At 37.4% G+C, this 57,671-nt stretch carries 52 protein-coding genes (2 of these 52 running past the window's edge); 29 read left to right on the forward strand and 23 right to left on the reverse strand.

Translation table 11 applies throughout. The features are described from left to right. A protein-coding gene (gene egtB / locus H3Z82_RS01035) for an ergothioneine biosynthesis protein EgtB (RefSeq protein ID WP_182202020.1) crosses the window boundary here: on the reverse strand, nucleotides 1-938 show its 5' portion. 211 nt of this gene lie to the left of the window's left edge; 938 of the gene's 1,149 nt are visible here — the first part of the coding sequence; it begins with the start codon at nucleotides 936-938; its stop codon lies off the left edge, out of view. A gap of 184 nt (nucleotides 939-1,122) precedes the next feature. Here egtB and H3Z82_RS01040 point away from each other — a divergent pair, with 184 nt between their 5' ends. The 3 genes from H3Z82_RS01040 (at nucleotide 1,123) to H3Z82_RS01050 (ending at nucleotide 6,429) form a co-directional block, all read left to right on the forward strand. After that, nucleotides 1,123-2,760: an ABC-F family ATP-binding cassette domain-containing protein gene (locus tag H3Z82_RS01040; protein WP_182202021.1), complete on the forward strand. Its 1,638-nt coding sequence runs from the start codon at nucleotides 1,123-1,125 to the stop codon at nucleotides 2,758-2,760. 130 nt (nucleotides 2,761-2,890) lie between these two features. After that, the gene (locus tag H3Z82_RS01045; RefSeq protein ID WP_182202022.1) at nucleotides 2,891-3,628 is read left to right on the forward strand and encodes a phosphatase PAP2 family protein; all 738 of its coding nucleotides are present in this window, start codon (nucleotides 2,891-2,893) and stop codon (nucleotides 3,626-3,628) included. 218 nt (nucleotides 3,629-3,846) lie between these two features. Then, nucleotides 3,847-6,429: a T9SS type B sorting domain-containing protein gene (locus H3Z82_RS01050; protein ID WP_182202023.1), complete on the forward strand. Its 2,583-nt coding sequence runs from the start codon at nucleotides 3,847-3,849 to the stop codon at nucleotides 6,427-6,429. Between the two features lie 107 nt (nucleotides 6,430-6,536). Here H3Z82_RS01050 and H3Z82_RS01055 read toward each other — a convergent pair whose 3' ends face one another. Then, nucleotides 6,537-7,220, reverse strand: a complete 684-nt coding sequence (locus H3Z82_RS01055) for an SIR2 family NAD-dependent protein deacylase (RefSeq protein ID WP_182202024.1) — start codon at nucleotides 7,218-7,220, stop codon at nucleotides 6,537-6,539. A gap of 173 nt (nucleotides 7,221-7,393) precedes the next feature. On the opposite strand from H3Z82_RS01055, the gene H3Z82_RS01060 reads away from it, so the two are divergent. Next, complete coding sequence (locus H3Z82_RS01060; protein ID WP_182202025.1) at nucleotides 7,394-8,059, forward strand: TrmH family RNA methyltransferase; 666 nt, start codon at nucleotides 7,394-7,396, stop codon at nucleotides 8,057-8,059. Here the strand turns inward: H3Z82_RS01060 and H3Z82_RS01065 are convergent. Together H3Z82_RS01065 and H3Z82_RS01070 are read right to left on the reverse strand one after the other, a co-directional pair. Beyond that, complete coding sequence (locus H3Z82_RS01065) at nucleotides 8,052-8,828, reverse strand: carboxypeptidase-like regulatory domain-containing protein (RefSeq protein WP_182202026.1); 777 nt, start codon at nucleotides 8,826-8,828, stop codon at nucleotides 8,052-8,054. The genes H3Z82_RS01060 and H3Z82_RS01065 overlap by 8 nt on opposite strands. A gap of 291 nt (nucleotides 8,829-9,119) precedes the next feature. Beyond that, nucleotides 9,120-10,322: an aminotransferase class I/II-fold pyridoxal phosphate-dependent enzyme gene (locus H3Z82_RS01070; RefSeq protein ID WP_182202027.1), complete on the reverse strand. Its 1,203-nt coding sequence runs from the start codon at nucleotides 10,320-10,322 to the stop codon at nucleotides 9,120-9,122. A 167-nt stretch (nucleotides 10,323-10,489) separates the two neighbouring features. Between H3Z82_RS01070 and H3Z82_RS01075 the strand changes: the two genes are divergently transcribed. From H3Z82_RS01075 to lpdA, 3 genes are all read left to right on the forward strand, one after another. Beyond that, nucleotides 10,490-10,948 (forward strand): Lrp/AsnC family transcriptional regulator, encoded by a 459-nt coding sequence (locus H3Z82_RS01075; RefSeq protein WP_182202028.1) that lies wholly within the window; start codon nucleotides 10,490-10,492, stop codon nucleotides 10,946-10,948. A gap of 5 nt (nucleotides 10,949-10,953) precedes the next feature. Continuing rightward, nucleotides 10,954-11,580 (forward strand): CPBP family intramembrane glutamic endopeptidase, encoded by a 627-nt coding sequence (locus H3Z82_RS01080; protein ID WP_182202029.1) that lies wholly within the window; start codon nucleotides 10,954-10,956, stop codon nucleotides 11,578-11,580. 118 nt (nucleotides 11,581-11,698) lie between these two features. Next, nucleotides 11,699-13,099 (forward strand): dihydrolipoyl dehydrogenase, encoded by a 1,401-nt coding sequence (gene lpdA, locus H3Z82_RS01085; protein WP_182202030.1) that lies wholly within the window; start codon nucleotides 11,699-11,701, stop codon nucleotides 13,097-13,099. A 162-nt stretch (nucleotides 13,100-13,261) separates the two neighbouring features. Here lpdA and H3Z82_RS01090 read toward each other — a convergent pair whose 3' ends face one another. From H3Z82_RS01090 to H3Z82_RS01110, 5 genes are all read right to left on the reverse strand, one after another. Further along, nucleotides 13,262-13,852 carry a hypothetical protein gene (locus H3Z82_RS01090; RefSeq protein WP_182202031.1) on the reverse strand — a complete coding sequence of 197 codons (591 nt, stop codon included), beginning with the start codon at nucleotides 13,850-13,852 and terminating at the stop codon, nucleotides 13,262-13,264. A gap of 218 nt (nucleotides 13,853-14,070) precedes the next feature. Further along, the gene (locus H3Z82_RS01095; RefSeq protein WP_182202032.1) at nucleotides 14,071-15,639 is read right to left on the reverse strand and encodes a M28 family metallopeptidase; all 1,569 of its coding nucleotides are present in this window, start codon (nucleotides 15,637-15,639) and stop codon (nucleotides 14,071-14,073) included. Between the two features lie 119 nt (nucleotides 15,640-15,758). Further along, nucleotides 15,759-16,799, reverse strand: coding sequence for a M28 family metallopeptidase (locus H3Z82_RS01100; protein WP_182202033.1), 1,041 nt, complete (start codon nucleotides 16,797-16,799; stop codon nucleotides 15,759-15,761). Nucleotides 16,800-16,901: 102 nt separating this feature from the next. After that, nucleotides 16,902-17,306 (reverse strand): FUSC family protein, encoded by a 405-nt coding sequence (locus H3Z82_RS01105; protein ID WP_182202034.1) that lies wholly within the window; start codon nucleotides 17,304-17,306, stop codon nucleotides 16,902-16,904. Nucleotides 17,307-17,309: 3 nt separating this feature from the next. Then, a complete protein-coding gene (locus H3Z82_RS01110) occupies nucleotides 17,310-18,092 on the reverse strand; it encodes a DUF3108 domain-containing protein (protein ID WP_182202035.1) in 783 nt (260 codons plus the stop codon). Nucleotides 18,093-18,313: 221 nt separating this feature from the next. On the opposite strand from H3Z82_RS01110, the gene H3Z82_RS01115 reads away from it, so the two are divergent. Both H3Z82_RS01115 and H3Z82_RS01120 read left to right on the forward strand, forming a co-directional pair. Continuing rightward, nucleotides 18,314-18,499 carry a CsbD family protein gene (locus H3Z82_RS01115; protein ID WP_182202036.1) on the forward strand — a complete coding sequence of 62 codons (186 nt, stop codon included), beginning with the start codon at nucleotides 18,314-18,316 and terminating at the stop codon, nucleotides 18,497-18,499. A gap of 270 nt (nucleotides 18,500-18,769) precedes the next feature. Beyond that, the gene (locus H3Z82_RS01120) at nucleotides 18,770-19,225 is read left to right on the forward strand and encodes a pyridoxamine 5'-phosphate oxidase family protein (protein ID WP_182202037.1); all 456 of its coding nucleotides are present in this window, start codon (nucleotides 18,770-18,772) and stop codon (nucleotides 19,223-19,225) included. Between the two features lie 209 nt (nucleotides 19,226-19,434). On the opposite strand, the gene H3Z82_RS01125 is transcribed toward H3Z82_RS01120, so the two are convergent. Continuing rightward, nucleotides 19,435-21,024: an FMN-binding glutamate synthase family protein gene (locus H3Z82_RS01125; RefSeq protein ID WP_182202038.1), complete on the reverse strand. Its 1,590-nt coding sequence runs from the start codon at nucleotides 21,022-21,024 to the stop codon at nucleotides 19,435-19,437. A 627-nt stretch (nucleotides 21,025-21,651) separates the two neighbouring features. Here H3Z82_RS01125 and H3Z82_RS01130 point away from each other — a divergent pair. The 20 genes from H3Z82_RS01130 to H3Z82_RS01225 all read left to right on the forward strand — a co-directional run bounded on the left by H3Z82_RS01130 (nucleotide 21,652) and on the right by H3Z82_RS01225 (nucleotide 43,084). Then, nucleotides 21,652-22,815: an MFS transporter gene (locus H3Z82_RS01130; protein ID WP_182202039.1), complete on the forward strand. Its 1,164-nt coding sequence runs from the start codon at nucleotides 21,652-21,654 to the stop codon at nucleotides 22,813-22,815. A 6-nt stretch (nucleotides 22,816-22,821) separates the two neighbouring features. Further along, on the forward strand, nucleotides 22,822-23,361 hold the full coding sequence (locus H3Z82_RS01135) for a DsrE family protein (protein WP_182202040.1): 540 nt from the start codon (nucleotides 22,822-22,824) through the stop codon (nucleotides 23,359-23,361). A gap of 103 nt (nucleotides 23,362-23,464) precedes the next feature. After that, a complete protein-coding gene (locus H3Z82_RS01140) occupies nucleotides 23,465-23,953 on the forward strand; it encodes a GbsR/MarR family transcriptional regulator (protein WP_182202041.1) in 489 nt (162 codons plus the stop codon). A 315-nt stretch (nucleotides 23,954-24,268) separates the two neighbouring features. Next, on the forward strand, nucleotides 24,269-25,120 hold the full coding sequence (locus tag H3Z82_RS01145) for an META domain-containing protein (RefSeq protein ID WP_182202042.1): 852 nt from the start codon (nucleotides 24,269-24,271) through the stop codon (nucleotides 25,118-25,120). A 128-nt stretch (nucleotides 25,121-25,248) separates the two neighbouring features. Next, on the forward strand, nucleotides 25,249-26,322 hold the full coding sequence (locus tag H3Z82_RS01150; protein WP_235982214.1) for an AOC03_06830 family ribosome hibernation factor: 1,074 nt from the start codon (nucleotides 25,249-25,251) through the stop codon (nucleotides 26,320-26,322). A gap of 305 nt (nucleotides 26,323-26,627) precedes the next feature. Next, nucleotides 26,628-27,440 (forward strand): SDR family oxidoreductase, encoded by an 813-nt coding sequence (locus H3Z82_RS01155; RefSeq protein WP_182202043.1) that lies wholly within the window; start codon nucleotides 26,628-26,630, stop codon nucleotides 27,438-27,440. Between the two features lie 27 nt (nucleotides 27,441-27,467). Further along, complete coding sequence (locus tag H3Z82_RS01160; RefSeq protein ID WP_182202044.1) at nucleotides 27,468-27,989, forward strand: DUF488 domain-containing protein; 522 nt, start codon at nucleotides 27,468-27,470, stop codon at nucleotides 27,987-27,989. Between the two features lie 23 nt (nucleotides 27,990-28,012). Further along, entirely contained in the window at nucleotides 28,013-29,035 is a 1,023-nt protein-coding gene (locus tag H3Z82_RS01165; RefSeq protein ID WP_182202045.1) for an NAD-dependent epimerase/dehydratase family protein, read from the forward strand. Continuing rightward, on the forward strand, nucleotides 29,032-29,448 hold the full coding sequence (locus H3Z82_RS01170) for a DUF2141 domain-containing protein (RefSeq protein WP_182202046.1): 417 nt from the start codon (nucleotides 29,032-29,034) through the stop codon (nucleotides 29,446-29,448). Before H3Z82_RS01165 ends, H3Z82_RS01170 begins: the two co-directional genes overlap by 4 nt. A 123-nt stretch (nucleotides 29,449-29,571) precedes the next feature. Continuing rightward, nucleotides 29,572-30,210, forward strand: coding sequence for an HdeD family acid-resistance protein (locus H3Z82_RS01175; protein WP_182202047.1), 639 nt, complete (start codon nucleotides 29,572-29,574; stop codon nucleotides 30,208-30,210). A gap of 110 nt (nucleotides 30,211-30,320) precedes the next feature. Further along, entirely contained in the window at nucleotides 30,321-30,782 is a 462-nt protein-coding gene (locus H3Z82_RS01180; protein WP_182202048.1) for a GNAT family N-acetyltransferase, read from the forward strand. Nucleotides 30,783-30,794: 12 nt separating this feature from the next. After that, nucleotides 30,795-32,522: an amidohydrolase gene (locus H3Z82_RS01185; RefSeq protein WP_182202049.1), complete on the forward strand. Its 1,728-nt coding sequence runs from the start codon at nucleotides 30,795-30,797 to the stop codon at nucleotides 32,520-32,522. Nucleotides 32,523-32,700: 178 nt separating this feature from the next. Next, nucleotides 32,701-33,474, forward strand: a complete 774-nt coding sequence (locus H3Z82_RS01190; RefSeq protein WP_182202050.1) for a glucose 1-dehydrogenase — start codon at nucleotides 32,701-32,703, stop codon at nucleotides 33,472-33,474. A 222-nt stretch (nucleotides 33,475-33,696) separates the two neighbouring features. Beyond that, nucleotides 33,697-34,599: a DMT family transporter gene (locus tag H3Z82_RS01195; protein ID WP_182202051.1), complete on the forward strand. Its 903-nt coding sequence runs from the start codon at nucleotides 33,697-33,699 to the stop codon at nucleotides 34,597-34,599. A gap of 452 nt (nucleotides 34,600-35,051) precedes the next feature. Then, nucleotides 35,052-36,461, forward strand: a complete 1,410-nt coding sequence (locus H3Z82_RS01200) for an NAD(P)-binding domain-containing protein (RefSeq protein WP_182202052.1) — start codon at nucleotides 35,052-35,054, stop codon at nucleotides 36,459-36,461. Nucleotides 36,462-36,611: 150 nt separating this feature from the next. Continuing rightward, on the forward strand, nucleotides 36,612-38,063 hold the full coding sequence (gene cls / locus H3Z82_RS01205; RefSeq protein ID WP_182202053.1) for a cardiolipin synthase: 1,452 nt from the start codon (nucleotides 36,612-36,614) through the stop codon (nucleotides 38,061-38,063). Nucleotides 38,064-38,272: 209 nt separating this feature from the next. Further along, nucleotides 38,273-39,019 (forward strand): SDR family NAD(P)-dependent oxidoreductase, encoded by a 747-nt coding sequence (locus H3Z82_RS01210; protein ID WP_182202054.1) that lies wholly within the window; start codon nucleotides 38,273-38,275, stop codon nucleotides 39,017-39,019. A 68-nt stretch (nucleotides 39,020-39,087) separates the two neighbouring features. Then, on the forward strand, nucleotides 39,088-40,380 hold the full coding sequence (locus H3Z82_RS01215) for an NAD(P)/FAD-dependent oxidoreductase (RefSeq protein ID WP_182202055.1): 1,293 nt from the start codon (nucleotides 39,088-39,090) through the stop codon (nucleotides 40,378-40,380). Nucleotides 40,381-40,512: 132 nt separating this feature from the next. Continuing rightward, nucleotides 40,513-41,823: a Na+/H+ antiporter NhaA gene (nhaA, locus tag H3Z82_RS01220; protein ID WP_182202056.1), complete on the forward strand. Its 1,311-nt coding sequence runs from the start codon at nucleotides 40,513-40,515 to the stop codon at nucleotides 41,821-41,823. 145 nt (nucleotides 41,824-41,968) lie between these two features. Beyond that, on the forward strand, nucleotides 41,969-43,084 hold the full coding sequence (locus tag H3Z82_RS01225) for a mechanosensitive ion channel family protein (RefSeq protein WP_182202057.1): 1,116 nt from the start codon (nucleotides 41,969-41,971) through the stop codon (nucleotides 43,082-43,084). A gap of 14 nt (nucleotides 43,085-43,098) precedes the next feature. On the opposite strand, the gene H3Z82_RS01230 is transcribed toward H3Z82_RS01225, so the two are convergent. The 13 genes from H3Z82_RS01230 to H3Z82_RS01290 all read right to left on the reverse strand — a co-directional run. Beyond that, on the reverse strand, nucleotides 43,099-43,473 hold the full coding sequence (locus H3Z82_RS01230) for a rhodanese-like domain-containing protein (protein WP_182202058.1): 375 nt from the start codon (nucleotides 43,471-43,473) through the stop codon (nucleotides 43,099-43,101). Nucleotides 43,474-43,876: 403 nt separating this feature from the next. After that, nucleotides 43,877-44,101, reverse strand: a complete 225-nt coding sequence (locus tag H3Z82_RS01235; protein ID WP_182202059.1) for a YgaP family membrane protein — start codon at nucleotides 44,099-44,101, stop codon at nucleotides 43,877-43,879. A 19-nt stretch (nucleotides 44,102-44,120) separates the two neighbouring features. Then, entirely contained in the window at nucleotides 44,121-44,426 is a 306-nt protein-coding gene (locus H3Z82_RS01240; protein ID WP_182202060.1) for a hypothetical protein, read from the reverse strand. Between the two features lie 66 nt (nucleotides 44,427-44,492). Further along, nucleotides 44,493-47,684 (reverse strand): efflux RND transporter permease subunit, encoded by a 3,192-nt coding sequence (locus H3Z82_RS01245; protein WP_182202061.1) that lies wholly within the window; start codon nucleotides 47,682-47,684, stop codon nucleotides 44,493-44,495. 75 nt (nucleotides 47,685-47,759) lie between these two features. Next, nucleotides 47,760-48,839: an efflux RND transporter periplasmic adaptor subunit gene (locus H3Z82_RS01250; RefSeq protein WP_182202062.1), complete on the reverse strand. Its 1,080-nt coding sequence runs from the start codon at nucleotides 48,837-48,839 to the stop codon at nucleotides 47,760-47,762. Between the two features lie 100 nt (nucleotides 48,840-48,939). Then, the gene (locus tag H3Z82_RS01255) at nucleotides 48,940-50,250 is read right to left on the reverse strand and encodes a TolC family protein (protein ID WP_182202063.1); all 1,311 of its coding nucleotides are present in this window, start codon (nucleotides 50,248-50,250) and stop codon (nucleotides 48,940-48,942) included. A gap of 317 nt (nucleotides 50,251-50,567) precedes the next feature. Continuing rightward, complete coding sequence (locus H3Z82_RS01260) at nucleotides 50,568-51,689, reverse strand: ABC transporter permease (protein WP_182202064.1); 1,122 nt, start codon at nucleotides 51,687-51,689, stop codon at nucleotides 50,568-50,570. Between the two features lie 191 nt (nucleotides 51,690-51,880). After that, nucleotides 51,881-52,987 carry an ABC transporter permease gene (locus tag H3Z82_RS01265; RefSeq protein WP_182202065.1) on the reverse strand — a complete coding sequence of 369 codons (1,107 nt, stop codon included), beginning with the start codon at nucleotides 52,985-52,987 and terminating at the stop codon, nucleotides 51,881-51,883. Between the two features lie 158 nt (nucleotides 52,988-53,145). Next, nucleotides 53,146-53,874 (reverse strand): ABC transporter ATP-binding protein, encoded by a 729-nt coding sequence (locus tag H3Z82_RS01270; protein WP_182202261.1) that lies wholly within the window; start codon nucleotides 53,872-53,874, stop codon nucleotides 53,146-53,148. Nucleotides 53,875-53,967: 93 nt separating this feature from the next. Beyond that, nucleotides 53,968-54,870: an ABC transporter ATP-binding protein gene (locus H3Z82_RS01275; protein ID WP_182202066.1), complete on the reverse strand. Its 903-nt coding sequence runs from the start codon at nucleotides 54,868-54,870 to the stop codon at nucleotides 53,968-53,970. Next, nucleotides 54,871-55,365: a hypothetical protein gene (locus H3Z82_RS01280; RefSeq protein ID WP_182202067.1), complete on the reverse strand. Its 495-nt coding sequence runs from the start codon at nucleotides 55,363-55,365 to the stop codon at nucleotides 54,871-54,873. A 53-nt stretch (nucleotides 55,366-55,418) separates the two neighbouring features. Further along, a complete protein-coding gene (locus H3Z82_RS01285; RefSeq protein ID WP_182202068.1) occupies nucleotides 55,419-56,336 on the reverse strand; it encodes an HlyD family secretion protein in 918 nt (305 codons plus the stop codon). A 117-nt stretch (nucleotides 56,337-56,453) separates the two neighbouring features. Next, nucleotides 56,454-57,671, reverse strand: the 3' portion of a protein-coding gene (locus H3Z82_RS01290) for a TolC family protein (protein ID WP_182202069.1). 33 nt of this gene lie beyond the right edge of the window; the window shows 1,218 of its 1,251 coding nt (coding positions 34-1,251); its start codon lies beyond the right edge, outside the window; its stop codon occupies nucleotides 56,454-56,456.

The raw sequence follows: 57,671 nt of genomic DNA on the forward strand, positions 1-57,671 counted from the left end.
CAATGCGTTCCCCACTGAAATTGTTTAGAAGCAACTTCCCATTCAAATTCCGTGGGTAATCGACAACCTTTCCATTGGGCAAATGCTGACGCTTCATAAAATGAAATATGGGTCAAGATAGCATTATCGTCTATGGCCTTTAAGCCAGATAAAGTGTAGTGGTGCCATTGGTCATTGATATTTTTCCAATATAATGGATGCTCAATTTTATTATCACTAATCCAAAACCAGCCTTCATCTAACCAATATTCGGGTTTTTTATACCCGTCATCCTTAATAAACGCCATAAAATCAGCATAGGTTACAAGTCCATTTGAAATTTCAAACGGTTCCAAGAACACCCGATGCACCCCCAGTTCATTATCAAAACAGAAGTCGTTGCTATCATGGCCAATAGTGTAAATGCCTTCATCAATTTTTAGCCAATCATCTGATTTATTATAATTCGTAACATAATTCGATTCGTAAAGTTTAGGATATAGGGGATTGAAAGATAGTGTGTATTTTATGTCTGAAACCAACAATTCCTGATGTTGTTGTTCATGATTGATCCCTAAAATGGTCAGGGATATAATGTCTTTGTCAGTTGTTGACTCTAACAATTCAATCATCGCTTTATCTACATAGGCTCTAAACTCATATACGGTTTCAATTTTGGGCCGTGTCAATAATCCTCTATTGTTTCTTTCAATGCGTTCACCAATACTGTTGTAGTAACTATTGAATAAAAATCCAAAATCTTCGTTGAAAACCTTATAGTCAGCGACATGGTTTTTCAAAATCATTTCCTCAAAAAACCAAGATACATGAGCAATATGCCATTTTGGGGGGCTCGTAAAAACAGCAGATTGAGGTGTGTAATCTTCTACTTGCAAATGTTTGCAGAGCAACTCTGTACGTTGGCGGGTTTCAATATATTTTTTAGTGAGTGTATTCATAGCGTTTATAAAGATACTAAGGATTTTATGGATTTGAAATGAAAATCTGAAATGGGAACGCTTTTCTTTCAATTGAGTTACATTTAATAATGGTTCTAAAACCTGAATACCTTGCAACTTTTTGATTTTTCAACCCCAGCAGTTATCAAAATAAATTATAGTTTTGCACCTTAAAATTAAACCTATGATTTCAGTCGATAATTTAGCAGTGGAGTTTGGCGGAACTACCTTGTTTAGTGAGGTGTCTTTCACCATCAATGAAAATGACAAAATTGCCCTAATGGGCAAAAACGGGGCAGGAAAATCTACAATGATGAAAATTATTGCTGGTGAACAAAGGCCGTCAAAAGGCCATGTGCGTTTTCCAAAAGATGCTATTATTGCATATTTGCCCCAGCATTTACTGACTGAAGATGCCTGCACAGTTTTTGACGAGGCTTCTAAAGCTTTTTCACACATTTTTGAAATGCGCGATGAAATGGAACAATTAAATAAAGCTTTAGAAACCAGAACGGATTATGATTCTGATGATTATATGAAAATCATCCAGAAAGTATCTGATTTAGGTGAAAAATATTACGCACTGGAGGACGTCAATTATGATGCTGAAGTTGAAAAAGCGTTAATCGGATTAGGTTTTAAGCGTGCTGATTTCACCAGAATGACCAGTGAGTTTAGTGGTGGTTTCCGGATGCGGATCGAATTGGCAAAAATTTTACTGCAAAAGCCTGACTTGATTCTGTTGGACGAGCCCACCAACCATATTGATATCGAGTCCGTGATCTGGCTTGAGGATTTTTTGATCAACAAGGCCAATGCTGTGATGGTTATCTCTCATGATAAGGCCTTTATTGACAATATCACCAACAGAACAATTGAAGTCACCATGGGACGGATATATGATTATAAAGCCAATTATTCACATTACTTACAATTGCGAGAAGATAGACGTGCCCATCAAATTAAAGCGTATCAGGAACAACAACGCTTTATTGCTGATAATATGGCGTTTATTGAGCGATTTAAAGGGACGTATTCTAAAACCAATCAGGTAAATTCCAGAGAACGAATGTTGGAGAAATTGGAAATTATTGAAGTAGATGATATAGACACTTCCGCTTTGAAATTGAGATTTCCACCAGCCCAACGCTCAGGAGATTATCCTGTTACGGTTAAGGATTTATTAAAGTCTTATGGCGATCATGTTGTGTTTGAAAACGCCAATATGTCAATCTCAAGAGGGGAGAAGGTCTCGTTTGTAGGTCGAAATGGTGAAGGAAAGTCCACTATGATCAAAGCCATTATGGGTGAAATTGAGGTAGAAGGAACGTGCCATTTGGGCCACAACGTGAAGGTTGGATATTTTGCTCAAAATCAAGCTTCACTATTGGATGAAGGCCTGACCATCTTCCAAACGGTTGACGAAGTTGCCGAAGGTGATGTGAGAACACAAATCAAGAATATTCTCGGTCGATTTATGTTTAAAGGTGATGATATTGATAAAAAAGTAAGTGTACTTTCAGGTGGAGAAAAAACGCGATTGGCTATGGTGAAATTACTGTTGGAACCTGTTAACTTATTAATATTGGATGAGCCTACAAATCACCTGGATTTAAAATCAAAAGATGTTTTAAAGGAGGCTTTATTGGCATTTGACGGCACCTTGATTTTAGTTTCCCACGACCGCGATTTCCTACAAGGGTTATCGCAAAAAGTTTTCGAATTTAAAAACCAAAGAGTCATTGAGCATTTTGAGACTATTGATGATTTCTTAGTGAGAAATAGAATTGAAAATTTAAAGGAAATTGACTTGCAGAAATAATATTTTCTGTGATACCGTTCGATAAATTTGCCATTGCGCACCGTTATTTGCGATTTTTTAATTAGTTTTTGCGCAATAATCACAAGATGATAACCATCTTTATAGAATATTATCATTAACAGCTTGTAATATGAGAAAAATCGTTGGACTCTTAATTAGTAAATTAAGAACTTTTTTAAGAGACAAATTTGATCAATATGATGTGACGCTACCTTATATTATCACGGTTGTTATTGCACTTGTTCTTGTTGTTGGAGGAATCAATTTGTTTGTCGAACTTACCGAAACTTTAAAATCGGATGTGTTGGCAGACTATGATCATCGAATCACCGAATATGTGATTTCTCACCGCAACCCATCACTGACCAAATATTTTATTTTTGTGACCCATGTCGGGGATATTTACGGGTATGCCATCGTGTTGGGAGCTATTGCGTTACTGTCAATATTTGTTTATAAGCGCTGGAAATATGCGGTACAAATAGTTCTGGTCTTAGCTTTATCGGCAATCTCCAATTTAATATTAAAACGGTTCATTGATCGGGCAAGACCAGGTATTGAACATATGGTATCGGTAGAGACACTGAGCTATCCTAGCGGGCATGCTATGAGTGCGATGGCGTTTTATGGGTTTTTGATGTATCTGTTTTACAGATTCAATATCAATGTTTTTCTCAAAATTATCATTATTTTACTTTTAGGTTTTCTGATATTGAGTATTGGCATCAGCCGTATTTATCTTGGAGTCCACTTTCCTTCGGATATTGCAGGTGGCTATATTGCAGGTTTTATATGGGTTATTTTCTGTATTCTTATTTTTGATCTTATTGAAGTCTTTAGAAGAGACCCTCAAACCGCATCTGTATGATGCCTTGGTTCAATTTTTGGTCTAAATCTGTAGTGAAACCCTCGGTGTCAAATAATTATAGATGGCTCACATAATGTAAAGCAGTACCGGCTTATTATGCTTAATGAGAGATGAAATGCGGGGTAGGATTTGGTACTTGAATTCTTCCAAAACAATGTAGCTTGGATTCTATCTTAATTACTATTTTTATACCCCTAAGAATTAAATGAGGTTTCAAATTGTTTAAAAAGCACCTGTTTTTCTGTTATATGTTGTTGTCTTTATGTCTTCAAAAAGGCTGGTCTCAAACAGGACCGCCTATCATTGATGCTGTTGGCGACCAGTATTACTGTCCATTGACTCAAATTCCGGTCGCTACCGAATTTAAAATTACTGATCCTCATAATTCTGGTATTTCCGAATTATTCATCCAAATATCAACCGGTTATGCCATCAATGAGGACCGCTTGTTTTTGATTGGCTCAAATCCTAAAATAGTTTCATCCTGGAACACTACTGAAGGTAAGTTAACGCTTTCGGGAGTTGGCAATGCCTCAATACCTTACCCTGATTTAATAGCTGCTGTGTTGGATGTAAGATTTGAAAGTTCCTCAGCTTCAATATCCGGCGACCGACACTTTTCGTTTACAATTGGAAATGCAAACTACCTGCCATCAACGGGGCATTATTATGAGTATATTCCCGCAGTAGGCATCACTTGGAAAGAAGCAGTTATTGCGGCGTCTAATCGGACTTATTACGGTCTGCAAGGGTATTTGGCCACCATTGGTTCTCCCGAAGAAGCACAGCTCACGGGTGAACAAGCTTCAGGTGCAGGATGGATTGGAGGCACCGATGAGGAGGAAGAAGGAATTTGGAAATGGGCAACCGGACCGGAAGCGGGGGAAGTTTTTTGGAATGGAGGTCCTAATGGTTCATCACCACCTGGTCAATATGCCAATTGGAATACGGGGGAGCCAAATAATTTGAGCGGAGAAGACTATGCCCATATCACGGCTCCTACGGTGGGTGTTCGAGGCTCTTGGAACGATTTAAGCAACACGGGTAGCAGTAGTGGCGATTTTCAGCCCAAAGGGTATATTGTAGAATATGGTGGAATGCCTGATGATCCTGAGATTGATATTTCAGGTAGTACAAAAATTATGATTAACACCATACTCCAAGATATTAATCTACCATCGGTAATTCCTGTTTATATGGCATGTGATTCTGACGCCGATGGTGATGCTGCCAATGGCTTTACTACGTTTGACCTCATTTCTTATATGCCCGACTTGCTCAATGGGAGTCCAGTGGCAGATTTCTATTTCAACTTTTACACAGAGGCTAATTACACAAATCTTATTGATAAACCCTCCGAGTTCAAAAATACCGTTAGAGATAGTCAACCAATCTATGTTCGTATTTTCAATGATCAACACGGCACCTGCTCTATGGATACTTCGTTTGTGATAAGGGTTGGCGAATTACCTGTGGTTCCCATAAGCATTACGTATCTCAATTGTGATGGAGACGGGGTTACTGACGGATTTACAGACTTTAATTTAAGTGAAATTGATGAACTTTTAAATCCAAATAATGAGTCGCTAACCATTAGTTACCACTTAACTGAAGAAAATGCTAATGACAATTCATCAACTTTAAACCCGTTGCCGTTTAACAATGCGACGGCTTCCACTATTTATGCGCGTATTGAAAATCCTGAAGGATGCTATTCTGTATCAACTATTGATCTGAAAGTGTCCACAACGTCTTTTCCCACCAATTTTCTACAGGAAATGGAAGCTTGTGATGATTATGGATTGAATGATGGTTATTATACCTTTAATTTGAGAGCCAATGATGTACAGATTTTAGCACAATTTCCATCAGGTCAAAATTTAAGCGTCCATTATTACGAGAGCTTTACGGATGCGCAATTGAATCAAAATGAAATTCAAAATACTTCAGATTATACTAACAGGAACGCGTTTTCTCAGACCATATACGTCAGGGTTCAAAGCGCAGACAATGGTAATTGTTTTGGAGTGGGTCCATATTTGCAATTAACAGTAAATCCGTTACCGGAATTTGACATATTTCAATCGGAGGGCTTGTGCTTAGAAGGCGATCCGGTTGTTTTGGTCGTTGCAAACCCTACGGGAAACTATAGCTACGTTTGGACGGACGAAACAGACAATATCATCAGTACAGCGCCAACGGCCACCGTTGCAACTGCAGGAACCTATGCAGTTGTGGCAAAATCAATCCATACATGCGAATCAAACCCCGTGATAATGAGTGTTGAGGTTTCAGAAATGGCAAATTTAACGGCTCAAAACATTGCGATTGCTGATTTGTCAAATGCCAATACCATCACTATTGATACCAGCAATTTGGGTGTTGGCGATTATGAGTTTTCGTTAGGTAGTAGTTATGGCCCGTATCAAGATTCACCAGTTTTTACAAACGTTTCCGCTGGGGCTTATCCACTTTATGTAAACGACAAAAATGGCTGTGGCATTGCCGAAATAGAGGTGTTCGTGATGGGGTTTCCTAAATACTTTACACCAAACAATGATGGCTATAACGATTGGTGGAATATTGAGGGCTTTGTAAACCAATTTACAGAACAATCCTATATTGAAATATACGATCGCTACGGCCTGTTGCTCTCACGAATCCAACCCAATGAATTAGGTTGGGCCGGCACCTATAATGGTCAACTATTGCCAACAACTGATTATTGGTTTGTGGCCCATTTAATAGATGAACTTGGCAAAGTACGGACGTTTAAAGGGCATTTCAGCTTGATTAGGTAGCATCACATTTTCAAATCACATGCCCAGCTTTTAATTTGTAGAACAATTTTAGTAAAACTGGATTAATTTTTAATGGCATGGGTTTGATAAAACGTATTATTTTGCTACTAATTCTTATTCCTTAGCAATTCAATAACTTCTTTAACACCTTTTGTGGCCGTTTCAGCGATTACTGTTAAATTCCCGCGACTTTCCATGGCAGGTTTCGGATCAACAAAATAGATAGGTGTCCCTTCCGGTACATAATGCATTAAGCTCGCTGCGGGATACACTTGCATTGACGTACCAATAATGATTAATATATCTGCAGTAGCACAAGTTTCCATGGCGATATCCATATTGGGAACCATTTCTCCAAACCATACAATATGGGGTCTTAATTGATGACCATCTGGACAGGTGTCTCCTAAATTAATATCACCTTCATGCTCAAAATAACTAAGCTCATCCTTAATGTTTCTTGCCTTCAGTAGTTCGCCATGAAGATGGATCACTTTGGAACTCCCGGCGCGTTCATGTAAATCGTCCACATTCTGCGTGATAATAGACACGTTATAATTTTTTTCGAGCGCTGCCAAGTCAAAATGCGCGGCATTAGGCTTTACGGTCAGCAATTGTCTTCTTCTCTGATTATAGAAATCAAGTACCAACTCAGGATTGGCTTTAAACCCTTCTGGTGTGGCAACCTGCATCACATCATGGCCTTCCCACAGTCCGTCAGCATCTCTAAAAGTTTTAATTCCGCTTTCGGCACTCATTCCTGCACCACTAAGTACTACAATATGTTTCATTTTTTTATTCTTTAAGTATCAAATTTCAGATTTAACTTCAATATACAATCTATAAAATAACCCGTAATCGGCATTTAAAATATCACTAATTGAATATTCTATAAAAATACTGACTCCAAACGTATGGGCGTGTTATCTTTGTTTTCGTATTTTGCCTAATATAACCTATTTATATGATTGATCTTCAACTTTTAGAATATTTAGAATCGCAGCTCACCCCGCATCGAAAAGCACGGTTTGAAGAAGTTCTTGCAAATCGGACCAAACATTTTACAGTAGCAACCGAAGATGTATATCAATTGCACAATACGAGTGCTGTGATTAGAAGTTGTGATGTCTTCGGGATTCAGGAGGTGCATATTGTAGAAGAGCGAAACACTAAGCGCATTGATCGTGAAATTGCCATGGGCTCTCAAAAATGGGTGGATCTTAAAAGATACCATTCGGTTGGCGATTGTATCGAGAGTTTAAAAGAAAACGGCTATCAGATTGTTGCCACCACACCACATGAAAATGATCAGCTGCTTGCAGATTTCGACATCCATAAAAAGTCCTGTTTCTTTTTTGGACGAGAAACAGAAGGTTTATCCCAAGAGGTTTTAGAAGCAGCAGATTGTTTTTTAAAAATACCCATGGTCGGTTTTACTGAGAGCTTGAATATTTCTGTTTCGGCTGCCATTATTTTGCAGGAGGTCACCAATAAATTGCGGCATTCTGAGGTAGAATGGCAATTATCTGAACAAGAACAAATGGAGAAGCGAATGGACTGGGTTTCAAAAACCTTGAAAAGCTATGATGGGATTGTTGCAAGATATCATCAAGAAAAAAAGGCTACTTAGAGCGGCGTTGGCTTCTGCTCAGAATCTTATATTCTTCATAGCATTCATTAATAGCATCGAGAATTTGAAGGTCATTTGCCGTTTGGATAAACTCTCTCGAGTAGTTACATTGACTAACGATTTCATCCAAATCTATCCGATCTACTTCCAATAAAACCATAAGCATTTCACGATCAAAGCGTGACGCCAGCAGATTCCTGATTTCATCGTCTTTTTTCATCTGCTTCAGCTTTTGTAACTCTCTCGGCTTCTTTCCAAACATGTTGTATAAAAAGTCGGCAGGATTAAATATCGCACCCAAAACCTTATTCACAGCACCGGTGTTACTTCCAGCTTCATATCCTGTTGTAGATAAACCAGAAATGCTGTATCTGTAATTGGTTTTAACGGGAACTTGCTTAATATCAATCTCCAAGTAACCTGTTAGGCGCAGCTGATTCACCACAACCTCCTCTAACGCTAGCGCAAGCTCTGTCATTTCAATTCTGGTTTCACCAAATTTTAACCAATCGTTTGTCACTCTTACTTTAATCGATTTATAACCTAAAAAAGAGAAGTGCAAGGTGTCATTGGCAACTGCCTTTATTTCAAATTCACCTTTATTATTGGTCGTGGTGCCAACAACTTGATTTAAATTGACAATATTTACACTCTCCAAGACATCATTGGTGCTAGTGCTGTAAACTACACCCTTAACAGCAGTTGGTTCCTGAGCCACGATCAGTGTCGAAATAAAGAAAAAAACAGTAAGTATTAGTAGGTGCCTCATTGGTATATTTATGCGATAAAAATAAGAAACAAAACTTACAAACATGTTGAAACCTTAGAAAATTGATATAATATTAACTTTCAAAGGCCACATGGGGCGTCAGGAGCATTATTTGACGGAAACAAGAACTGAAGCCGCAGAATAGAGGAAATCATACGTTTTAGGAAGAACGTACATGGGTTGATTTATTAAGCCACATCAAAACTTGCAAAAACAAAAAACGAAGTGAGAACTTTAAAATTTCACTTCGTTGTATTTGTCATTGGTATTAAATCTCAAAATTGTAACGTCTTATTTCAAAATCTTCAACTCTTTCATGCATGATTTCATCACAGAATAGGTCCTTTCAATATCCGCATCCAATCCAATAGAAAAACGAATCAATCCATCGCTAAGCCCCATTTCCTTTTGTTCGTTTAAAGGAATTTCCGAGGATGTTGAGCTTCCGGGCGCAGAAAATAAGGTCTTATAAAATCCGAGACTTACTGCAAGGTAACCGAGATTTCGCTTTTGCATCAATTCCATGAGGGCATTGGCTTTTTCTAAAGAACCTACGTCAAGGGTCAACATTCCTCCAAATCCGTATTTTTTATTCATCATCGTGGTGAACACCTCGTGGGATGGATGTGATGTCAAGCCAGGATAAACCGTTTTTAAACCATCGTTTTCGAAGTTTTCAGCCAAATACATTGCATTCAGACTGTGTTGTTGCATTCGGATATGTAGGGTTCGTAAATTTTTCAAAATGGATGCCGCCCTTAAACTGTCCATTGTGGCTCCCAATAACATGCAGGCGCCATCATTTACGTTTCGTAAATCGTCTATAAATTCTTGACTCCCGCATATAACTCCTCCCACGGTATCACTGGAACCATTAATGAATTTAGTTAAGCTATGAATAACAATATCCGCACCCATTTGGGCCGGTGAAATAGACAGTGGAGAAAACGTATTGTCAACGACAAGTTTTAAATTATGTTTTTTTGCCAATTTTGATAATCCTACAAGGTCTGCAACCTCTAATAGCGGATTGCTTACCGATTCGCAATACAATACCTTTGTTTTTGGAGTAATGGCTGCTTCAACCAAATCCAATTTGGTAATGTCCACGAATGAGGTTGCAATGTTAAAACGAGGTGCGAAATTTTTCAGAAAGGCATAAGTGCCACCATAAATAGTACGGCTTGATACTACATGGTCTCCTGCACCACATAAATGCATTAAAACCGAAGTAATGGCACCCATTCCTGAGGCCGTTACATTAGCAGTTGCTGTTCCTTCCATTGCGGCTAAAGCTTGGCCTAAGTAGAGATTGGAAGGGGTAGAGTGGCGGGAATATAAATAACAGCCGTCTGCATTTCCTTCAAACGTGTCAAACATGGTTTTTGCCGAAAGAAAGGTGTAGGTAGAAGAATCAGAAATAGAAGGGTTAACCCCTCCAAATTCACCAAAATATTGTAAATCCTGTATGTTGTTTGCCGGTTTAAATGCCATTTTGTTGCTGTTTTATAAGTTATAATGATTTCAAAGATGCTTTAATTTAGATGATTAATCAATAGAATTAATAATATTTAGATAAGTAATCTAACTATATGTAATTTTATAGATTTATATAAACCATTTTATACATTTATTACCGTTCAACTGAAAATTTTTCTATTATGAATTTTGATTCCATTGACAAGAATCTCCTCAAGCTTCTTCAAGACAATAGCAAACGCACCAACAAGGAAATCTCCAATATCCTAAATCTATCCGTTACAGCGGTTTATGAGCGCATTCGGAAATTGGAAAAGGAAGGCGTCATCTCAAAATATGTAGCCTTGATTGAAAAGCAAAAGGCCGATAAAAATTTTGTGGCGTTTTGCCATGTAAAACTTGTCCAACACACTCAGGATTACATTACTAAGTTTGAAAAAGAAGTGGCAAATCTTGCAGAAGTGATGGAATGTCACCATATTAGTGGTGATTATGATTATCTCTTAAAGGTTATTGTTTCAGATATGGAAGCTTTTAGAGAATTCATGGTCAATAAACTAACGTCCATCAACCATATTGGTAGTACCCATAGCATGTTTGTGATAAATGAAGTCAAGCATACTACCGCCATAACTATTTAATTTCAATGCAGTCAGTCTCCTATAAGCTTACTGAGTTTTTCTTGATTTTTATAATTCTTCCGGTGAGTTTTGCTTTAGATTATCCTTTTGTCATCAAAGCATTTCTTGCAATTTCGGGATTTTTTTATGTGATTTATGTTTTATTGAAAGTAGAAGGCAATAAATTCAGAATTGCACCAAATCTGCAATGGCGACTCTTTTGGAAACACGTTAGCATTAAGCTTCTGATCATTGCGTTTTTGACCATTGGATATATGTGGTTAACCGCAAAATCTGAGTTGTTTCATGTACTTTATCAAAAGCCTCAGCTTTGGGTGGTAATTTTATTCGCTTATGCGATGTTTTCAGTATATCCGCAAGAGTTGATTTACCGCACTTTGTATTTTCAACGCTATGCGTCGCTATTTAAGAGCAAGTCACTTTTTATTTTCGTCAATGCCATTGTGTTTTCATTGGCCCATATTTTCTATAGGAATCCCTTGGTGATGTTAATGACTTTTTTGGGCGGTATTCTTTTCGCCCTAACTTATGATAAAACAAAATCTACGCTGTTGGTTTCTATTGAACATGCCATATATGGATGTTGGTTATTTACGGTAGGCATGGGGCAGATGCTTGGATTTCCCGACTAAGGATTGGCGTAGTAAATTTATAATTTAAGAATATTAAAATCACAGGTTGTAATTCGGAAAAGGTCAATCAAAATCGTATTTTTGTATTCAATTTTAACAAACATCAAAAAACAATTTTATGAATTCATATGATGTAGCCATTATTGGCTCTGGTCCTGGAGGATACGTAGCAGCAATCCGTTGTGCACAATTAGGCATGAAAACTGCAATTATTGAAAAATATGCAACGCTTGGCGGCACGTGTCTCAATGTTGGCTGTATTCCTAGTAAAGCCTTGTTAGATTCTTCTCATCATTACGAAGATGCCGTGAAGCATTTTGAAGAACATGGGATTGAGGTCCCAGGAGATATTAAAGTGAACCTAAAGCAGATGATCTCTCGTAAACAGGCTGTTGTAGATCAGACCACTGGGGGTATCGATTTTTTGATGAAGAAGAACAAAATTGATGTATATCAAGGCTTGGGCTCTTTTAAAGATGCCACACATATCACTATCAAAGGTGAGAAAACCGAAGAGATAGAAGCAAAACATACCATAATTGCCACCGGCAGTAAACCATCCAATTTACCTTTTATTGAATTGGACAAAGAGCGCATTGTCACTTCAACTGAAGCGTTGAAACTCAAGGAAATCCCTAAACATTTAATTGTTATAGGTGGTGGTGCTATCGGATTGGAGCTTGGACAGGTCTATAGAAGATTGGGTGCAGAAGTGACGGTCATTGAATATATGGACCGTTTGATCCCTACTATGGATGCAGGTTTATCACGAGAATTGAATAAGGTGTTTAAGAAGGCCAAATTTAGTGTCAACGTGTCGCATCAGGTTAAGTCTGTTGAGCGAAAGGGTGATGAGGTTATTGTTAAAGCCGATAATAAAAAAGGTGAGGAAGTTGAGTTTAAAGGTGATTATTGCCTAGTTTCTGTAGGTAGACGTCCTTATACAGACGGACTCAATGCTGAGGCTATAGGTGTAAAACTGACGGATAGAGGTCAAGTTGAAGTGAATGAACATTTGCAAACCAGTGTCAAAAATATATATGCTATTGGTGATGTGGTAAAAGGGGCTATGTTGGCTCATAAAGCTGAAGAAGAAGGCGTTTTTGTTGCAGAAAGCCTTGCAGGTCAAAAACCGCATATCAATTATAATTTAATTCCCGGCGTCGTGTATACTTGGCCAGAAGTGGCGGCTGTAGGAAAAACTGAAGATGAACTTAAAGAGGCTGGAGTAGCTTATAAATCAGGGCAGTTTCCGATGCGTGCTTTAGGTAGGAGTAGAGCAAGTATGGACTTGGACGGTTTTGTGAAGGTTCTTGCGGATAAAGAAACCGATGAAATTCTTGGAGTTCATATGATTGGTGCCCGTGCTGCAGATATGATTGCAGAAGCTGTTGTAGGCATGGAGTTTAGAGCGTCGGCAGAAGATATTTCCCGAATCTCCCATGCGCATCCAACGTATACCGAAGCGTTTAAGGAAGCGGCTTTGGCTGCTACCGATGACAGAGCTTTGCATATCTAAGCTTTAATCATAAAGCTCAAAATAATTAAAAGAGAAGGTGAATGTACATGCATTCACCTTCTCTTTTTTATACCTACCATTGGACTTTAACATTCCGACGTTTTTAATTTATAACCCTGAGCTTTAATTTCTCTAAGGATTGGTATTGACGCTTAAACTAATCTATACTTCTTGAAGTAAATCAATAATGCGAAGTTTTTTATTGTAATCGGCTTCATTCACGTCTCTAATTAGGCAATAGGCATTTACGGCTTTGTCTTTTACCTTTTTCAAGAGCTCCTTCATAGTGCACGGCCCATATTCCTTAGAGCGTTGAATATAGTAGAACTCGTGCTCAGATATGAGTTCCGATGCCTTTTTCATGTATTTTTCTTTCAGGTACTTTTTGACGTCGTCTTTATTGTTTATCGCAGTGTTATAATTGGTGGCGTTAATGAAAAACGAATAATCCTCTGAGGCTTTTTGATTTAAAACCAATACATCCTTATCCTTATAATACGCCTTAATCAGTACGATGCCATCTTCAGTGGTAATGGACAGGAAATTCGAATTGATATAACTCCATCTTGTCTTGGTAATTTCATCGTTTTCAGAAATGACCAATTCATTATTGGGTTTAAAAATATACACAGCCTTGGCGTCTTCAATGCCGTTGATCAAAATCCATTCCTGATTGATAAACTGATGGTCGTAATGCAGCGAATAATCAAATGGTTCTAAATTTGGAACAATATTGTATAAGAAATTTCTCAAGGCGACAGAATAGGTTAAAATTAAATCATCAAATGTTTCTAATTAATTTAAAGCTACATCATATTTTTCAAATCACATCATTTGAACGTTTTAGGGAAGTTTTTTTAGATGAAATGTAAATTTTAAGTGGTTTTTCAGATTAGAATCAACCTTTAAGAATAAAAAAGGACGAAACCGTTCGGTTTCGTCCTTTAAAATTTTAATCGGAATTTAAATGGTTACTGACTCGCTTTGTCAACAATAATTCGGTTTTCACGGTTGGCCAATTTCCAAGCCGTATAAAACACTAATTTTGTCCTGTTTTCCAATAAATCATATTCAATTTTATCAGGGGTATCAGTCGGTCTGTGATAATCGTCATGCGTTCCATTAAAATAAAATATTACCGGAACATTATTTTTTGCAAAATTATAATGGTCTGATCTGAAATAAAATCGGTTAGGATCGTTATCGTCATTAAAGGTATAATCCAAAGTAATATTGGTGTATTTACTATTGGCTTCTTCCGAAATATTATGAAGATCGGTACTCAGTTTATCAGAACCAATTAAATACACATAATTTCTATCGCCTTCACGTTTTGGATCTATTCTTCCAATCATATCAATATTCAGATTGGCAATGGTGTTTTCCAATGGAAATACAGGGTTCACGTCAGTATAATAACTGGAGCCTAAAAGCCCTTTTTCTTCACCTGTAACGTGTAAAAATAAGATGGATCGTTTTGGACCATGGCCGGCAGCCTGTGCCAATTTAAAGGCTTCTGCAATTTCCAACAGAGCTACGGTTCCGGAGCCATCATCATCTGCGCCATTGTATATTTCACCATCCTTTATGCCTTCATGATCTAAATGCGCAGAAAGTACTAAAACTTCATCAGGTTTTTCAGAACCTTTGATGAATGCCAATACATTCTCGGAATGCACATCTTCAGAATGGCTGGTCACCTTAATTTCTAAATTTGTGGCAATGTCTTTTGAGGTTTTATTTGTTTCAATATCCGCTAAAAGTGCCTTTCCTAACTTCTCACTGATTAAAATTTGAATCATGGCATCTTGTTTGTCCTTAAGTGCAATACGACTATTACGACCAGATTTAGCCGCAGCTTGCATAAAGTTAGAAACCATTTTTAAATAAGGCTCATCCATAACCAATAGAACTTTGGCGCCTTTGGTTTTGGCCACTTCTCTTTTAGATGAAAGTGCTTGTCTTCCAACCGACCATTTTGTGTCTTCCTTGGTTCCGGTAGTCACATAAGTACCGTCGTCATTTTTTGGCTCTCCAGACTTGATCAATACAATTTTATCCTTAACGTCTAAACCGGTATAACTTGAATAGTTTTCAGAATCAATACCGTAGCCCGCATAAACAATGTCAGATGCCGTTATGGTTTGTGAAGAAGCAGATCCGGCAGTGACAAAATCTGTATAATTCTCAAAGTTGATACCGTTGATCGTGATGTCGGTTTCTGGTGATTTTTGATTGATCAAAGGTACATCTTGAAAGTAATTGTCACCTGAGAATGGCGACGGAACTCCCATTGAAATGTATTGATCCTTTAAGAACTCGACAGCCATTTTCTGACCCTTAGACCCTGTATCACGGCCTTCAAATTCATCGGATGCGAAAGTGTACAACAATTCTTTCAATTCTCCAGAGGTAATGGTGTTGCCATAGACCGTTGGGTCAACTGAAACAATGGTTTCAGGTGGTGTAGCCTGTTGCTGGCTTGATCCGCAAGCAAAAAGACTTAATGCAATACTTGCAATAATTAGAGACTTTTTCATTAAAATATAAATTAAATGTAAGTGAAATGCGATAATACGAAAAAGAGGAGAATTTAAGTTTTAATCCGCAATTCATTTAACAAACTTTAACAAGAAAAGAGCTGTTGCTCCACTTTAGCTTAAATTTTACCCATTTTAAGACGCTCCTCACTATTGGCAAGATACCAAGCAGTTGCGAAAATAAGCTGCGTTCGTTTTTGTAATAGTGGATAATTAATTTTGTCGGGTGTATCTGTAGGTTGGTGGTAATCTTTATGCTCACCATTAAAATAAAAAATGACCGGAATGTTTCTATAAGCAAAATTGTAATGATCAGAACGGTAGTAATACCGGTTTGAATCGTCTTCAGCATTATACTTATAGTCAAGTGTTAAATTTGTAAACTGATTGTTTGCCGCTTCAGATATATAATGTAGCTCAGTGCTCAATCGGTCTGCACCAATAATATAAACATAATTTTCTATTTGCTTTCTTTCGTGAATTTTATCCACGCGTCCTATCATGTCAATATTTAAATTTGCCACGGTATTGTCCAAAGCATAAATGGGGTGTTTGACATAATAATTGGAACCTAAAAGTCCCGATTCTTCAGCCGTAAAATGTAGAAAAAGAATACTTCTTCTTGGACCATGGCCATCCTTTTTGGCTTGGGCAAACGCTTTGGCCATTTCCATCACAGCTGCAGTCCCTGAGGCATTGTCATCGGCACCAAAATATATCTGATCGTTGGAGGCGCCAAGATGGTCTAGATGGGCAGAAATTACAATAACCTCTTCAGGAAGTTCTGAACCCTCTATATAAGCAACAACGTTTTGAGTGCTTGGACTATCCTTTGAGAAATACGATCTCGGAATCCGCTGATAGTAATTGTCATAACCTAATGGCGACGGAATTTCATGGTCCACATAAAAGTCCTTAAGATAATTTGAGGCTCTATGGTGCCCTATTTTGCCAGTCTCCCTACCTTCAAAGTCTTTTGATGACAAGGTATAAACCAGGGTTCTTAACTCTTCAGACGTGATTAAATTACTGTATTTTTGAATGGTTTCAGGGTCCTCGAAAACAATACTTTCTTTTAGATTGTCAATTTTTTGAGTATATCTAATGTTTGCACAAGAACCAACGAGTGTGAGTGCTGAAGCAATGAGAAGTGCCTTCATTTATCTAGGATTAATTAGCCATCAAATAAAACAAAATAAAAACGAATAGAGAAGCATTCGCGCATTTAAGTGCTGTATGTCAATAGGTGTATTCAAGTAATGTTATTGTTCTTCCAAGTCTTCTAAATCGGGGAGTTCTTCAATTTCTAAGGCATCTGACTCCGAACTGTCAAGATCCATTTCATCAATTTCCAAACCTTCCAAGATTTCTTTTGAATCTTCCATGGAAGCTTCTTTCTTTAACTCCAGTTCTTCCATATTTCCTACTTCAGCAGTATTAAAAATAGATTTATATATGGTTAGAACCAATGAGATAATTGTCAATATGAAAATCAATTGCACTGTTTTTCTCGGCATTTGCGTTCGTTTAGATATATAAAACGCAACAAAGCCAAATATCAGTGCCGCTACCGCTGGGATATAAGCAATTTGTGATAACGGTGTCACCGCTAAAATCAATGCTAAAACTGCGGTAATAATTCCTAAAACAATAAATAGAGACCTCATAGTTTAATTTTTTAAGCCGGTTGCTGATTTGATCTTAAGTTCGCCGTTGCCCACTGGGATTTTAAATTTCGCATATACAGGGATCTTATTGGCATCTGCCGTGAGATACAATAAGTTATCATTTGTTCCGCCTTTAAGTATATCTTTATTCTTCAGGGATAACGCCAATTTGTAACACTCTTTTTTGCCAATGGCCGTATTAATGGTTTCCTTGCTTACGTACTTTACACTGATTACCATCTCTTCGTTATCAAAAATAACCTTAAAATTTTGGACCTCGCCAGGCGTAGCTTTATGGATGTCCAAATTACGAATATGATAAATGGTGGTTACAATATCTTTGGTGCCGGCGTTGATTTTGACCGAAGTTGTTTTATCAATAGTCTCGCCCTTACTATTCTTTTTGCGCATTAAGCTTTTAACGGAATTAGTCTTATGGCTGAACGTATATTGCATAAACTTGTAGTAGTTGCCTTCGTTAATATCGCGTTTGTATAAGTAAGGTGTCAGGCTTGTAGGACTGACATAACTTTCATAAAGATCACGGATTTTAAAAAAGCCATCCCATTTAGTATATGTAGCTGCAGTACATTTGAGGTGTAATAGGGTAGCATTTGACGTTTTGACCTGACCCGTTTCCATAGTCACTTGTGCAATTTCGGTCATTAAGCCAGACATATTATATGCGGCCGTAAAGGTTAGCTTTTCTCCCACTGCAATAGTATTGTTTTGGCCTAATACCATAGCGCCGTATATAAAAATGCTAACAAGTAAGATGTGTTTCATATTTGAAAATTAGACCTCAAAGATATTTATATAAACATTAATAATCCTCATTTTATTTATAAGCTTTTGCACCATTCATCCCACAGGGAAACAGCAATTAATACTGTTAAATTAATCCCAAATTAGCAAACGCATTAATGATTGCGTCTTTTGAGATACGCAATGGATAGTAATAGATGTAATTTTATGTAGAACAATTATTAACTTAAAACTTAAACATTATGAACTCAGATCAATTTGAAGGTAAATGGAAACAAATTAAAGGTGAATTTAAAAAGAAATACGGAAAAATCACCGATGATGAATATACCGAAGCCGAAGGTAACTTTGATAAGATAGCTGGAAAAGTGCAAGAGCGCTACGGCAAATCTAAAGAAGATTTAAAGAAGGAAATTGATAACTGGTAGAATACCACTTATTGATTTATGGAAAGGTTCCCAAACGTCTTGTTTGGGAACCTTTTTATTTTCCGGCAATGGGTTTTTAATACCCCGAAATTCTTGATTTAATAGCCTTATGATACTTTGCAGGAAACGCTTAATAAAGCAGGCCTAATCAGGGTGTTGTAAGCCTGAGGGATTCTTTCACTCTTTTTGGTTCAAACCAAATAAACTGACCGATATCATTGTTGGTAACTCTACATTGCCGTATCTTGGTAAAATAAAACAACTAACATCATGTACACTAATCTAGACGAAAAAGCCTGTTTGAAGGTTCTTAAAAACGATTACTTAGGACATTTGTCCTACATTTATCAAAACAGACCATTTGTTGTTCCCATTACCTATTTTTATGATGCCGAAACGAATGTCATAATATGCTATTCGGCTGAAGGCCATAAAATGAATGCGATGAGAAAAAACAATGAAGTAGCTTTCAATATTGTCGATGTTGATGGTCTTACTAATTGGAAATCAGTAATGGTGCACGGCAAATTTGAACAACTCTTTGGCAGTGATGCCAAATCTTATCTGCATGTGTTTTCTTTAGGAATCAAAACTTTGATCGCTGAAAAGGAATTGAAAGAGTTGAGTTTTATTAGTGAATTTTCAAGTAAGGCAATTAATGAAAATATCCCAATGATTTTTATCATTAAGGTTGAGGAGATTACAGGTAAGACACGCAAGGAATAAGTCGCTAAATATTTTCTGTATTCGTCTTAAGAGAGCGGGCTGTCACGTCATCAGCCTTAAGGACAGATTGATAATTTCTCAAGGACTCCAAGAATAGGTACAAACTTTTGAAACCTCAGACCTAATCTTAAGTTGAACCATAAAAAAAAAGGCCATCGAATGAGGCCTTTTTTTTATGGTCTGAATTTATTGACTCAAATTTCCCTGACTTATTTCATGATACGCGTCAGATGGAAAAATTTCTTATAACTCTCAGGAATGGTGTTAATGTCCAAAAGTGAATTAGGCTCCATGTATGGATAAATTTCGTCGTAAGTTTTTACATCATAAAGACCCACCCTTTTGCTAATGTGGTTACGGGTCAATTCACTAGGATCATTCAAGCCTGCTGCCGCAACAAGTTCCAAAAAGCTATGTATGGTAGCTTCATGGTATCTTTTGGCTCTAGGCCATTTATCTTCTACAACCAATCCTTTTACCAAAGAAGGGTTTTGTGTAGCAACCCCAGTCGGACAGGTGTTCAAGTTACATTGCAATGCTTGGATACACCCTACGGCCAACATCATGGCTCTTGCACTATTACAACCGTCAGCACCAAGCGCAATGGCTCTTGCCATGTGGAATCCGGTAATGATTTTGCCGGCAACAATAACTTTAATCTCTTTTCTTAACCCAAAACCAACCAAGGTATCATGAACAAAAATGAGACCTTCACGAAGTGGCATTCCCATGGAGTTTGAAAATTCTACCGGAGCAGCACCTGTACCGCCTTCACCACCATCAATAGTGATAAAGTCAGGAGTAATACCCGTGTAAATCATCGCTTCACAGAAATCCATGAATTCTTGTTTCCTTCCTAAACATAATTTAAATCCAATAGGTTTTCCGTCACTTAAATCTCTAAGGCGTTTTATAAAGTGCATAAACTGGATAGGATCGGCAAATGCAGTATGCGACGGTGGAGAATGAACTGCAACGCCAGGTTTTACGTGTCTTATACGGGCTATTTCTTCGGTATTTTTAGCAGCTGGTAATATCCCGCCATGGCCAGGTTTTGCACCTTGCGATAGTTTTATTTCAATCAATTTTACCTGAGGTCTTAGAGCATTTTCCCTAAAGGTGACGTCATTAAACGTACCGTCATCATTTCTACATCCAAAATACCCAGTTCCAATTTGCCAGATAAGGTCGCCACCATACTTAATATGATGATCACTAATTCCACCTTCACCCGTATTATGGGCAAAATGACCCATTTTAGCACCTTTGTTCAATGCTAAGATTGCATTGTTGCTCAAAGACCCAAAACTCATGGCAGATATGTTCAACAAGCTTGAAGAATACGGTTGTTTACAATCTTTACCACCAATCAGTAACCTCGGAAACTCTCCAATTTCCTTTGGATTTTGCTTTGCGTACATGGAATGTTCCAGCCATTCGTAACCTGAATGGTAGATGTCCATTTGTGTCCCGAAAGGCTCAGTATCTGTTTGACCTTTAGCCCGTCGGTAAATCAATGATCGTAGAATACGATTTAAAGGCCTTCCTTCAGTATCTGTCTCCACAAAATATTGCATGATTTCCGGGCGAATGGATTCAAGCATATATCTGGCACGACCAATTAAAGGGAAGTTTCGTCGGATGGTATGACTCTTTTGAAATATATCAAAGACACCCAACAATATGAGTGGAATAACAATTACAAAAGCCCATAGAATAGGACTCCAAAATAGAGCGATTCCAACGATTGCTACTACGACTATAACCGAAATTAAAATAAATTTTTCGCGAACTTTCATCTCTTAAATGGATTTAAAATGCAAATATACTATTACAAAATCGGAATGCATACTAAAACGAAATAGTTTAAATGAATTTTTATATTATTTAATTCAATATTTTAAATTTGAACTAAAAGCGATTCTATTTTCGACGAATTATAAAACTGAATTAACAGAAAAGACTTAGCTGAGAGATGTAAATTACTGAAGATTTATAACGCGACATAGGTGGATCATATAAGATAAATGGTTTGATCAGGTCTTATCTTGCCAATTAGTTCGATTGCTAAAACATTTTACCACTAAGCATTACAAAAATTTTGCGGTATTTTGGTATTTGAAGCATGAATTTAAAATCAGCGAAAAGTTGATAAAAGATATCGAGGAAAAACAACATGACATGTTTGTTGAAAAAGTGGTAGTGCGTCTTGAAGGACCCTCAACCTAAGAGGAGGCCTAATTGAAATACGATAGCCTTTAAAAACTTTTCTGATATGGACCCATTTGTCCCATCTGAAATTTATCTTTGTCTAATTATGGAGGTGCTTTATATATCTAAATGTAAATGTCAGCTCAATCCATCTTAATTTTAAACAGGCTTAACTTGAATATGAGAATCACCCATAAATTTTACCTGCAGACGTAATGGCATCTAAACTTTCAAATTCGGTCTTGTACCTCATGAGCTTATCTGCAGGTCTGGTGGTCGCAAATTTGTATTATAATCAGCCTTTATTAAATCTTATTTCTGATTCGTTTAACGTCACTGAGGCTGCCGTTAGTAATGTGGCATTATCTACTCAATTGGGATACGCCTTTGGATTACTGTTTATAATTCCATTGGGAGATAAACTTTCCAATCATAAGATCCTTCAGTTCGATTTTGTGCTTATGATTGCTGCCCTTATAGCGGCTGGAATGTCACAAACCTTGATTGCATTGATTGTCAGCAGTTTTTTTATTGGTTTTACATCTGCAATTCCACAGTTGTTTGTTCCCATGGCAGCCCAGTTATCTGACGAAAATGAGAGAGGCCGTGCTATTGGAATTGTTATGAGCGGATTGTTGATTGGAATTTTGGGCAGTAGGATCATCAGTGGTTTTATTGGCGATGCATTTGGCTGGCGCGTGATGTATTTTGCGGCAACAGTATTGATGGTAATTTTGTTTATTATTTTAAAATGGAAGCTTCCTAATTTGAAACCCAATTATCAAGGAAGCTATGGTGATTTAATGCGTTCGCTTTGGTCTTATCTTAAAACAGAACCGTCTTTACGGTTGGCAGCTTTGCGGGGCGCATTGGGCTTTGCTGGTTTGAGTGCGTTTTGGACGACACTGGTTTTTCTTATGGAAGATTCCTTTGGCTATGGCAGCACTGTTGCCGGAGCTTTCGGAATATTTGGAATAGCCGGTGCACTTGGTGCCACCGTAGTAGGAAAACTGAGCGATAAAGTCAGCAAAAATAAAATTATCTTCTATTCGGCGCTCCTACTTATTCTTTCTTGGTTGATTTTCATGATGTCTGGCCAATCCATCATCGGACTGATTTTAGGTATTATTTTGGTGGACTTAGCGTTACAGGCCTTGCATATTACCAATCAAAACATTATTTTTTCAAAACATCCAGAGGCTCGTAATCGAGTCAATACCGTATATATGGTCGGGTTTTTTATAGGGGGAGCACTGGGCACAGTTTTGGGCGCTGTGGCATGGCAACAGTTCCGTTGGGAAGGCGTGAGTTGGTTGGGTATAATTCTATCTGTATTGATATTGTTAGCGCACCTTTTTTTTAGAAAGAAAACATTATAAAAAGTTATGAAAATTACACTGAAATTCATTGTCATTATTGCAGTATTTAATTTCCAAACTCCGTTGAAGGCACAAGATTGGAAAACGCCAATTATCCAAGGTTACGGAAAAATCATCCATTATGATCAGGCAGAGAATACGCCAGATCCATCCAAAGAATACAAAATAATATTTCACATTAAAGATGGGAAGGAGCGTGAGAACGTTAACGAAGGTCTTTGGAAAATAGCACGACTGATTAATCTTATGGGCAATTATCAAGTACCGCATAAAAATTTAAAGATTGTGGCCGTCATCAGCGGAACTGCGACGCCTGTTGTATTGACAAACAAGGAACATCAAGAGCGGGAACAAAGAAATAACCCAAACCTCGATTTGCTGAGTAAATTGAAGCAGCATAAGGTCAAAATTTTAGTTTGCGGACAAGCGTTGGGGAAACATAAAATAGACGCAATTAAAGACCTCAATCCTTTTGTAGAAATTACAACATCGTCTCTCATAGCCCTTCCAAGTTATCAAATGGAAGGCTATGTGCCTATGTTCTAACATTGTTGATAACCCAATGCCAGGAAAGAATAACAAAACTTTAATATAATTTAGTTCGATATGTTATGAACTAAGTGTATTTTTATAGAAAAGTTAGTTAGTTATGGCTCTTTTGAAAGAAAAACTAAAATTAATAGAAGACATTGGTCTTCGATTGGAAACGAGGTTGCAAATTGCGCCTCTGGCAGCACGAATTTATGCGTTATTGACCTTGTCTTCTTATAACGGATTGACCTTTGAGGAGATTCGTGAGATTATTGGTTCGAGTAAAAGTTCGACGTCGGTAAACTTGAAGGTGCTTACCCAATTAAAATACATTGAATACTATACAAAGTCAGGAGATAGAAAACGCTACTTTCGGGTTGCAAAATATTTTCAGCTAACAACCTTAGAAGCGCATTTCGAAACTTTGGAGAATGAAATGGTTTTGGTTAAGAAAATCAATTCTTATAATAGGGAATATTATCCTGAGAAATTCACCAATGAGAAGTCCTTGGGTGATATTACGACAGCCTATTTGGAAAAAATGAAAGCGCTCGTTGAAACGACCATTGAAGAAATTAAAACTCACCAGATTTCTGAAACACGATAAGAAGGCAATCTAAGGCACAAACTCTCAAAAAATAAACTTTAACAATAGTTTACCTCTATTTAGTTCGTAGTGTTATGAACTAAACTTAAATTTGTACTATAGAGGTCTTGTAGTATTGTAAATATCGTCCAATGCTGTTGAAGTCATCCTTATTTGAGACACGGTATTTCTTGATGGAGTTAAATAACTCTTAATTCTCTATGGATATTTACAGGAAGGTATGGTTCTTGGAACGTTGAGATGGCTTCTATATAACCATATGTAATCTTAAGAGACAAATATGAAATTGAATCAATAAAAAACATAACCATGAATATGAAAATTAAAACACTCACATTAGCCCTTTTAGCAATTACCATCATGAGCTGTAATACGGGGAAAAAGTCAAATGCAAATCCAGAAGTTTCAGGCAATGATGCTGAAATGACCACTCCAGAAAACACTGCCGATGTGCAGTCCATTGAAAACACAAAATGGATTATCACTACTTTAGAAGGTCAGGACATGTCCGATCGTGAAGAGAACGGCCAGGTGATTTATTTCACATTAAACTCTGAGGACAACCGCGTTAACGGTTTCTCAGGATGTAATAGTTTTATGGGCACCTATAAATTAGAAGAAGGTAATCGAATTTCTTTTTCACAGATGGGAGTAACCAAGATGGCTTGTCCAGATGCAAAAATTGACGAGTCCCAAATTCTAAGCGTTTTTGAACATGCTGATAATTTTACTATAACCGACGGTAAACTAGCATTAAATAAAGCTAAGAGAGCGCCATTGGCAACATTTAAAAAAGGAGTTATGGAAGATGAATCTATTGTTGGTAAATACTGGAAGTTGAAAACTTTGCAAGGTCAGGATGTCCAAATGGCCGATAACCAAGAGCGTGAAATCTATTTTACTTTACAGTCTCAAGATAACCGTGTGAACGGGTTTGCGGGTTGTAATACCGTTAACGGTGAATATACTTTGGAAGAAGGAAACCGTATTCGTTTTAAAGGGATGATGACCACTTTAAAAGCTTGTCCAGATGTAGATGTCAATGAATCTGAATTCTTAGAAGTCTTTGAACTTGCAGATAACTATACTATTGTGGATGATGTATTGAGTTTAAACGTGGGAAGAAGAGCGCCATTGGCAGTTTTTGAAGCCGTTTATTTTGACTAAATTTATTCGCACCTTTAGGTTTTACTACCCCGAGTTTTTATATTCTGACCATTAGTGCCTGATGTTATAACTATGAGGCAACTGATATTTTGAAATATTTATTTATTAATCAATTTAAAACTTGAAAAATGAACACAACCTTAAAAAAGCTTAAAGACATCAGTTCGGAAAACTGTATTACTATTATCATGAATTCCCACCGAACCAAACCTGATTATCTTAAAGATGAATTAGCTCTTAAAAATCACATCAAAGAAGTTGAAACAAGACTTCTTGCAGATACTAATAAAAAAGACGCTACAAAATTAATTGACAAATTGCACGCGCTTGCGGCAGACATTGATCACAGTCGTAATTTGGACAGCTTATTGCTTTTTGTAAACCATGATGTAGCTGAGTATTCAAGATTGCCAATTAAAGTTGTAGACCGTGTGATTATAGATAATACCTTTGCTACAAGGGATTTAGTGCGATCCATCCACGCTGAATCACACTATTACTTATTGGTTTTAAGTCAGGATAAGGCACGATTAATTGAGGCATTGAATGATAAGGTAGTCAAAGAATTTGGATCAACGTTTCCTATGGAAAACCAACACTCTTTTTCCAAAAACAAAACTCAAGCCGCGACAGCATCACGACAATCAAGTTTGATTAATGAGTTTTTTAATCAAGTGGATAAAGAAGTGAATCGCATTAGAAAAGAAAATCCACTTCCTGTCTTAATTTCCACTGTCGAAGAAAACTATTCTGAATATTTAAAAGTTGCAGACGAAAAGCAGAGCATTTACGATACTTATCTGAACAAAAACAGAATGGCTGAAAAAGATCATGCAATCGTTTCAGAAGCTTACAAGATTATTGAAACTTATAACACCAAAAGAAACAACGATCGAAAGGCTGAATTGTTAAAAGCGGTATCTGAAAACAAATTCTTAAGTGACACAAATGAGATTTGGAAAGCCATTTCCCAAGGAAAAATACAAACACTTTTTATTGAGCAAGGCTTATTTCAACCCGCTATTTTAGAAAATGATAGAATTGTGTATGTGTCAGAAGACCAAAGAACGGATAAAGAGGTCATCGATGATATTTATGATGAAATGATTGAGATGAATATGGATTTTGGAGGTGACGTTGTTTTCCTTCCAAAAGGAGAATTGGATAAATTCAACGGGTTTGGCGCAGTTACGCGTTATTAAAAGTTCTTGCATATTAAAATGGGCATTCGTTATTAGTAAGGTATTTAGCTAATGCTATTTATTTTGGTTTTAAAGTCTTTTGAAAAGAATTTTATTCAATATTAAAATTCTTTAGTAACCAGGAAAAAATAAAATAGGACTGCTTGGACAAATTTAATTTAAACGCTAATTGCCTGTAAGTTGAGCACTATCAAATCTTTGCTTTCTGTAGGCAAGTCTATTTCCTGCCTATACGGCAGGGTATAAGCGTAGCGATCTTGATTCCATATCAAAAAAGAAACGATTAATCTATATATACTTTAAAAATGGATGTTAAAAAAACACATATTGTAATTACGGGAGGCGCTGGTGGAATTGGGCAGGCATGTGCTCAAGCTTTTAAGGATCAACCAATAATTATAACTGATTATTCGCAGGATCAAGTTGATAAAACAGTCGAATCTTTGTTAAAAGACGGCTTTGATGTGTCAGGAATTTCTTGTGATATCACGGATAAAAAAGATATAGACAAGCTTACTAAATTTGTTTCTGACAAAGGTGCACTAAAAGCATTGATACACACCGCTGGGGTCAGCGGTACAGTTAAAGATCTGAAAAAAGTGTATACCATTGATTTGGTTGCAACTGAGCTTTTGATAAATGCTTTTTATGAACTTGCCGAAAAAAATTCGGTGGCGGTATTGCTTTCTTCCATGATGGCGCATGCTGTTCCTGCAAACCCTGAATATGATGAAGCGCTTATCAATCCACAAGCGTCAGAATCTTTTGACATTGTGAGTAAGTTTGTTGACGGTTCTTCAGATACTATGTACAATTTTGCAAAACGAGGCGTTCATTTGCTTTCTCATAAATATGCGAGTAAATGGGGCGGAAAAGGTGCGCGAATAGTCACCGTCTCACCTGGTGTGATTGAAACCCCCATGGCGTTGAAAGCAGCCGAAGAACATCCTGAACGAATGGAAAAAATTAAACAGGCAACACCTTTAAAACGAAATGGTCAACCAGAAGATATTGCCGGAGTTGTCCGTTTTTTAACCACTGAAGCCGCCAGTTTTATTACGGGGACTGATATATTAGTGGATGGTGGTGTGATTCAGAACATCAAAAAAATGGGATAAAACCGTTGAGATTAAAAACACCTCGATATGGAGCATAAAAAGACTATATGGACTATTGGACATTCAACCAGAACTTTTGAAGAGTTTTTGGAACTGCTCAATGGTGATGAGATAGCCTTACTTATTGATGTGCGTCGTTTTCCAGGTTCGCGAAAATTTCCGCAATACAACACAGAAGCGCTCGAATCTGCCTTAGGTGAAAATGGCATAGGGTACAGACATATAGAAGCTTTGGGCGGACGCCGTAAAGCCTCCGAAAATTCTAAAAACACCGTATGGAATCACCCATCCTTCAGAGGTTATGCTGATTATATGGAAACTTCAGAATTTAAGGACGCCTTCAAAACGTTAGAATCCGTTGCTGCTGACAAAAGATGTGCCATCATGTGCTCTGAAGCGGTTTGGTGGCGTTGTCATCGCTCCATGATTTCGGATCTACTTAAGGCAAATGGTTGGAAAGTCATTCATACAATGGGCGAAAACCAGCATCAAGAACACCCGTTTACAAAACCGGCAAAAGTAGAAGATGGACAATTGTCCTATCAGTAAATAATAATCGGAAATAAACCTCCATGAAAAAGAAAAATATTTTACTAACAGGTGCTTCCGGAACGGTAGGTTTTGAAGTATTAAAACAATTGATAGAAAAAGAAGACTATGACATCACGGTTTTTGATAAAAAGACGAAGCTCTCAGAAGAGAAATTAGAGCCGTTTGCCAGTCAAATTAATCTTATTTATGGGGACATTTCAAATCCAAAAGATTTAGAGTTCATAAGAAATATTGATGCGGTAATTCATTTGGCTGCTATCATTCCACCCGTGGCAGATGCGTATCCAGAGCTTGCCAAAAAAGTAAATATTGATGGCACCCACCATTTGATTAAACATTTGGAAGCGCATTCGCCAAAGGCATTTTTTATGTATAGCTCCAGCATTTCTGTTTATGGTGATCGTGTCGAAAATCCGTATATAAATGTGGGTGATGCACTTACACCGAGTGACGGAGATGCCTACGGCGAAACAAAAATAGCCGCAGAGAAGTTAATCCAAGAAAGCCATTTGGATTGGACAATTTTTAGATTGGCCGCCATTATGGGCAATCATAAAATGAGCAAATTAATGTTTCATCAGCCCTTAAATACGGCATTGGAGATTGCTACGCCTCGAGATACCGCACGTGCCTTTGTTAATGGCATTGAGAAGCAACAGGAACTGTCCAAGAGGATTTTTAATTTGGGAGGAGGCGAAAGTTGTAGGATCAGTTACGAACATTTTTTGGAACGCTCTTTTGCAGTTTTCGGTCTTGGAGATGTCGATTTCCCGGAATATGCATTTGCGGATAAAAATTTTCACTGCGGATTTTATGCCGATGGAGATGACTTAGAGAATATCGTTCAATTTAGAAGGGATAGTTTGGAAGATCATTTTGAAATGGAGGCTAAAAAAGTATCCTCATTAAAAAAAACTGCTGCGTCACTTTTTAAAAAACCTATCAAGTGGTTTTTACTAAAAAAGTCAGAACCTTATCGCGCGTTTAAAAGGAAAGACGCCGAACAAATGCACCATTATTTTAATCTAAAATCAAAATTATGACTACTATAATCTTATACCTATCATTTATAGCAAGTTTTTTCGGACATGACAACCCGCAATTAACCGTTCACGTTAAAAATATTAAGTCGCTTAAGGGCGAAATCATTATCGGCGTCTTTAATACCGATAAAGACTTTTTGAAAGACGGGGTGGCCATCAAAAACTACACAATTTCTGTTGATGAAGTCAACGAAACCATTGTAATAAACGATTTGCCAAAAGGTGAGTATGCCTTGTCATTGTATCATGATGAAAATTCTGATAACGAATGTAATCGAAATTTTCTTGGAATTCCAAAGGAGGCTTATGGCTTTTCAAACAATGTCAAACCAAAGTTCTCGGCCCCTTCCTATGAAGAATGTAAGTTTATGTTGGTAGAAAATAAGACCTTGGATATTATATTGTTGCACTAATCATACAATACTCTTATTTATTCTATTAGGACTAAGCTGATGCATGTCATTGATATTACCCGTTATTCAATTTAAATTAGCATTAGAAAAAAATAACTTATCAATTACTTAAAAACTTAAATTATGGAACCAACATTCTTAAAATCAATTAAAAGTGCTATCAAACATTGGTACATTCCTCTGCTTGTAGGTGTGTTTTTTATCATTGTCAGTATTGTTGCTTTTACCTCGCCAGGCAGTTCATTGCTTACTTTGTCCTTTCTTTTTGCATTATCGTTCTTATTTGGTGGCATTTCAGAGGCGGTTTTTTCTGTCGTTAATAGACATCAATTGGAAAATTGGGGCTGGTCTTTAGCATTTGGAATTATTACTTTTATTGTTGGAATATCTCTCATGAGTCATCCGGCTCTGTCCATCAGTGTCATGGCGTTCTATATTGGTTTTATCATCCTCTTCCGATCGGTTTCTGCCATTGGCTTTGCTATGGACGTCAAACGATATGGCGATAAAAATTGGGGATTATTATTGGTTTTAGGAATTTTAGGTACTATTTTTTCCTTTATTCTTATTTGGAATCCATTGTTTGCTGGCTTGAGTATTGTGGTCTTGATAGCCTTGAGTTTTATGTTTGCAGGACTTTTCAGTATTGTTTTGGCTTTTCAATTGAAAAGATTGCATAAATCATCTAAAAAGATATCCGCAGAACTAAGAAAACGTTATGACGATTTAGTAAAAGATATCGACACAGAATGGAACTCATAATAAGTAATTTCCATTAAAATAAATTCATCCAAAGCACACTTATCAGTGATGCAATCAAAGAATTCTATTTTAGGACAATAATTGACTGTGCAAACCTTAAAAAATCAGATATGAATATCAGAAGTGCAACATTAGAAGATCTTGAATCTGTGCATCAAATAGAAACCTTAAGTTTTGACGATGGAAGTTATCCGCCATTTGTTTTAAGGCAATTTTTTGATATATCCCATGAGTATTTCTTGGTGGCAGAAGACGAGGGAAAGATTCTCGGTTATGTGCTGGGTAATATCAATAAGAATACAAGCCAGGGTTGGGTGTTGTCTTTAGGCGTTCACCCTGAATCACGGGGAAAAAAATTAGGAAAACTACTCACGGAAAAACTTGTTGAACTTCTTGAAAACGATTTGAGCACAGAAATCTGCTTGACAGTTCACCCTGATAATACAATGGCCAAAAAAATATATGAGAATCTCGGATTTAAAGCGGTAAAGACTTTTGATAATTATTATAATGATCTTGAGGCAAGATTATTAATGAAAAAGCAACTCATCACTTTACGGTTTAACGCTTAAGCAACATCAAATATGAAACCATCCATTTTCATTATTTTTATAATGACCCTATTTTTTAACTGCAAAGACAGCGAAAACGCAGATATAGACAATACAAATACTTCTCAAATTTCTCAGCTATTTTATAATGGAGATATTATTACAATGGCATCAGATCAAGCAGAATATGCTGAAGCAGTTGTTGAGGAATATGGCAAGATTGTTTTTGTTGGAAGTCAGAAAGATGCCGAATCAAAATATGGAAATGCCAAAAAAATTGACCTTAGCGGAAAAACCCTATTACCAGGCTTTATCGATCCGCACAGTCACTTTGGGATGGTATCCAATACAATGGGGCAGGTTGATCTTAATCCGGAGCCAGTTGGAACAGTGGTCAATATTAACGACATTTTAAAGACATTAGAAACGTTCAAGAAAGAACGTAACATTCCAGACGGCGAATGGATTTTTGGTTGGGGTTATGACGATGGTCAGTTGGCTGAAAATCGCCATCCTACCAAAAGAGACATCGATAAAGTATTACCAAACAATCCGGTATATTTACAGCATACCAGTGGACACATGGGTGTTGCCAACAGTTTGGCGCTTGAAAAACTGAATGTCAATTCTGAAAGTAAGAATCCCGAAGGTGGCAACATCGAGCGTTTTCCCAATTCAAAAGAGCCAACGGGATTGGTTCAAGAGACTGCCATGTACCCTTTTGTAGGCAATATGTTGGAGATCCTGGCGAAAGATCAGGAAACTTTTTTTGATACAACACAAGAGTACTATGCGTCCAATGGAATCACTACGGCACAAGATGGCATGACGGATAGGAATACCATTCGGTTTATTCAGTCGCAAGCCGATGCGGGAAAATTAACTATCGATTTGATTTCACTGGCAGGTTATGCTGAATTGGACAGCAACGTCAAAGACAGTACGTTGCATTTCAAGAACTACAAAAACGGATTTAAAGTTCAAGGCACAAAAATCGTAGCCGATGGATCGCCACAAGGTAAAACAGCATATTTCACCGAGCCCTATCTCACTGAAGTTCCGGGTTGCCAGGATGATTGTAAAGGGCTGCCCAGTTTATCTCAAGAAACTATTAACACTTTGTTTCTTAAAGCATACGAACACGATAACCAATTATTCATTCATTGCAATGGCGATGCCACAATAGATATGATTATTGAAGCCCATGAAAATGCCTGTAAGCAATTGAACCAGCCTTTGGACAAAGACCGGAGAACCATACTCATTCATGCTCAATTTGCCCGTGCTGATCAGCTGGAAACGTTTGTGAAATACAAGATGGAACCTTCATTTTTTACGAATCACGCCTTTTTTTGGGGCGATGCCCACGTAAAGAATTTAGGAAAGAAAAGAGCGGCATTTTTAAGTCCGATGGTTTCTGCCAAGAAATTAGGTTTAAGGCCCACCAACCATTCTGATGCAACGGTAACGCCCATTGCTCCGCTTTTTACTGTTTGGTCTGCGGTCAACCGTATATCACGTTCAGGTGCCGTCATTGGTGAAGCTGAGAAAGCTACGCCTTACTTGGCTCTGCAGGCTATTACAAGTAATGCAGCCTATGAGTTTTTTGAAGAAGATTTAAAAGGTTCGTTGTCTGACGGTAAACTGGCGGATTTTGTGATTTTAGATAAAAATCCTCTAAAAATAGAACCTATGGAAATCAAAAACATTCAGGTTTTAGAAACAATAAAAGAAGGTAAAACAATATTTAAGAAGGAATAGAATTGGGCTTTAAAGTGGTTATTCGGCGCTATAGTATGCAACAAGACGAATAATAAAAGTACAATTTAAAAGTATGGCTTCAAGGTTTTGAATACCCTGCAAGAATTAAGATTATGCAGAATGGAAAATCAATTGTCATATTCAAATAGACAACAACATTAAACAATAAATATATATTATGGAGATATCAAAACTATTTGACTTAAAAGGAAAAACCGCCATAGTTACAGGCGGGGCTAACGGAATCGGTAAAGCAACAGCCATTTTATTGGCAAGACACGGTGCGAATATTTCCATCGGCGATTTCAATTTGGAAGATGCCAAAAAAACAGTTCAAGAAATTGAAGCACTAGGTGTTAAAGCGATTGCAGTGGCTTGTAATGTCTTAAAAGACGACAATTTAGTAAACCTTATAGAGACTACGGTAAAAGAATTGGGCGGCATCCACATTTTGATCAATAATGCTGGCGGGGGAGGCGGCGGACGTGAAAATCCGTTCAAAATTTCTGTTGATGATATCAAACGCGATTATGATTTGAATGTGTTCAGTGGTTGGAGGTTGTGTCAATTGGCAGTGCCGCACATGAAAAAGGAAGGCTATGGCTCTATTGTATTTACAACTTCAATGTCAAGCGTAAATAAAAGCCCAAACATGAGTGGCTATGGCGGGTCAAAAGCAGCAGTAAATCATACAGTTGCCAACTTAGCACACGATTTTGGACCTGAAGTGCGTATCAACGCCGTTGGTCCAGGAGCAACGCGGACAGCAGCTTTAGAAAGTGTTTTGACACCAGAAATTGAAGCCACCATGTTGAAACATACGCCAATTAAACGTTTGGGAACGGCCGATGATATTGCTGGAGCTATGTTGTATTTTGCAGCACCAATTTCGGAGTGGGTGAGTGGTCAAACACTTTTTGTGAATGGCGGTGGAGAGCAAACTTTAGAGTAATTATAGCAATCAATTTATATAAGATTGCAGTAGTTTCAATGTTGAAACCTCGCTATATTTGCCGCTGTCTAAAAATGTGAGATTTCCTATTTTATAAATTTTGCTGATATCGGATATGTCAATGTTAGAGGCTAAGTAGATGGCTAGCTATAATGGACTTTTGAAGAATCAATGACTACTACAAAACTCACGATTGAATTCAGATTTTAAAGTTGTTGGCCCATGGGAAAAGTATTAAACAATCGTTGGTTTCTTTTCATTATCATCTCCCTCACCTGGGGAAGTTCCTTCATTTTGGTAAAAAAGTCTTTACTCGGGTTTTCGCCTTATGAGATTGGCGCCATTCGGGTGGCTATTTCTGGATTGTTACTTAGTTTTATTGGCCTACCGGCTATTTTTAAAATGCCCCGAAAAACTTTGTTTTGGGTGATTATTGCAGGATTCTTCGGTAATTTTTTACCCATGTTTCTATTTCCAATAGCGCAACAGAAGGTGAGTAGCTCATTGGCGGGAATTTTAGACGCCTTGTTTCCTATGTTCGTCTTAGCTTTTGGATTTCTGCTTTTTGGAATAAAAAGTAGATGGTCTCAAGTATTGGGTGCCGTCATAGGTTTTTTGGGAGCAGCAAGTCTTATTTATTTTTCTGAGGCCAATACCGACAGTTCACAATTTTGGTATGCCATGATTGTGGTCTTGGCAGGGGCTTCTTATGGAGTGAATGCCTTATTGATAAAGGAGAAAATCCCTAACTTGTCTTCCATCAAATTAACTGCTGCCGTATTTACGTTTTGGGCCATTCCTTCTATAGTCGTATTATTTTTTACGGACCTGTTCCAAAATTTTGAATGGACACCCGAGCGGACCGAAGCCATGAGCTATCTCGGATTTTTAAGCATTTTCGGAACTGCGGTGGCCATGTCTTTATATTATAAACTCATTCAAAACACATCGCCAGTTTTTGCGAGTTCAGTGAGTTATGTTCTGCCCATTGTAGCCGTAATCTGGGGCGTCTTGGATGGTGAGAAGTTCACGTTTTGGTATCTCATTGGTGCTGTACTAATTGCCATCGGTATTTATCTTATTCGCGAAAAGAAAAAAAATCCATTCTTGCCACCTCCGAAATAATCGTTTAGAAAAGTTTAATGTCGGCCAAAAAATGTAAAAAACTAATGTATCGAAATCATGCCAAATATTCGATATGAGTTTAAGAATAATACTTTTGGTTTTAATAAATAATCCTACGGATTCAGGTTAATTGAAACAGGGCTCACCTGCTTTCAGCCAGGATTTTGATTTCCTCCTAAACCCTCTCTGTTATTATACTTTTTTTGTGAATAAGAGGTAAGGTTTTATGATTTTTTTATGTTCAAGAACTTGTGGGAACCATCGTAAAACATTATATTATCCGCTTCACAAAGATGACGCTAAAACTTAGGTTTTGCCCTTAATTTCAGGTGGCTTGCGTTATTTTTTTTTGCTGCAATATCGCAGCTTTAAACATAACATTTAATTAATAATTGTCTGTATATCCATCTCGGATAAGATGTTTTATGCAGATGCAAAATCTATAACTATATATGATCAACAAACGAAAAACGAAGAAAAAACGCGTGGGCATCATTGGCGCAGGTCCAAGTGGCTTAGCGCAATTAAGAGCGTTTGAAGCCGCAAAACATGCGGGATTGGAAGTGCCAGAGGTGGTATGCTTCGAGAAACAGAGTAATTGGGGCGGTATGTGGAATTATTCTTGGCGCACCGGCGTAGGAAAATATGGAGAACCGATTCATGGTAGTATGTATAAGTACCTGTGGTCAAACGGACCAAAAGAATGTTTGGAGTTTTCAGATTACTCATTTGATGAGCATTTCAAAAAACCTATTTCGTCCTATCCTCCAAGACCTGTATTATTCGATTATATCCAAGGACGGATTAAGAAGAATAAAATTCGTGATTATATCCGATTTGATACCACTGCGCGTTGGGTCAATTACAATGATGAAACCGAGAAATTTGAAGTTGTTTTTGACGATTTGAAAATTGATAAAACTTATACAGAAGAATTTGATTATCTCGTTGTAGCTTCAGGTCACTTTTCAACACCTAATATGCCTTATTTCAAAGGTATCGAACAGTTTCCGGGGCAAGTTATGCATGCCCATGATTTTAGAGGTGCCGACCCCTATAAGGATCAAGACATCTTAATTATTGGAAGTAGCTATTCGGCCGAAGATATCGGTGTACAATGCCACAAGCACGGTGCAAAGTCGGTCACTTTAAGTTATCGAAGTAATCCAATTGGGGTGAATTGGCCAGAGAGCATCAAAGAAGTACCATTATTGACCCATTTTAAAGATGACATTGCATACTTTAAGGATGGTACCAGTGAAAGATTTGATGCGGTGATCATGTGTACCGGCTATCAGCATAAATTCCCGTTCTTGCCGGATGAATTTCGTTTGAAAACCAAAAATAATCTCTATCCAGATCATTTGTATAAAGGTGTTTTCTTTAACAATCTACCTAAATTGATCTATTTAGGAATGCAAGATCAATATTACACTTTTAATATGTTTGATGCTCAAGCTTGGCTTGCAAGAGATTATATGATGGATAAGTTTGAAATGCCATCAAGAAGAGAAAGACGTGTGGATATTGATCGATGGTTGGAAGCCAATGATAAATTGGAAGATAGCTTTGATCATGTTGATTTTCAAGGAGCATATATTAAAGACTTATTGAAACTGTCTGATTATCCAGATTTTAACGTTGATGAAGTAGGGGTAATGTTTAAAGAATGGCTCAAGGATAAGGATGATAATATCTTAACCTACCGTGACAAAACCTTTAAGAGTGTCGTGACGGGTACTATGGCGGAAACGCACCATACAGAATGGATGGATGAGTTGGACGACAGTAAAGAGCGGTATTTATATCAGGAAGAAAGTGAAGAGGCCTTAGAGGAGGTTGTTGGAAAACAGCCAGTTTAAGTCCTACAGGCACTTTAAGACAATAAACTAATATTAAACAGACCTCACAGTATGCCGATCAAACCGGAACTGTGAGGTCTTTTTTTATTTGAATTCATCTTAAGATAAAAAAATATCTTAATTTAACCATATAAATGTCGTCTCTACAATATGAATTGGATAATATTTGCAGAAATTGCTTACGCACTTTTAGTAATTATCGTTATTTTAAGAGTGCTACTTGATACGCGGAGTAGCACAAAAGCATTGGCCTATATCCTTTTTATCATCTTTGTTCCGTTTATCGGAATGATATTTTATTTTTCTGTTGGCATCAATTACCGCAAGCGAAAGCTGTATTCAAAAAAGATTGTTGACGATGAGCCGTTTCGAAAAAGTATTAAGGAGCGTATGAATATTTATTCGGAATCTATAAGTAATTCCGGATTGGTAGCATCAGAATATCAGAATCTTTCTGAATTTATCCTTCGTTCAGGATTTAGTCCGCTCACGGCAAATAACAAAGTGAAACTACTGGTTAATGGAGAGGAAAAATTCCCAGAATTATTAAAAGCCTTAGAAAATGCGAAATCGCACATTCATATAGAGTATTATATTTATGAAGACGACATTACAGGAAACGCGGTGGCAGACGTTTTGATTAAAAAAGCGCGAGAAGGTGTAGAAGTACGTTTTATGTATGATGATTTTGGTAGTCGTCTTGGTAAAGCCTTCATCCAGAAATTGGAAGATGCGGGTGTTCAAACCGTTCCATTTTATAAAATTATCTGGTATGCTTTTGCCAACCGACTCAATTATCGGAATCATCGGAAAATAATAATTATTGATGGCACGGTCGGATTTATTGGAGGCATTAATATGAGTGATAGGTATCGGAATGATTTTCAGACAGACAATCACTTATATTGGCGTGACACCCATTTGATGATTGAGGGACAGGCAACCGCTTATTTGCAGTATTTATTTTTATGCGATTGGAATTTTTGTAGTCCAATGCGTTTTGACTACAGTAAGGTTTATTTTCCTGACCAAACCAAACATGAAATAATAGACAATGATGTAGTACAGATTGCTGCTTCAGGTCCGGATAGTCCACAGCCCGTCATTTTCTATTCGTTATTGGAGGCCATTGGCTCAGCTAAGAAAAGAATTTATATTGCAAGTCCGTATTTCATTCCAGGTGAAAGTTTAATGGATGTCTTAATCATTGCTGTTCAGAGCGGTTTAGACGTTAAAATTATAATTCCTGGAAAATCGGATTCTAAGATGGTCGATGCCGCAGCACGGGCTTACTATACCGAATTGCTTCAGTTTGGCGCTAAAATTTATAAATACAACAAAGGGTTTATACACGCAAAAACGATGGTTATTGATGATAATTTAGCTATCGTCGGATCGGCCAACATGGATTACAGAAGTTTTGATCTCAATTTTGAAGTCAATGCGATGGTTTACAGCAAGGAGGTAACGAAACAGCTTACTGCAGTATTTGATGAAGATTTGAATGATTCAGAACTCATCGATGCGGAAGCGTGGCTCAGACGTCCCAAATACATGAAATTATGGGAACGGATGGTGCGATTATTATCACCTTTTCTTTAATTTTATACCTCTTTTGATATTAAGTTCTGTTGGTAAAACACTAAGCTTTTTAACGCAATAGGGGCGTTTAAGAGTTTAGAAGCCCCTGGGATCCGTTCGGTCAGCACAAGCAGGCAAGTCTTTTTAGTAGGTAAGCTTTGGTTTATTGAAGTAGCGGTAAATAACTGAAATATAATCATTTAATAGATTACACTAATAAATAGGAAACAATGAAAAATTTAGAAAATCATGTAGTTATCATTACCGGCGGAGCGGCTGGAATAGGAGGAGCTATCACGACGGTGTTGACAGAGAGAGGTGCCTCTGTAGTAGCTGTAGATCTTAACGAAGTAGCAGGTAAGGAAAAGGAAGCATCAAATCCCACACAGATTGCATTTTTAAAAGGAGACATTTCTAAGGAATCCGTGGCTAAGGAGGCCGTTGACATGGCTATTTCCAAATTTGGTAAGTTGACGGGCGTGGTCAATAATGCACACGCTTCCCGCCAAAAACCCTTAATGGAATTAACTGAAGAGGATTGGGCATTATCTATGGATACAGGACTGACTGGCACGTTAAATTTTATGAAAGCCGCGTATCCTGAGCTAAAAAAATCGGGAGGTGCCATTGTAAATTTTGGATCTGGTGCCGGTTTATTAGGTCAAAAAAATCAAGCGAGTTATGCCGCAGCAAAAGAAGCCATCCGCGGATTGTCTCGTGTGGCAGCCAATGAGTGGGCAGAAGATGCTATACGAGTCAATGTTGTTTGTCCGTTGGCGTTTACCGAAGGTGTTGCAAAATGGAAAGAAGCCCATCCTGAACAATATGAGGAGGTAGCAAGTAAAAACCCAATGAACCGTTTTGGCGACCCACAAAAAGATATTGCTCCCATAGTAGCATTTCTATTAAGTGACGACAGCCAGTACATGACTGGTCAGACCCTTATGGCAGATGGCGGCGATATAAAATTGACCTAATACGGCATTGATTTAGAGGGTTTTGAAAGTTTAATGCTCTAAAAATTATGCTTAAAACAAAATAAGACATGCAAGAAAAACATATCATCATTATTGGAGGTGGATTTGCGGGGGTAAATTTGGCAAAACAAATGGGCAATAAAAAGGGGCTCAGAGTTACTTTGGTGGATCGAAATAACTATAATTTTTTTCCGCCTTTATTGTATCAGGTTTCTACGGGAATGTTGGATATATCAAGCATATCCATACCTTTTCGAACCCTTTTTATAGGTTACAAAAATTTATTTTTTAGAATTGGTGAATTTGAGGCTATAGTGCCAGATCAAAACAAAGTTGTCCTTTCTACTGGAGCAATGCATTATGATGCTTTGGTTTTTGCGACAGGTACAGAAAGCAATTATTTTGGCATGGAGAATATTGAAAAGAATGCGTTGCCTATGAAAACGGTCAATGATGCCATAAAATTGAGAAACTACCTCCTTATGGAAGGTGAAAGATACACTTATTGTACTGATGAGGCCGAAAAACGTAAAATGCGAAATATCGTGATTTCTGGTGCGGGACCATCTGGGGTTGAAATTGCTGGTATGATTGCAGAAATGCGTAAGCGAAAGCTGAAGGAAATTTACCCAGAATTGGAAAATGAGCGTCTAAATATTTATTTGGTTGATGGCGCACCAACGGTTTTACCACCAATGAGTGAGAAATCGCAAAAATATACTCTGAAAATCCTAAAACAATTGGGCGTCATTGTGAAGTTGAACACTATGGTTTCTGATTATAAAGATGACAAAGTGTTTTTCAAAGATGGCAAGACCATTGAGACGAAAACCTTGATTTGGACTGCAGGCGTTACCGCTTTAAAGTTTAAGGGGCTTTCGGAAGCCAGTTATGATAAGAGCAACCGAATTAAAGTTGACGCCTACAATAAAGTGATTCATACTGATAACATTTATGCTATTGGTGATACCTGTATCCAGACTACAGATCCTAATTTTCCCGACGGACACCCACAGTTGGGAAGTGTGGCGCAACAGCAAGGGAAAGCCTTGGGGGCCAATTTTGTAGCCATGGCCAAAAATGACGAGCTTAAACCCTTTAGATATAACGATAAAGGCGCCATGGCCATTATTGGCGATCAGAAGGCAGTGGCGGACATGACCTTCCCAAAAATAATTCTTACGGGTTGGTTGGCTTGGTTTTCATGGTTGTTTGTGCATTTATTTTTATTGGTTAGTTACAGAAACCAATTCAGAACATTTTGGAATTGGTTCAATGCCTATCTGGGAAAAGGGCAGTCTCAAGGTATTATGATAGGAAAATTTCCAAAAGATGCGCCTTTAACTAAAAAAAAGTGTTAAACGCAGAACATTTCCGGTAATAAATCCGAGAAATCAAAATTTTTCAAAAAATCAATTCCCGTTTTTTAGCTTTTTTACGTTGAAAGTGTATCTTTGGAGGACTATATACATTTCAAAGTCTATTACGTGTCGATGATAAAAAAACTAATCGTTACCCCACTCCAGAAATTTGTTAAAATTGAAAGTTTTAGTGGTATCTTATTGATGATTGCTACCATTATTGCACTTGCATGGGCAAATTCGCCTTTCGGTGAATCTTATCGAGAAATTTGGCAGTATGATATTGGTATAATTACCAATTCATTTGAATTTTCACTTCCTGCTGTCTTATGGGTTAATGATGGGTTGATGGCAATCTTCTTTTTTCTGATCGGATTGGAAATCAAGCGTGAATTAGTCATTGGCGAATTGAATACGACCAAAAAGATAGCCTTTCCACTCGTTGGTGCATTGGGCGGCATGGTGATTCCTGTGAGCTTATTTTTGTTGTTGAACCAGAATCCGGAGACGGTAAAAGGATGGGGTATTCCTATGGCAACAGATATTGCCTTTTCTTTGGCTATACTGAACGTTATAGGAAAGCGGGTGCCTTTAAGCTTAAAAATATTCCTTACCGCTTTTGCTATAGTTGATGATATTGGTGCTGTTTTGGTCATTGCACTGTTTTATAGTGGAAGCCTTAATACAACACTGTTATTAATTGCATTGCTTTTATTAGGTGTTTTATATCTGATCTCCTACAAAGGCTATTATTCAAAATACACCATGCTGATCTTAGGCGTCGCTATTTGGTTCCTGTTTTATTTTGCCGGCATACACCCTACAGTAGCTGGTATCATGTTGGCCTTTTCGGTACCAATCAGACAGAAAATAGACACCTCTACATTCTTACAACATTTGAATATTGTTTATAAGGATATTAAAAATTCAATTGTCCTCCAGCAACCGATACTTTCTAATGAGCAATTGGAAAACATCAATGATTTACAAGATTGGACAGCAAAATTCAGATCGCCTTTACAAAATTTAGAACGCAGTTTGCACGGTTGGGTCGCCTATTTTATTATTCCAATTTTCGCACTTGCCAATGCAGGGGTTATGATTGATAGCTCAGTAGAACTGGATACAGCCTTAGTAATAAACATTGTATTAGCCTTAATTGTTGGAAAGAGCGTTGGAGTTACATCCTTTGTCCTGTTGGCTAAAAAGATTAAAATCATTGAAGTACCAAGCGATATAAACTTCAAGCAGATTGTAGGTGTTTCATTTTTGGCTGGAATAGGATTTACGATGGCTATTTTTATTGCAAGTTTAGCTTTTGTTACCCATCCTGAATATATCGATTCGGCCAAGATAGGTATTCTTATAGGATCATTTATCTCAGCTATTATCGGTTATACGCTACTAAAATTCGCTACTAAAAAACCGCCTGAAGCAGTCTGATATTTCCATTACTGGTAAAAGAGGAAGCATGGTGCTTTGTAAAGTTATTTAAGTTTTATCTACAACTATCACAGTAACTTGTGGGGTAAAATCAATCTTTTTATTGAGCCTTTATCATGCCTTTTAATTTCAGAAAGAGTATTCCATGACAGAATTTTTTGAAACATACCGATCGCATATAATCTATGGGGCAGTTGTACTTACAACTATAACCATACTTCTTGTCCTTACAAATGTCATCAGTAACTGGTTGCTTAGAAGGAAGTCCACTAACGCCACTCATGTTCCTGTAAAGCCGTTAAAGATTTTAAAACGAACCTTAAACACAATTTGGTTGGTTTTAGGGATTCTTGCCCTTAGCTTTATTTTTGTTGAAAAAGAAAAAGATACAGCCAACTTAAAGGCTTATTTTAAATTAGCAAGTTACTTAGGAGTTGTTGCAGTGGCAACCATTGTCTCTGCCACCTTAGTTAATTTGTGGTTTAAAAGAAAAATAGAAGAAAAAATTGTCTATCAGTATGACCCTACCAGTTATAAGTTTTTACGTTATGTAGCAGTATTCTTGATTTGTTTTGTCGGCATTCTTTTCGGTCTATTAGCCTTCCCTTCACTGAAAGGGGTAGCTCAAACAGCATTGGGTGGTGCAGGTGTGTTGGCAATAATTGCCGGTGTAGCGTCGCAGGAGGCGCTATCCAACTTAGTGGGTGGCGTATTTATTATATCCTTTAAGCCTTTTAAGATTGGGGACGTTATTAAAGTGACGGACACTATGGTAGGCACCGTAACAGATATTACTTTACGTCATACCGTGATCAGAAACTTTGAAAACAAAATGATTGTAATACCAAATGCTGTAATCAATAAGGAAAGGTTGATCAATTTTGATTTAGGCGATGCGAGATGTTGCGAACATATTGAAATGGGAATTTCTTATGATAGCGATATAGATCTTGCAAAAAAGATCTTACAAGAAGAGTGTGAAAAACATCCTTTAATTTTGGATAACCGCTCTGAGATTGAGAAGAAAGATGGATTGCCAATGGTGAGAACAGCACTTACCAAAATAAATGATTCTACGCTAACCATAAGGGCATGGGCGTGGTCAAGAAACTTTTCGGATTCCTTTGCTTTGAAGTGCGATGTATTTGAAAGTACATTTAAACGCTTTGGCGCATCCAATATAGAACTAGCTTATCCTACACGAACAATTTATATGACCAATGCTAAGGAAAAGCTAGTGGAAACGCCCATAAATGAATAGACGATTTCTAAAATCTATTCATAATTTAAATAGCCGCCTTTCAAATCGTAAATAATATCAAATCCCATTTCTGACAATTTCTTTGCAGCTTTTTGACTTCTATTGCCACTTCTGCAGTAGATATAAAGTGGTTCATCTTTGTCGAAACTGTCAAATTTATCACTGAAATCATCAGATAAAAAATCAATGTTCACTGCGTTTTGAATATGTCCATCATTATACTCTTCTGGTGTTCTGACATCAATTAATTGAACGTTTCCATTAGAAATATCTTCTTTAAATGAAGGGGCAGTCAAAATGACCATATGCTCCGTAGAATTTTTATTTTGGTTTTTACAAGAAAAACTGAGTATAAGAATGAGAAGCGTTAAGAGAATTGAATTTTTCATAACTACAATTATTTATTAGAAGTAAACCTTGGACATCTTATTGCGAGTAATGCCTTTAAAATAATTCCGAGGTATCTATCTGCAAAAGTATTAATTTTTGATGAGCTCTCTTTGCATATATAAAGGAATTCATCATATAACAAGATAATTTTTCACCATTAAAAGCTGCTTGCCTGTGTAAAATACAGAATGCTTTTAGATGAGATTTTAGGTAATTTTTAGATGATCACTTCTATATAGAACTTATCTGTCGCATTATAGGTTTCTATTAGAGAATCAAAAATGCAAAAAAGCGCTAACTTACGATCCGTGTGTGTTAGCGCTTTTGGCTATTAAAACTGATTAAAATTTGAATGTTTTCCGATAATTGGACACCTTCGTTTTTTTTTTTAAACATAAGATTTTAATTAACTTTTTTGTTCGGAACGGAGCAAGTAATTCCCGAATTTTTAATTCCCAACTTTTGTAAAATGGTTTCCAATAAGCACCATTTAGTAAATGCCGATTGGATTAAATTAACTCCGATGAATACTGTAAGCCACATCCAATTTGGATTGACGTAAACAGTGAGTACAACACTTAATAATACCATTGTACCTACGATAACTCTAAAATATGTATTTAGCATTTTATTTGATTTTTTAAGTTTAAATATGTCTTTCTATTGGAACCACAACTGCTCTTACCGCATTGCTGGTTTCTAATTTTGAATTGAAGTCTGCTATGGCATTGAATAAATAGTCAATGTTTTCATCTTCTGTAAATGAGAAAAATAAACGCGACTCATTACTGAACTTTTCGCTGGCAAACCAACTTGAAGTCATTACAACAGACGATCCATTCTTGTATCCGTCAATATCAGAACTACTAAAGTTGTGAATATTCGCATTTTTGAAGAGCCTTAGAACATCTTTTCTAAACTCCTCGACCGAGGTAACGATTACTAATTTCATAATTTTTATTTTTAATTATATTGGAAATGTATGGCCAACCTAAGGACAGCTTGGTAGCTGTCCCGACTACGAATTATTTTTTTCAATCATATAATACACCAATGGCACCACCAACAAGGTCAACACTGTGGACACGATAGTTCCTCCCATTAATGAGATTGCGAGTCCCTGAAAAATCGGGTCGAAAAGAATCACAAAGGCACCTATAACCACTGTTCCTGCTGTTAAGAGGATTGGTGTTGTTCTTACCGCACCTGCTTCAATAACGGCTTGTTTCAATGGCACACCATCAGCAGTCCGTAAATTGATAAAGTCAATTAATAAGACCGAATTCCGCACCATAATCCCGGCCAATGCAATCATTCCAATAAATGAGGTTGCCGTAAAAAAGGCACCCATGATCCAGTGGCCTAGTATAATGCCTATTAAGGACAACGGAATGGCCACCATCATGACAATTGGTGCTTTAAAGTTTTGGAACCAGCCAACAATCAGAATGTATATCAGAATTATGGCGCCTAAAAAGGCAATTCCTAAATCTCTGAATACCTCTAAGGTAATCTGCCACTCACCATCCCATTTCACCGTATAATTATCTTCAAAATCGGGCTGACCTAAATACATTTCATTTAGTTCATAACCTTGTGGTAATGGAATCTCCTTTAGCTTGTCTTCCATACCCAAAATTGCGTAGGCAGGACTTTCTAAATCGCCAGCCATATCGGCCAGTACATAGACCACGCGTTTTTGGTTTTTACGATATATACTCTTATCAGCTATGGTTTTATTAATAGTCACCAAATCGGCAATAGGGATCATATTTCCTTGATTGGATTTGACTTTCAACTGTGAAATATCCGAAATAGTGGATTTTTCCTTTTCATCCAAAGCCAGTATCAAGCCCACTTGATTGCTGGCATCCTCATCATACAAGGTGGTAATGGCATTGTTTGATAAGGCCATATTCATGGTATAGGTAATTTGCTGCGGTGCTACACCGTATAACATGGCTTTTTCCTTATTAATAACAAACTGGTATTCAGTTTGATCATCTTCAACCATCCAATCGATATCTACAACATCTTCCGTATTTCTCAGAATCTCTTGAATATGATCAGCAATCTTCATTTGCTCGTCATAATCTGGACCATAAACTTCAGCGACAATGGTGGACAGTACAGGAGGTCCTGGTGGAACTTCAACTAATTTTACATTGGCATTAAATTTATTCGCAATTTTTTGAATATCAGGACGTAGCAGTTTTGCCACATCATGACTTTGAGCTTTACGATCATTTTTGTCAATTAAATTCACTTGAATATCCGCCATATTGCTGCCCCCTCGTAAATCGTAATGACGCACCAGGCCGTTAAAAGTAATAGGAGCGGAGGTTCCAATATAGTTCTGATAATTGACTACTTCTGGACGGGTGGATAGATACTGAGAGATTTCTTGAGCTACCATTCCGGTACGTTCCAAGGTGGTACCAGCAGGCATATCAATAACTACCTGGAATTCATTCTTGTTATCAAAAGGCAACATTTTTACAGCGACTGAATTCGTGAAGAACAATAACATTGTTCCAATCAACACTGCAAATGTCAACGTTAAAAACAACCAACGTTTTCCTTTGCTTTCTAATAAAGGCCCCTCTAATTTGTTATAGAGCTTATAAATAAAGGTTTCTTCCAATGGCTTTTCAACCTTTTCAACTTTCTCTTTCTTATCTTTTTCTCTTAAGAAAATATAACCCAAATAAGGGGTAATGGTCAATGCCACAAAAAGTGATAAGATCATGGCAATAGAGGCTCCAATTGGCATAGGCGCCATATATGGGCCCATTAATCCGGATACAAAGGCCATAGGTAAGACAGAGGCGATCACGGTTAAGGTGGCCAAAATAGTTGGGTTTCCAACCTCATTAATGGCGTATAAAGCAGCCTGTTTAAACGGGAGGTGCTTCATCTTAAAGTGCCTGTGCATGTTTTCTGCAATAATAATGGAGTCATCCACCACAATTCCCGTTACGAACACCAAGGCGAAAAGTGTAATTCGGTTGAGAGTGTAATCCATCATATAGTAGCTTAGCAAGGTCAGGGCAAAGGTAATTGGCACTGATAAAAAGACGACCAATCCACCACGCCAGCCCATGGCAAGCATCACGACAAGTGTTACGGCAAATATAGATCCTATCAGATGCCAGAGCAGTTCAGAGACCTTTTCCGAAGCTGTCTCGCCGTAGTTTCTGGTGATTTCAACGTGGACATCATCTGGAATTAAAGTGCTGCGCAAATGCTCTACTTTATCTATGATGACTTCAGCAATTTTCATGGCATCTGCACCTTTTCGTTTTGCAACGGAAATGGTCACTGCTGGATATTCTGATTTAAAATCCGAAGCTTTTTCACTGCCTTGTCCAAAGCCCAAACTCACATAATTCTGTGGGACTTCTGGGCCATCAATAATATCTGCAATTTGTTTTAAATAAATTGGCTGATTTTGATGTACGCCAACCACGAGGTTTTCAACATCCGTAGCCGTTTTTAAAAACTTCCCTGTGTTTACAAGAAACTCCGTGTCGTTCTTATCGAAACTTCCAGAGCTTAGTTGACTGTTGTTGGCTTTGATCATTTCAGAAACCGAAAGGAAATCCAAACCGCTTGAAGCCAATTTATCTTTATCGAGGACGACGCGCAGTTGACGATCTCTCCCGCCGATTTTATGAGTGATAGCTACGTCATTTACTTTTTTTATCTCGCCTTCTAACTCTTGTGCTATTTGGCCCAACTGGTAATCGTCGTAATTTTCACTCCACAAGGTTAAACCTAACATCGGTACATCATCAATGGCACGGGTTTTTACCAATGGAAATGTGACTCCTGCGGGCATTTGATCCATGTGCCTATTGATCTCGTTGTATAATTTTACAAACGAACGCTCAATATCTTCACCCACATAAAATTGGACGATAACCATGCCTTGCTCTTTCATGGATGTGGAATACACATATTCAACACCTTTAATATTCGAAATTAATTGCTCTAAAGGCTTGATGACACGTGATTCGACCTCCGTTGGACTTGCACCTGGATAGCCCACAAAAATATCAGCCATTGGCACATCAATCTGTGGTTCTTCTTCACGCGGAATTATAAACGAACTGTACACACCAACCACGGTAAATACGATCATCAAAAGCACTGTGAGCTTCGATTGTATAAAAACTTTTGCAATTTTACCTGCGATACCTTCTTTCATTGATATATTTTTTTAATTTCCTCAAACGAGATATTCTTATGCTATTTATTTTTCACAATTGAAATCTGCGACTAACTACTGAGCACTGATCTTAGCGCCATTAAATAATTTACCATCAGACGAAACGATATAGGATTCATCTGCCGATAGTCCAGATAATACTTCAACTTGATCACCAAATGTTCTACCTAAACGTAACCATCGTAATATGGCAGTGTTGCTTTGGCTTATTGTATAAACACCTGTTAATTGACCATTCGTGATGATGGCTTCGGTTGGAACTAAAACCAGCTCTGTGGAAGCTTTTTTCTCAATTGGAAATTGCACGGTAACAAACATTCCGGAAAGAATATTGGCTTTTGTTTTATCTAAAGCAATCTTTACTAAATATTGGCCTCCTGTGTTTTTTGCAGAAGAACTCACTTCAGTAACGGTACCTTTAAGTGTTTCATTGATGGATTTCACCATTACACTCACTTCGGTATTCTTCTTAATTTGCGAAATTTCTGTTTCAGGAACACTGGCAATTACTTCAAATTCACCTGGAGTTTCAATACTAATTAGCGGTACACCTGGGTTGGCCATATCACCTGTTTCAATATTTTTACTCGTCACAATTCCGCTAAAAGGAGCGGTAATATTACTGTAGGCGAACTGTGCATTAATTTCGTTTTTCATTTGATTGGCAGATTCCAGACGCGCTTTTGCCATTTCATAATTGGCCGTCATATCATCCATTTCTTTTTGTGAAGCACTGGCGCTCTCAAACAAACTCTGAAAACGGTTGTAATCTTTTTTCGCATTGTTAAAAGCAACTGTGGCTTCTGTGATACCAGCGTTAACCTGCGCTTGTTTAGCTTGTAAATCGGCATTGTTGATAGATACCAATAATTGTCCTTTCCTTACTTTATCGCCAACGTTGACGTGTACGTTATTGACATAACCCATCATTCTCGTGCTCAAATCGGCACTATTGGTGGCTTGGATTTTTCCACTAACTGATAAAAATGGGTTACTGCCATTGGTTGCTACTTGATTAACAACTACGGGAATTGCTGGAGTGGTATCAGCAACTGCTTTCTGGTCTTTGCTGCCGCAACTTGTTACAAATTGAGATGCTGAAACGATGCCTAATAGATAAATATATTTTTTCATTTTTTTATTGGTTTTAATTTGATGCCTGCAAAGTGTATAGAGCCTTGCGGGATAAGTTGGTTTCTGACAAAAAAATAGGACTGCCTAATGCAGATTTTTGTTAATCTTTGGTTAAGAATTCTAAATATGCTTGTGCGTAATTGTATTCGAAAATGGTCTGATAATATTCCAATTGCTTTTGGGCAAATTGCGTTTCGGCCGTTAATAGATCGGATGTTTTTTCTAATCCTTCCTTAAACCTATTGGTCCTAATTCTTAGGGATTCTTCAGATTGTTTTAATGAGAGACTGGTGAGCCTTAATTTGTTCTCAGCATCTACATAAGCCCGTCTTGCTTTATTCAATTCTAAATTACTTTGAGATACATATTGCGAGTATTCCAATTGCGATTTTTCAAATTCAGCTTTACTCTTTTGCGCTTTACCAATCCTTTTGGACCCTTGAAAAAGATCCCATGATAACTGCGCGCCAAACAAATAGCCATTGGCATCACCCTGAAATATTTTATCATCGTACAGTTCATAGCTTCCAAATGCGTTTAATCGTGGCATGAATGCCATTTTATCCGCTTTGTTTAGGGCCTCATAAGCATTTGTTGCCAATTGCATGGCTTTTATATCCGAACGGTTCTCTGAGATGGTTTTGTTCTGCATATTTGAAACGGAAATGGTTAAACTGTCAGAAGGAATGTAAACCACGTAAGCATCGTCATTCATTAAAAAAGATAAATAGTTGGATGCGTTTTGCACATTGCTTTTGGCCGTCTGCAATTGGTTGAGGACCTCGGTGACGCGAACTTCAACATTGAGGACATCGGCACGTTGGAGGTAACCTTGTTTAAAACTATTGTCGGCTAATTTTTTATTGGCATTGGCGGCATTGAACGCTTGCTGTAAAACGTCCACACCTTTATATGCCAGTTGCAGTTGCATATAAGCCTTATCGACTTCAAAAGCTAAATAGTCAGAAGTTCTTTCAGTTTTCAAAGCCATGGCCTCCATTTTTGATTTGGCGGCCTTACGTTGGTACATGCCATCCAAATTGATGAGTGGCTGTTGGATTTCAAATTTGGTTGCAAAACTCTCAACTTGCGAAGGATCATTTAATAAGGCAGGATTGAAATCGTTTTGTGTCAATATGCCCTGATTTAATTTAGAACCAAATGCCATTAACGGATTCGTGGTTGCAATTCCGGTATGACTGGCCGTAATATTAGGCAAATAGACTGCATTGGTTTGTCGGTAATCTGCTCTTGCTTCAATAAATTCCTGTTCAGATATTTTTATTGAAGTATTATCTTCACTCACCTTGTTTAAAACCTCGGATTTTGAAATTGGGATAACTTCCTGTGCCTGAAGCACTGAAATGCTACTCAAGAAATAAAAAGTTAGTACGAATAATTTGATCTTCATGTTTATAATCATTTATGCCACAAACATACGTTGGATAAAGAACGTGGTCAGTAACTTATGTTACCCACAAAAAAAACACCCTTTTTCAAGGGTGCTTTTCCACTTTTTAACCAATCAAAAAATTGATAACCACATCAATTTACTTTTCTAGTGCATCTAGACATCGAAGACAAGCTGCATTGTTTTGTTTTTTTTAATGATATGAAGGTGTTGAAAACCTGCTAAGACTTATTTTGATAACTATTTCTGTCTGTAAATATGTGTTTGTAATTTAGTAGTTATCTTTTAATTTTAGCGTGACTTATGTTACACAGTCATTAATTCGCTTTTCTATAACTCCAAACCGCTAAACCATTCATGATAATGGCATAAGCCAGGGTTTTGATCAGCTGTGGTAAAATATCCGTAAAACCAGAGCCTTTAAGCATAACCATTCGCATCACTTCAACATAGTATTTTATAGGGTTGAACTCGGTAATTATTTGGGCCCATTTTGGCATGCTTTCTATAGGAGTAAACAGTCCACTCATTAAAATAAAAATGACCACAAAAAACCAAGCAATAAACATCGCTTGCTGTTGGGTGTCGGTGAAATTTGATATAAACAAACCGATACCCAAAATGACTAAAATATAAATGGAGGTGTAGACATACATGAGTACCAAACTCCCCACCATTGGAACATTAAAAATCAATCTTGCCAATAGTAATCCAACCGTTAACAGGCCCATACCAATAACCCAAAATGGAAAGAGTTTCCCAATAATAAATTGATTTTTCTTAATGGGGGTGACATTAATCTGCTCTAAAGTACCTATTTCTTTTTCTCTGACAATATTCATTCCTGACAGAAATAGGGTAATCATTGTGACTAACAAAACCAAAATGCCAGGTACCATAAAAGTTTTATAATTTAAGGTTTCGTTATACCAAAACAAGGGAATCGTATCGATATATGCAGGTTGAATTTGAGCATCCGAAATTTGTACCAAATCTGTTCTAATATGCTTATTATAGCTCTGTATGATTTGGGTGATATAGACATTTTCAACCCCTGCTGCTGCACCATCAATGGCATTAATGGTAACCCCTAGGTTGACATATTTCTCATTTTGAAGATCGCGCGCAAAATGGCGGGGAATTTCTAAAACAACATCGATTTCTCCGTTTAACATGGCCGAACTTGCCTTGGCCTCAGATGGAAAATCGGTCAATACATCAAAATATGTTGAAGCGTTGAATTTTTCTATCAATGCTCTTGACGTCGACGAATGATCATTATCAATATACCCAAATTTGATATTCTTAACCTCAAAAGTGGCGGCGTTGGAAAGAATGACCAATTGGAGTAGGGGCAGAACAAAAATAATAGGAAGCATACCCTTATTTCTAAAGATTTGCTTGAACTCTTTTTGTATGATGTAAAGTATTGTTTTCATCTTAGTTCCCGTGAATCCCGATAGTTATCGGGAGGAATCTCTTTTTAGGTTAATTCATTATAAACATGTTGCGAATTGATGCGCTATAATCTTTTTTCAATTTGAAAACACCTACACGGTTTTTAAAACCTTGCAGAATGATTATTCTTTTTTGTTCACTCGTCTCTGCCAACTCACCTCTACCCACTAATCTACTCCAATCTGATTTTATACTTCTTTACACTCAATGCGATAAAGAATACCGTCATTCCCAACAAAATCAAGGTTTCTTTCCAAATAAATTGCATGCCTACACCTTTCAGCATAATGGCTTTTAAAATAATGATAAACCATTTTGCCGGGATGATATTACTAATGATTTGAAGTGGCATTGGCATGCTGGAAATAGGAAAAATAAATCCGGACAACAAGATCACAGGCAGCATCAATCCCATTAAGGAAATCATCATTGCGGTTTGCTGTGTTGCCGAAATCGTCGAAATTAAAATACCTAGTGCTAATGAGGTAATGATAAACAACACACTTTCCAGCCCTAAAAGAATAAGACTTCCTTGTACGGGCATATTAAAGATGAAAATGCTCAACATTACAATGACTACGGCATTGATAATCGATAGAAATATATAAGGGACTACCTTTCCAATAATCACTTGAAATGGTCTTAATGGCGATACTAAAAGGATTTCCATAGTGCCCAATTCTTTTTCCCTAGTTATGGAAATGGAAGTCATCATTGCTGAAACCAACATCAAAATGATGGTCATCACTCCAGGAACAAACATGTACACACTTTTTAGTTCTGGATTATAAACCATACGGGTTTGAGGAAGTATTTGATAGGCTATGATGATGTCTTTGTTTAATTCTTTTTGATACTGCTGAAGAATGGCGTTGATGTAATTGGTAATCGTATTGGCGGTATTGGGATCTGTGGCATCTGTAATAACCTGTATGGTTGCTTTGTGATCCTTGATCAGGTTCTTGCTGAAATCTTTTTCAAAATTAAGAACGGCCTTAACTTGCCCTTTCTGGAAAACCGATGCAATATCAGCTTCACGAGTGATCATTTGTTTAATGCTGAAATACTTTGAGGCCGCTATCTTATTGATAATTTCCTCTGTAGTATTATCTTTTGAATGGTCTAAAATAGCAATATCCACATTGTTGATTTCATTGGTAATGGCAAAACCAAACAGTAGAATTTGGGCAATAGGCATTCCGAAGAGAATAAACAATGAGCGCCTATCCCTAAAAATATGGTAGAATTCCTTTTTTATAAAACCTATGAATCTTTTCATCTCACTCCCTGCGAAGGCAGGGATCTCTATATTCCGGCCTAAGCAGGAATCTATTATTAGTTAATAATTTTAATTGTTACACAGAGCGCCACAGAGAAATCACAGAGCTGCACAGAGTTTTTAAACTGTAAACCGCGACTGCGACTGAAAACTCCTTTCTATCCCCGCGCCAATTTCAAAAACACATCATTCATGCTTTCCGCCTGAAACTGCTCTTTGAGTTTCATTGGTGTATCTAAAGCTTCAATTTTTCCATCGACCATTATAGAAACCCGATCGCAATATTCTGCTTCATCCATATAGTGAGTGGTCACAAAAACGGTAGTGTCTTGATTGGCTGCCTTATAGATCATTTCCCAAAATTGACGTCTAGTGATGGGATCAACGGCTCCTGTTGGCTCATCTAAAAACACGATTTTTGGATCGTGAATCAACGCTACTGAAAACGATAGTTTCTGTTTCCAGCCCAATGGTAGCGAACCTACTAACTGGCTGGCAACATTTTCAAGTCCTAATTCTTTAATTAATGCTTCTGATTTTTCTTTAATTCTTTTTCGTGATAAACCATATATTCCACCAAAAAAGGTAATATTTTCCTTAACCGTTAAATCGTCATACAAGGCAAATCTTTGGCTCATATAGCCAATGTTTCTTTTGATGTCGTTGGGATTGGTCAAGACATCAAATCCAGCTACTGTGGCCTTTCCAGACGTCGGATTTGAAATCCCGATCAGCATTTTTATGGCTGTAGTTTTTCCTGCACCATTGGCACCCAAAAAGCCAAAAATCTCACCCTTCTTAACATCAAAAGTGATGGCATCCACAGCTGTGAAATCACCAAACATTTTGGTCAATCCTTCTACTTGTATGACGTTGTTGTTCTGCATATTCATTTCCCACGAAAGTGGGAATCTCATTACGAATGTTTAATCTTGTTGGGTTTTTGACACCTCTAAAGATGTTTTTAAAAACCGTACAGTTTATTTTGCCAATTCCATAAAAGTGTCTTCAATTGTGGCATCCGTTTCATGAATTTCAATATTCTTCAGATTTTTAGATTCTAAATAGTGCTGCAATTCCGTCGGATTAAAATCTGTTCTACTATCTGTATAATGTACAAACTCGCCAAAAGGATAGACACTATGGTTAAATTCGTAGTCCTTTAAATTCGTTATTAGCTGGTACATATTATCTGAGCGAACGTTGTAAATGGGTTTTGGATAGTGCTTTACAATAGCTTTTGGAGTGTCAATCTGCAAAATTCTCCCATCTTGAATTAAAGCCACTCTATCGCATAGAGCGGCTTCATCCATATAAGGGGTGGATACCAAAATGGTAATTCCTTTTTGTTGCAGGCGTTTGAGCATTTCCCAAAACTCTTTCCTTGATACTGGATCTACGCCTGTGGTAGGCTCATCCAAAAACAAGACTTTTGGTTTGTGGATTAATGCACAACTCAATGCTAATTTTTGTTTCATTCCTCCGGAAAGTTTCCCGGCACGACGATCTTTAAAAGGCTCAATTTGAACATAAATATCCTTAATCAAATCATAGTTTTCATCGATGGTCGTTCCAAAAATAGTAGCGAAAAAGTTCAGATTCTCCTCCACTGTTAAATCTTGATATAGCGAGAATCTACCTGGCATATAGCCAACATTCTTCCGAATCTCTTTATAATCTCCAACCACATCAAAACCAGCGACTGTGGCTGTGCCATGATCTGGAAATAAAAGCGTCGTTAATATCCTGAACAATGTTGTTTTGCCAGCACCATCGGGTCCAATAAGCCCAAAGAGTTCATTTGGTTTTACTTCAAATGAAATGTCCTGTAAGGCCTTTACGTTTTTATAGGATTTTGATATGTTGGAAATTGAAATACCCATTTATTTAAAATAATCGTAATAGGCGTTGATGTTCACATCAATAGCGCTTTTCAGCTTTGAAGCGTCTTCAACAGATTCAGTTTGTGTAAGCGCAGCGATTTTTTCGATTAACGGATGTAACCACACGTGTAAGTTATCATGTGCCGGACCTTGCATTGTACAATTTTTTATGACATAATTCTTATCCTCATTAAGGAGGTCAGCTAATTTATGATATTCAGCTAATGTGCTCGTTGCTTGTGTGTTTATAGTGTGTTGAAGTTTTTTAACGCCTTCATTGGTCGGGAGATCGGACTGCCATTTCTCGCCATTGTCCATTTCTATCTCTTCAGTCCAAGAATTATCATACACATTTGCAGCAGCTTCAACGTGATGCTCGTTTAAATGATCGTCACGATTTTCTACTTCTTCGGAATGCGTAATAGTTTCTTGATTTTTGTTGTCCTTACAGCTTACTAATGCCAATAGACTGATGGTAAAAATTAAATGTTTCATTGTTTTTAAATTTAGTGGTTATTATTATTTGAATTTGATTATTAAAATTTATACTAATGATTCGTCTCTTTGGAAAGCGTTGGGGGTAGTAGCCACATTTCTGCAGGCATACCTATTTTTAAACCTCCGTCATTAACGACGTCAACCTTAACAGCATATACCAAGGCCACCCTTTCTTCTTTTGTTTGGATGATTTTTGGTGTGAATTCCGCTTCCGAAGCAATCCAACAAATTTTACCTTCGTAAGATTTCATCGTATCTGCATCATCAATCTTGATGGTTACTTCTTGTCCTATTTTAAGGTTGGCCAATTGTGTTTCGCTGATATAAACTCGCAACTGCATGATGCTCAAATCGGCAATTTTATAAAGCGGTTTGCCAAATACCGTGATTTCATTTGGCTCGATATATTTGGTTAAAACGGTACCATTTATCGGATTGATGATTTTACTTTTCTGAATCTGATCATCAATTTGTTTTAATTGGACATCAATACTTTTTAGTTCATTGACCACAGGTGCATTTTGGATTTCTACACTGCGGATTTGATTTTTGATCACGTTAATTTCACCTTGGATATCGTCCAATTGTTTTTGTGTTCCTGCATTGTCCTTTATGAGGTTTTCGGTTCGTTCTTTATTGGTGTTCGCTGTTTTTAATTGGGCATTCAAAACATTAATTTGAGATAGTACACCTTTGGATTTTGAACTGATGACTGCTTTTGAAACTTCTAATTGTTCTCGTTTTAGGGCTAGCGGAATGGTGTCGATATACCCTATAAATTGGTCTCTCATAAGCTGATCGCCTTCAGAAACTTCAAACTGAATCAGTTTTCCAGTGTTTTCAGCTGAAACGGTTATTTCTGTGGCTTCGAAATTGCCGTAGCCATCTGCTTTCTCGTTGGAATCGCTACACGATAATAGGGTAGTGGCCGCTATTATTAAACCTATTATGTATTTGTAATATTTCATGCTTTATGGTTTTATTTCCCGCTGATCTCGCTGATGTTCGCAGATTTTTTGTGCCTTTGTTTTCTGCGTTGATTTGCGAATCCTGCTTAGCCGGCAGACGGGTCTGCGGGACAATTATTACTGCCCTATAATGACGTTATAATTTGCTTTTGCCAGTTGTAATTGAATTTTATGTTTTATCAAAGTATTTTCGTCTTCGTATAAATTAGTGAGTTCCGTGATATATGCCGATGAGGTGATAACACCGTTTTTCAGCTGGGAATCTGCCGATTTAAGGACTTCTTTTCGAAGATCGATAATCTCTAAATCTGATTCGATGAACCCTTCAATCTTTTCGATTTCCTTTTGTTGTTGATTCAGTTCGGTGTTGGTATTTAGTTTGAAAGTTTCGGTTTCAGTATCGATAATATCTTTATTGATAGATAGAGATTCGCGCTGTTTTTTATTGGTATTCCAGTCAAAGACATTCCAATTCAATTTAACGCCAACCGTATAAAATGCTTGAAAGGAATTGTCGAGCATATTCAATCCAGGATTTCCATACCCACCCGTTGCAAACCCGAGCAGTTTTGGTGCATTTTGTTTAGTGATCAATGCTTCGTTGCTTTCAATTTCGTCTTTTTTAAGTTGAAACAATTCCAGCTCTGGTCGGTTTAATTCTGTTTTTGATGCTGTTTCCACCAATGTGTTTTGAAAATGGACTGATGTATTCAACGGTTGACCAATAATGTCGGCAAGCGTTTCAATGAGTGCTAGTTTATTGCTCTCGACTTCTGTTAATTGCTGGTTTATTTTTAACAATTCGGCTTCCAGGACCTTATCAGATGATGGCAAAATCACTCCGTATTTAATTCCTGAGGTTACTTCGCTCAATTTTACTTGTATTTGTTCTTGTTTTGCTTTTAACAATAAATGCGTTTCCTGCGATAATAAAATCGAAAAATAGAGCTGATTGATCTTTTGTTTTAGCTGATAGAGGTTGACTTCAACCTGTTTCTGCCTGGTTTTGAGTTGGGAGGATTTTACAGCTAATGAGGCATCCGTCGCCCCTCCATTATAAATAAGTTGGTTGACCGATAGTGTTGCACGGTACTGGTCCTTATTAAGCGGTTCAATGTTTGAATTGGGGATGGGAACTTCAATCACCTCGGATTGATAGGTGGCTTGCGCATCAAAACTTAATTGTGGTAGTTTGCCGTTGGAAACCACTTCTTTTTCTAATTGGTTTTGTACCTGTAATAATTCGGATTGCTTGGCCAAAGGATAATTGACGATAGCGAGATTATAGCATTCCTGGAGCGTAATGGTTTGTTGAGAAAGCATAACGCTTGTATA

This window comes from Gelidibacter maritimus (assembly GCF_014062315.1).
GTDB lineage: Bacteria > Bacteroidota > Bacteroidia > Flavobacteriales > Flavobacteriaceae > Gelidibacter > Gelidibacter maritimus.

Coding starts and splice junctions, on each gene's coding strand:
- H3Z82_RS01040 (WP_182202021.1), top strand. CDS start 1,123: ATGATTTCAGTCGATAATTTAGCAGTGGAGTTTGGCGGAACTACCTTG.
- H3Z82_RS01045 (WP_182202022.1), top strand. CDS start 2,891: ATGAGAAAAATCGTTGGACTCTTAATTAGTAAATTAAGAACTTTTTTA.
- H3Z82_RS01055 (WP_182202024.1), bottom strand. CDS start 7,220: ATGAAACATATTGTAGTACTTAGTGGTGCAGGAATGAGTGCCGAAAGC.
- H3Z82_RS01060 (WP_182202025.1), top strand. CDS start 7,394: ATGATTGATCTTCAACTTTTAGAATATTTAGAATCGCAGCTCACCCCG.
- H3Z82_RS01065 (WP_182202026.1), bottom strand. CDS start 8,828: ATGAGGCACCTACTAATACTTACTGTTTTTTTCTTTATTTCGACACTG.
- H3Z82_RS01070 (WP_182202027.1), bottom strand. CDS start 10,322: ATGGCATTTAAACCGGCAAACAACATACAGGATTTACAATATTTTGGT.
- H3Z82_RS01075 (WP_182202028.1), top strand. CDS start 10,490: ATGAATTTTGATTCCATTGACAAGAATCTCCTCAAGCTTCTTCAAGAC.
- H3Z82_RS01080 (WP_182202029.1), top strand. CDS start 10,954: ATGCAGTCAGTCTCCTATAAGCTTACTGAGTTTTTCTTGATTTTTATA.
- lpdA (WP_182202030.1), top strand. CDS start 11,699: ATGAATTCATATGATGTAGCCATTATTGGCTCTGGTCCTGGAGGATAC.
- H3Z82_RS01095 (WP_182202032.1), bottom strand. CDS start 15,639: ATGAAAAAGTCTCTAATTATTGCAAGTATTGCATTAAGTCTTTTTGCT.
- H3Z82_RS01100 (WP_182202033.1), bottom strand. CDS start 16,799: ATGAAGGCACTTCTCATTGCTTCAGCACTCACACTCGTTGGTTCTTGT.
- H3Z82_RS01105 (WP_182202034.1), bottom strand. CDS start 17,306: ATGAGGTCTCTATTTATTGTTTTAGGAATTATTACCGCAGTTTTAGCA.
- H3Z82_RS01110 (WP_182202035.1), bottom strand. CDS start 18,092: ATGAAACACATCTTACTTGTTAGCATTTTTATATACGGCGCTATGGTA.
- H3Z82_RS01115 (WP_182202036.1), top strand. CDS start 18,314: ATGAACTCAGATCAATTTGAAGGTAAATGGAAACAAATTAAAGGTGAA.
- H3Z82_RS01120 (WP_182202037.1), top strand. CDS start 18,770: ATGTACACTAATCTAGACGAAAAAGCCTGTTTGAAGGTTCTTAAAAAC.
- H3Z82_RS01125 (WP_182202038.1), bottom strand. CDS start 21,024: ATGAAAGTTCGCGAAAAATTTATTTTAATTTCGGTTATAGTCGTAGTA.
- H3Z82_RS01130 (WP_182202039.1), top strand. CDS start 21,652: ATGGCATCTAAACTTTCAAATTCGGTCTTGTACCTCATGAGCTTATCT.
- H3Z82_RS01135 (WP_182202040.1), top strand. CDS start 22,822: ATGAAAATTACACTGAAATTCATTGTCATTATTGCAGTATTTAATTTC.
- H3Z82_RS01140 (WP_182202041.1), top strand. CDS start 23,465: ATGGCTCTTTTGAAAGAAAAACTAAAATTAATAGAAGACATTGGTCTT.
- H3Z82_RS01145 (WP_182202042.1), top strand. CDS start 24,269: ATGAAAATTAAAACACTCACATTAGCCCTTTTAGCAATTACCATCATG.
- H3Z82_RS01150 (WP_235982214.1), top strand. CDS start 25,249: ATGAACACAACCTTAAAAAAGCTTAAAGACATCAGTTCGGAAAACTGT.
- H3Z82_RS01155 (WP_182202043.1), top strand. CDS start 26,628: ATGGATGTTAAAAAAACACATATTGTAATTACGGGAGGCGCTGGTGGA.
- H3Z82_RS01160 (WP_182202044.1), top strand. CDS start 27,468: ATGGAGCATAAAAAGACTATATGGACTATTGGACATTCAACCAGAACT.
- H3Z82_RS01165 (WP_182202045.1), top strand. CDS start 28,013: ATGAAAAAGAAAAATATTTTACTAACAGGTGCTTCCGGAACGGTAGGT.
- H3Z82_RS01170 (WP_182202046.1), top strand. CDS start 29,032: ATGACTACTATAATCTTATACCTATCATTTATAGCAAGTTTTTTCGGA.
- H3Z82_RS01175 (WP_182202047.1), top strand. CDS start 29,572: ATGGAACCAACATTCTTAAAATCAATTAAAAGTGCTATCAAACATTGG.
- H3Z82_RS01180 (WP_182202048.1), top strand. CDS start 30,321: ATGAATATCAGAAGTGCAACATTAGAAGATCTTGAATCTGTGCATCAA.
- H3Z82_RS01185 (WP_182202049.1), top strand. CDS start 30,795: ATGAAACCATCCATTTTCATTATTTTTATAATGACCCTATTTTTTAAC.
- H3Z82_RS01190 (WP_182202050.1), top strand. CDS start 32,701: ATGGAGATATCAAAACTATTTGACTTAAAAGGAAAAACCGCCATAGTT.
- H3Z82_RS01195 (WP_182202051.1), top strand. CDS start 33,697: ATGGGAAAAGTATTAAACAATCGTTGGTTTCTTTTCATTATCATCTCC.
- H3Z82_RS01200 (WP_182202052.1), top strand. CDS start 35,052: ATGATCAACAAACGAAAAACGAAGAAAAAACGCGTGGGCATCATTGGC.
- cls (WP_182202053.1), top strand. CDS start 36,612: ATGAATTGGATAATATTTGCAGAAATTGCTTACGCACTTTTAGTAATT.
- H3Z82_RS01210 (WP_182202054.1), top strand. CDS start 38,273: ATGAAAAATTTAGAAAATCATGTAGTTATCATTACCGGCGGAGCGGCT.
- H3Z82_RS01215 (WP_182202055.1), top strand. CDS start 39,088: ATGCAAGAAAAACATATCATCATTATTGGAGGTGGATTTGCGGGGGTA.
- nhaA (WP_182202056.1), top strand. CDS start 40,513: ATGATAAAAAAACTAATCGTTACCCCACTCCAGAAATTTGTTAAAATT.
- H3Z82_RS01225 (WP_182202057.1), top strand. CDS start 41,969: ATGACAGAATTTTTTGAAACATACCGATCGCATATAATCTATGGGGCA.
- H3Z82_RS01230 (WP_182202058.1), bottom strand. CDS start 43,473: ATGAAAAATTCAATTCTCTTAACGCTTCTCATTCTTATACTCAGTTTT.
- H3Z82_RS01235 (WP_182202059.1), bottom strand. CDS start 44,101: ATGCTAAATACATATTTTAGAGTTATCGTAGGTACAATGGTATTATTA.
- H3Z82_RS01240 (WP_182202060.1), bottom strand. CDS start 44,426: ATGAAATTAGTAATCGTTACCTCGGTCGAGGAGTTTAGAAAAGATGTT.
- H3Z82_RS01245 (WP_182202061.1), bottom strand. CDS start 47,684: ATGAAAGAAGGTATCGCAGGTAAAATTGCAAAAGTTTTTATACAATCG.
- H3Z82_RS01250 (WP_182202062.1), bottom strand. CDS start 48,839: ATGAAAAAATATATTTATCTATTAGGCATCGTTTCAGCATCTCAATTT.
- H3Z82_RS01255 (WP_182202063.1), bottom strand. CDS start 50,250: ATGAAGATCAAATTATTCGTACTAACTTTTTATTTCTTGAGTAGCATT.
- H3Z82_RS01260 (WP_182202064.1), bottom strand. CDS start 51,689: ATGAAAACAATACTTTACATCATACAAAAAGAGTTCAAGCAAATCTTT.
- H3Z82_RS01265 (WP_182202065.1), bottom strand. CDS start 52,987: ATGAAAAGATTCATAGGTTTTATAAAAAAGGAATTCTACCATATTTTT.
- H3Z82_RS01270 (WP_182202261.1), bottom strand. CDS start 53,874: ATGCAGAACAACAACGTCATACAAGTAGAAGGATTGACCAAAATGTTT.
- H3Z82_RS01275 (WP_182202066.1), bottom strand. CDS start 54,870: ATGGGTATTTCAATTTCCAACATATCAAAATCCTATAAAAACGTAAAG.
- H3Z82_RS01280 (WP_182202067.1), bottom strand. CDS start 55,365: ATGAAACATTTAATTTTTACCATCAGTCTATTGGCATTAGTAAGCTGT.
- H3Z82_RS01285 (WP_182202068.1), bottom strand. CDS start 56,336: ATGAAATATTACAAATACATAATAGGTTTAATAATAGCGGCCACTACC.